Consider the following 57,671-nt stretch of genomic DNA (forward strand, 5'->3'; position numbering starts at 1 on the left):
CCTCAGCCCCGCTACCCGGACCTCCGGGTAGCGGGGCATTTCCGCGTTCTCACGCCATGACGACCGGAGACGAGCGGACGGTGCCCGCGGTGCTGCGACAGGGGGAGTGGGCCACCGTCCCGGTCCGCAGGACGGTGCTCGCCGTCGTCCACACGCTCGCGTACGCACAGCGCGTGATGGACGTCGTCGGGCTCCTCCGAGCGGACCCGCGGATCCAGATCGTCTTCACCGCGGCACCGCACGCCTTCGGAGCCGGAGTCGCGGAGCATCTCCTCCACCGGGGAATCGCGGTCGTCCCCTGGCGGCAGGCCGTCACCGCGGAGTTCGACCTGGCCCTGGCGGCCGGCTCGCAGGGCATCGACCGGGTCAGGGCGCCGCTGATCCGGCTGCCGCACGGAGCCGGACACATCAAGCTGCTCCGCCGGGCCGGAAACGGCGAGGACCGGACGCCGGGCATGCTCAGCCGCCGGCACCTGGTCCACGACGGACGTGTGGTCCCGGCGGCCATCGCGTTCTCCCACGAGCGGGATCTGCGGGCCCTGGCCCGCTCGTGTCCCGAGGCGCTGCCCGTGGCCACGGTGGTCGGGGACCCGTGCCACGACCGCATCGTGGCCGGCCTGCCGCGGCGCGCGGCCTACCGGCGGGCGCTGGGCCTGAGCGGAGACGAGCGGCTCGTGGTGGTCGCGTCCACCTGGGGACGCTCCGCCGCGTTCGGACACTTCGCCACCCTGCTGCCGAGGCTGCTCGCCGAACTGCCCGGGGACCGGTACCGCGTCGTGGTGCTGGCGCACCCCAACGTCTGGGCGGCGCACGGGAGCTGGCAGATCCGCGGTTGGCTGGCCGACTCCCTCCGCCGGGGCGCCGTGCTCGTCCCGCCGGAGGCCGACTGGGAGCCGCTGCTGATCGCGAGCGACGTGATCATCGGGGACCACGGCTCCGTCACCGCGTACGGCACCCTGACCGGCGTGCCCATCCTGATGGCCTGCCGCCCCGGCCGCGACATCGCGGCCGACTCACCGGCCGCCGCTCTCGCCGCCGTCGCGCCCGCCCTGTCCCCGACCGAGCCACTGCCGGACCAACTCCGGTCCGCCGCCGAGCGGTACCGCCGGGAGGATCACCAACGCATCGGCGCGCTGCTGTCGTCCGAGCCCGGCCGGTTCAACGCGTGCATGCGGACCCTGATGTACCGGCTCCTCGGTCTCGACGAGCCCACCTCGCCCCCGGGCCCCGATCAGCGGCCCCTGCCGCCGCCGACGGCCTGAAGGGCGGGGTACCGCCTCAGGTCTCCGTCAACTCCCATATCAGCGTTGCCACCTGGTCGGTCTCGATCAGGAAGCCGTCGTGGCCGTGGGGGGATTCGAGGATGCGCAGGCGGTCCGCGGCGGGGATGCCGTTGGCCAGTTCGGCTTGCTGGGACAGGGGGTACAGGCGGTCCGAGTCGATGCCCGCGACCAGGGTGCGGGCCGTGACCCGGCGCAGGGCGGGAGCCGTGCCGCCCCGGCCGCGGCCGATGTCGTGGGTGTTCATCGCCTCCGTCAGCACCACGTAACTGCCCGCGTCGAAGCGGCGGATCAGCTTCTCGGCGTGGTGGTCGAGATACGACTCCACCTGGTACCGGCCGTCCCCCTGGGGCAACCGGCCGAAGCGCGCCTGGAGTTCGGCCTCGCTGCGGTACGTCACCTGCGCCAGCCGCCGGGCCAGGCCCAGGCCCGTGTGGGGGCCGAGCCCGGGTGCCGCGTCGTAGTAGTCGCCGTCCCGCCAGGCCGGGTCGGCGCGGATCGCGCCCACCTGGACGCCCGCCCACGCGATCTGCTCGGCGCTCGCCGCCGCCGGGCAGGCGAGCAGCAGCAGGGCACGCGTCCGGTGCGGGCGGGACACCGCCCACTCCAGGGCGCGCATCCCGCCCATCGAGCCGCCGACCACCAGCGCCCAGGCGCCGATGCCCAGCGCGTCGGCCAACTCCGCTTCCGCCGCGACCTGGTCACGCTGCGTCAGCCGGGGAAAGCCGCCGCCCCACCGCCCCCGGCCGTCCGGCCGGAACGACGCGGGGCCCGTGCTGCCCTGGCAGCCGCCCAGCACGTTCGGCGCCACCACGAACCAGCGGTCGGTGTCCAGTGCCCGCCCCGGGCCGATCAGCCGGTCCCACCACCCCGGCGTGGGGTGGCCGGGCCCGGCCGGGCCCGCGGCGTGGCTGTCCCCGGTGAGGGCGTGCAGCACCAGCACCGCGTTCGACGCGTCGGCCGCCAGCCGCCCCCAGGTCTCGTACGCCAGTCGCACGCCCGGCAGTTCACCCCCGGACTCCAGCGGCAGCGGCTTCTCCAGCGCCACCCACCGGCGGCGGCCGGGTGGCGAGACCCCCTCCTGCCAGGCCCCGGAGGCCGGCAGGAGGGGGGACGGCGGCGCGGACGCGGTCAGGACGCGCCCTTCGCCGCGCGGAACCCGGCCTCCAGGTCCGCCTTCAGATCCGCGACGTTCTCCAGACCGACCGACAGCCGCACCAGCCCCGGCGACGTGCCGGTGGCCGCGAGCTGCTCCGGGTCGAGCTGGCTGTGCGTGGTCGACGCCGGGTGGATGATCAGGCTGCGCACGTCACCGATGTTGGCGAGATGGCTGAACAACTCCACCGCGTCCACGAACCGCTTGCCCGCCTCGGCACCGTCCCGCAGCTCGAACGACAGCACCGCGCCCGCGCCGTTCGGCAGATAGCGCCCGGCCGCCTCGTACCAGCGGTTGGACGGCAGTTCCGGATAGTGCACGGCGCGCACCTCGTCGCGCTGCTCCAGCCACTCCGCCAGCGCCAGCGCGTTGGCCGAGTGCCGCTCGATGCGCAGGCTCAGCGTCTCGACGCCCTGCAGCAGCAGGAACGCGGAGTGCGGTGCCAGCGCCGGCCCGAGGTCGCGCAGGAGCTGCACCCGCAGCTTGATCCCGTAGGCGCCGGGGCCCAGGGCCTCCCAGTAGCGCAGGCCGTGGTAACTGGGGTCCGCCTCGCTGAAGCCGGGAAAGCGGTCGGGGTGCGCGCCGAAGTCGAACGAGCCGCCGTCGACCACGACCCCGCCGATGGTGGTGCCGTGCCCGCCGAGGAACTTCGTCGCCGAGTGCACGACCACGTCGGCACCGTGCTCGATGGGCCGCAGCAGGAACGGCGTCGGCACCGTGTTGTCCACGATCAGCGGCACGCCCGCCGCGTGGGCGACGTCCGCGACCGCCCGGATGTCGAGGACGTTGCCGCGCGGATTGCCCAGCGACTCGCCGAAGAAGGCCTTGGTGTTCGGGCGGACCGCCGCCCGCCAGGCGGCGAGGTCGTCCGGGTCGTCGACGAACGACACCTCGATGCCGAACCGGGGGAGCGTGTGCCGGAACAGGTTGTACGTCCCGCCGTACAGCGAGGTGCTGGAGACGATGTGGTCCCCGGCCCCCGCCAGGTTGAGGATCGCCAGCGTCTCGGCGGCCTGCCCCGACGCCAGCGCCACCGCCCCCACGCCGCCCTCCAGCGCGGCGATCCGCTGCTCGAAGACGTCCGTCGTGGGGTTGTGGATGCGGGTGTAGATGTTGCCCGGCTCGGCGAGCGAGAAGAGGTTCGCGGCGTGCTCGGTGTCGCGGAAGACGAACGAGGTCGTCTGGTAGACGGGCACCGCCCGGGCCCCGGTGGCCGGATCGGGCGCGGCCCCGGCGTGGATCTGCTTGGTCTCGAACGACCAGGCGGGGGTGGCGGATTCGGCGGACTGGCTCATGACTGGTGTACCCCTTGGAACGGAGAGAACGGGCGCGACGGCGCGGCGGCGCGGCCGGAAGGGCGAGGGACGCGCCGTAGACGGCGCGGTGACGGAGGGCCGGGGACGGGAGGCGGGCGGGGGCGGAGCGGGGAGCGGCTGGTCAGCGCTCCGCGGCGCCCGGCGTACAGCTCGTGCCGGGGCACCGACCGAGCACGCGGGCGCTCACGGCGCGGACATCGCCCGGCGCGGGGCAGGAGGCCGCGCGGACATGGCGGTCCGCCCGGTACGCGTCGGTGACGGACACGGCCCCTCCTCCCTCCCTCTCGCGGCTTCCCGGCTGCTTCCCGGCGGCTCACCGGCTCGGGCACCGATCACGTTAGGGCAGGCCAGAGGGCCGGGGAAGGCCGGACGGCCGATGGCCACAGGACCGCAAGGCGCGCCCATCCCACGGCAACACCGCCGCAACAATCGCCGCCGCCGCACCGTCCCGGCCGCCCCTCGGCACTCCACCGCGGCCCGCTCCGCCACCCGCCACCCGCCGCCGGTCGGCCTGCCTGCGCACGGCCGCGAAGCGGGACCCCGCCGCCGGGTCGTGGAACGGCCCGCCCGGCGCGCCCGGCGCGGACACACCGCGCAACGGCACCAGCAGCGTGACCGGGGCGTGGGCGCCGTCGGGCCGGGCTGTGACGACGGCCCGACGCGTTCCGGCTCCTCGGCCGTGACCCGCTCCGGCCTGCCGCCGCCGTCCTCGCCGCGTCGGTGCGGGCGCCCTCCGGCGAACCGCTGGGCACCCCCCACCGCGTCCAGCGCACCCAGCGACACGACCTGCGGCAGGCCCTGCCCCCGCCGGGCGCCGCCGCTGCCTGAACACGGCGACGGCCGGGGAGACCGCCCGGCCCGGCGAGCCAGGCGCTGCGGCGCGCGGGCCGCCGGATCGGCGGCGTCTCCTTGCCGCAGCCATCCGTCTCCTGAACCCGGACGTGGTCACCGTCCGCGGCCATCTCGTGGACGCGGGCGACCAGACCCTCGCGGGCATGCGGGGAACCGTCCACGGCGCCGCGCTGCCCTCCTCCGCGCGCGCCCTCGTCCTCGCCCCGGCCCGCCTCGGCGCCGACGCCGGATCCGCGGCGCCGCCCGGACCGTGGTCGAACACGGCCCTGAACCCGAAGCCCATCGACGGCCTCGTCGCCGTCCCCCTCAGCGCCTGGCGGCCCCCGCGCGCGGGAGACGATCCACGCCCCCGGCACGCCGCGCCCGCCGCCGCACGGCCTTTCGAACCCCCGCGTCCGATAACGTACTTGGAAAGGTCGAGCCGGGGGAGGGCCCGTGGATCTGCTGACGACGGCGGCCGTGGTGTCGGCGGTCGAGTCGGTGACCTCCGACGCCGTGGCCGGGGCCGCCGGGGAGTTCGGACGCCGGGCCTCCGAGGCGCTGGCCGGCCTGGTGCGGCGGATCCGGCACCGGGACGGCGACGAGCCGCCGGCGCTGCCCGAGGACACCGAGACCCGGCGCGAACTGGCCGACCGCCTGCTGGACGAGGCCCGCCGCGACCCCGGCTTCGCCCGCGACCTGGAATCGTGGCTGCGGGACGCCGCCCCGGTCACCGCGCCACCCGGCCGCGACAGGCCCCTCGCCACCGCCCGGCCCCGCCTCCTCCCGCCCGGCACCGCCGCGTTCACCGACCGCGAGCAGGTGCTCGCCACCGTCGAGGAGGTGGTGGACGGCCTGGGCGAGGACTCCCGGGGACCCGGCCTCGTGGCCCTGCTCGGCCCCGGCGGCATCGGCAAGACGGCCACCGCCGTGCACTGCGCGCACGCCCTCGCCGACCGCTTCCCCGGCGGCCAGCTCTACGCCGACCTCCGCGGGGTCTCCGCCGCCACCGCCGTCGCCCCGTCCGAGATCCTCGTCCGCTTCCTGACCGGCCTGGGCGTGCCGCCGAGCCGCATCCCGCGCGACGAGCAGGCGCAGGCCGACCTGTACCGCGACCAGACGGCCCACCGCCGCCTCGTCGTGCTGCTCGACAACGCCCACTCGGCGCCCCAGATCGTGCCGCTGCTGACGGCCTCGCCCCGGTCGCTCGTCCTCGTCACCAGCCGCTACCGGCTGCCCGAACTGGTGCGGGACTACGGAGCGCGCCTCATCGCGCTGGGGCCGCTGTCCGCGGCCGACTCGGTACGGCTCCTCACCCGCATCGTCGGCCCGGCGCGCATCGCCCAGCAGCCCGCGTACGCCGAGGCCGCCGCCGGTTCCTGCGGCGGCATGCCGCTCGCCCTGTGCGCCACCGGGGCCCGCGCCGCCGAACGCGAACACCTGAGCTGGGAGCGCATCGTGCGGGACCTCACGACGCCTGACGAGGAGACCCCGGGCGAGGACGACGATCCCGTGCGGGGCGGTGGTCAAGGGGAGAACCCCGCCTTCCGGGCGACCGATCTCTCCTACCGCGAGCTGAGCCCGCCCGCCGCCCGCCTCTACCGGCTGCTGGGCCTGCGTCCCTGGCCCGGCGTCCCGGTGGGCGCCGCGGCCGCCGCCGCCGGGATCGAGGACGAGGGCCGGGCCCGCGCCCTGCTGGAGGAACTGGCGGGCGTGCACCTGCTGGAGGAGGTCGGGGAGGAGCGGTACCGCTTCCACGACCTGGTCCGGCAGCACGCCGAACGCCGGGCCCGCCAGGAGGAGGAGCCCCGCGAACTCACCCGCTCCACCGGGCTGGTCGTGCGCTGGTTCCTGCGCGGCGCGGCGGCGGCCGACACGGCCGTGCTGCCGGGCCGCTGGCGCCTCGGCCCCGCCTACCGGGAACTCGCCGGCCACGACGACGACTCCTGGGGCGCGGCCGGACCCGAGCGCGCGGGCCGGGCGCTGGACTGGCTGCGGCGCGAACGCGAGAACCTCGTCGAGGCCGTCCGGGCGGCCGACGAGCACGGCTTCGACGACCTCGCCTGGCAGGTGTGCGAGGCGATGTGGGGCCTGCACCTCAAGCTGGGCTTCTACGACCAGTGGGCCACCACCCACACGCTCGGTGTGGCCGCCGCCCGCCGCTGCGTCGAGGCGTTCGGCGACGCGCGGGCAGAGGGCCGGATGCGCGTCCAGCGGGCCTTCGCGCTGATGGGCCTCCGGCGGTTCGAGGAGGCCGAGGAGGAACTGCGCGCCGCCGCCTCGGCCGACCGGCGCGCCGGGCACAGCAGGGGAGAGGCCACCGCCCTGGAGACGCTCGGCCTGCTGCGGCTGCGGCAGTGGCGGTACGAGGAGGCCGAGACCCTCTTCGCGGACGCGGCGCGGACCCTGGCCACCATCGCCCCGGGCCAGGACGGGGCGCGGGACGTGCCGCGCGCCACGGCGATCCTGGCCCACCACACCGGACGCGCCCTGCGCGGACAGGGCCGCCTGGACGACGCCGTACGGCAACTCCTGCACGCCCTGGTCCTCTTCCGCGAGCTGGACGACCGAGACCCCTACAACGAGGCACGCGTCCAGACCAGCCTCGGCGAGACGTTCCTCGAGGCCGGCGACCCGTCCGCCGCCCGCCAGCCCCTCGACGACGCCCTGACGGTCCTGACGGCGGAAGGCGCCTGGATCCACGAGGCCGAAGCGGCCCGCCTCCGGGCCCGCTGCGCGAGGGAACTGTCCGACCCCCGGGGCGAGGTCCACTACCTGCGCATGGCGAGGTCGCGCTACGAGAGGACGGGCGAGACAGCCCTCGTGGCACACCTGGACACCCGCCTGGCGGACCTCGACGGCTAGGACGTTCCGGCGGCACGACGCCCCGCCGACCTCCGGCCCCGCACGGGGCGTCCGGTGGTGGGGGAGGAACGCCGGCGGACGGCCGTCACCGTCGGCGGCCCCGATCGTCCCGGGTGTCGCCGGGCGGCTCGACGCGCACGTGGTGACCGGTCCGGCCCGTCACCACCGTGATGCCGTGTGCCACGGCGTCCCCGAGGGGTCCGCCCTCGGCCAGCCAGGCGTACAGGGCCGAGGCATAGGCCGCCGGGTCGCACAGGTCACGACGGCCGGTGGCGTCCGGTGCGGCGGTGAGGCGGAGCGGGCCGCCGCCGCGCGCCCGCACCGTGCAGGTGTCCGGGCCGGTGACGTACGCCGCCAGTTGGCTGCCCGGATGCCGCTCCAGCACCTCCGCCGTCCACGCGGCCGGCGGACCGACACGCGGGTCGTCCTCGGCCGCGTACCGCAGGATCACGTCCGCGACGCGCAGCCTGCTCGTGTCCCGCGTCTCCTCGTGCACCGCGGTGTGCGCCCGGTCGAAGCCGTCCGCCTCCGGCTCGTACGGCGCGTCGGCGTACCGGCTGACGGCGATCGTCCGGTCGGCCACCTCCCCGACCAGGCGGGTGAGCACGCGCACCGGCGCCGTGCGCCCGGCCGGCTCGGGCGACGGCAGCGGAAGCCGGTCCAGGACCGCGGGTCCGGGGGGCTCCGCGACGCCGATCAGGCCGTAGAACAGCGCGCGCAGCAGCGCGGCGGAACGGGCCGGGGCCGAACTCACCTGCGCCGCGAGCGCGGCGTGGCGGGCCGGGTCGTGACGCTCCATGAGCCGGTCGAGCCGGGCCCGCAGCGGGTCCCCCGGCCCCAGCCGGGGCGCCGCCCGCCCCAGGGCCGCGACGGGCGAGCCGGGGTCGAGGTCGGCGCCGGGGAAGGCGGCCAGCAGCACCGGCCGGCCGATGGCGGCGGCGTAGAAGGTGACCGAGCCGTGGTCTCCGAGGACGCAGTCCGCGGCGACCAGCGCCTGCCGCCACGCCTCCAGCGGCGGGATCAGCACGAGCCCGGCCCGGCGGGCGCGGTCCAGCCAGGCCCGCACCTGGCCGGGGCCGTGCCCGTGCCAGATGTTCGGGTGGAGCACGGCGGCCACGCGGTACTCGTCGGCGGGCAACTCCGCCGTCAGGCGCGGCAGGACGGTGAGCAGCGCGTCGACGGCCGCCTCGCTGCCGAGGAGGGAGCGCGGCCCCCAGGTGGAGGTGACCACGACCAGCCGCTGGCCCCCGGCGACCCCCAGAGCCCGCCGGAACCGGTCACGCTCCGGAAGGGCGGCCAGAATCCGGTCGTAGCAGGGATCCCCGGCGAGCACGGCGGTCGGCACCGCCGGCGGACAGGAGGCGGCGAGACGGCCGAGCTGCTCGGGGTGGGACAGCACGGTCGCGGCGGCTATCGGCTCCCCGTCGCGCAGCAGCTCCGGACCGAACCCGAACGCCGCTGGCCGCTGGCCGCTGGCCGCTGGCCGCTGGCCGCTGGCCGCTGGCCGCTGGCCGCTGGCCCGGGCAGTCTCTTATTGTACCCGACCCCGTGTGAAATGACCGCCAACTTGCCCTGAATTGCATCCAGTTGACCGCCATAGCTGGCCGCGACGGCGAGGTCCACCGGCAGGCTCACCGCCTGCTCCCAGGGCAGCACCGGCAGCCCCGTCGCCCCCAGCAGCTCCGGCACCCCGGCCAGGAACGGCGACGACCCCGTGCACGTCACCAGCATCTGCACGCGCGGGTCGTCCCGGAACAGCGGCAGGACGTCCAGCAGCCGGGTCGCGGAGGTCACGTTGTGCACGACGAACAGCACCCGGCGGCACCCCCGGCGCGTCACCCACCGCTCCGCGTCCGCGCCAACGGGCACCCTCACCTGCCGGGCAACCACGCCCACCCCCGCCTTCCGCACGCGACGCCCCCGCCGGCCGGTCGCGCCGTTGGTCACCCAAGGCCCCCACAAGAGAAAAACCCCAGGTCGACTGGGGTCTTCTCCGGTGTCCGAGGGGGGACTTGAACCCCCACGCCCTTAAACGGGCACTAGCACCTCAAGCTAGCGCGTCTGCCATTCCGCCACCCGGACGGGGTGTGGCGCCGGGACGGTGGTGGTGTCGCGGCGACGCGGGCAACCATAGCAAAGTCCCGGCCCGCGCGACGTCCCGGCCTGCGCGATCCCCGGCCCGACGGGGGAGGATGGGAACGGACCCCATCGCAGGAGGAATACAGCGTGAGCCAGTCGACCCCGACCCCGGACCGTGCCGGGGGCAGCAAGAGCGCGACGTCCGCCGAGGACGAGGTCGTCGGACTGTGCCAGGACCTCATCCGCATCGACACCAGCAACTACGGCGACCACTCCGGGCCCGGCGAACGGGCCGCCGCCGAGTACGTCGCCGAGCGGCTCGCCGAAGTCGGCCTGGAGCCCAGGATCTTCGAGTCGCACCCGGGCCGGGCCTCCACCGTGGCGCGCATCGAGGGCGAGGACCCCTCGCGGCCCGCGCTGCTCATCCACGGTCACACCGATGTGGTGCCCGCCGACGCCGCCGACTGGACCCACCACCCCTTCTCCGGCGAGATCGCCGACGGCTGCGTCTGGGGCCGCGGCGCGGTCGACATGAAGGACATGGACGCGATGACCCTGGCCGTCGTCCGCGACCGGCTGCGCTCCGGGCGCAAGCCCCCCCGCGACGTCGTCGTCGCCTTCCTCGCCGACGAGGAGGCGGGCGGCGTCCACGGCGCGCGGTACCTGGTGGACCGTCACCCGGAGCTGTTCGAAGGCGTGAGCGAGGCGATCAGCGAGGTCGGCGGCTTCTCGTTCACGGTCAACGAGAACCTGCGCCTCTACCTCATCGAGACCGCGCAGAAGGGCATGCACTGGATGCGCCTGACCGTGGAGGGCACCGCCGGCCACGGGTCGATGACCAACAACGACAACGCCATCACCGAGCTGTGCGAGGCCGTGGCCCGCCTCGGCCGGCACCGGTTCCCGGTGCGGGTGACCAAGACCGTCCGGGCCTTCCTCGACGAGCTGTCCGACGCCCTCGGCACCGAGCTCGACCCGGAGAACATGGACGAGACGCTGGCCAAGCTCGGCGGCATCGCCAAGATCATCGGCGCCACGCTGCAGAACACCGCCGCCCCCACCCAGCTCGGCGCCGGCTACAAGGTCAACGTCATCCCCGGCACCGCGACCGCGCACGTGGACGGCCGGTTCCTGCCCGGCTTCGAGGAGGAGTTCCTCGCCGACCTCGACCGCGTCCTCGGCCCCCGCGTCCGGCGTGAGGACGTGCACACGGACAAGGCGCTGGAGACGACGTTCGACGGGGCCCTGGTCGAGGCGATGCAGTCGGCGCTGGTGGCGGAGGACCCGGTGGCGCGGGCCGTCCCCTACATGCTGTCCGGGGGGACGGACGCGAAGTCCTTCGACGACCTGGGCATCCGGTGCTTCGGGTTCGCGCCCCTGAAGCTGCCGCCCGAGCTGGACTTCGCGGGGATGTTCCACGGCGTGGACGAGCGGGTGCCCGTTGACGGCCTGAGGTTCGGAGCGCGCGTGCTCGATCGCTTCCTCGATCAGTGCTGAACACAAACGCTCAAATAATCGTGCTGGCGTACGAGATTCCTCAGAGTGGGTGAAAGATAGCGTCGGTTCGTGCCCTGCTTTCGGCCATCTCGTTGCATCCAGTGCAGTCCCCGGCTGGGGCCGCATTGTCAACGAGGAGGAATAATGATCAAGAAGGTCGTCGCCACCGCGGCCGTTACCGGCAGCCTGATGATGGCGGGCGCGGGCCTTGCCGTGGCCGACTCCGGCGCGGACGCGAAGGCCGCTGCGGTCGGTTCCCCGGGTGTGATCTCCGGCAACAACGTCCAGATCCCGATCGGCATCCCGATCAACATCTGCGGCAACACGGTCAACATCATCGCCCTGCTGAACCCCGCCTTCGGCAACACCTGCGTCAACGCCTGATCCTGGCCCCACTCCACGAGGGCTTGAACCACGGTCCCGGGGTGCGAGCTCCGCACTCCGGGGCCGTTCCGGTTTCACAGCGGGCGCGGGTGCCCTCTTCCCCCACCCCGCGTCCCATACATGACGAGGCAGGGAAACAACCATGCGACAGGTCACGAGGAAGGGCCTGATCACCGTAGCCGCCGCGGGCGGCTTGCTGGCGTTCGCGACCGGCTCCGCGCACGCGTCGGGCGCGGACGCCGACGGCGCGGCGGTCGGTTCGCCCGGCGTCGCGTCGGGCAACAACGTGCAGGTCCCGGTCGGCGTGCCGGTCAACGCCTGCGGCAACACCGTGAACGTGGCCGGCGCGCTGAACCCCACGTTCGGCAACCAGTGCGCCAACGTCGGCGGTGGCGGCCACAGCGACGCCGAGGACCCGGCTCCGGCGCCGGGCGAGGGCCAGGGCCAGGACGGCCAGGGCGAGGGCGAGGGCGAGAGCCAGGGCGGCACCCAGGAGGCCGGTTCCGGCTCCGCCGGCGCCGAGGCCCAGGGCGCGGCGGTCGGTTCGCCCGGCGTCGCGTCGGGCAACAACGTGCAGGTCCCGGTCGGCGTGCCGATCAACGCCTGCGGCAACACGATCGACGTCGTCGGCGTCCTGAACCCGGCGTTCGGCAACGACTGCGCGAACACCGGCGGCGGTCAGCAGCCCGGCGAGCCGGGCGAGCCCGAGCAGCCCGGTGGGCCGGAGGAGCCCGAGGCCCCGGCCGAGCCCGGCCCGGGCGGCCGGCCGGACGAGGGGACCGCTCCTTCCGAGGAGACCCCGGCCGACTCCGACGAGCCGGAGCACGAGCCGGCCGGCGCCGCGGCGGACGACATGGACGAGGCCGAGGGCGGGGAACTCGCCCAGACCGGCGACGACCTGGCCATGGGCGGCGCGCTGCCGCTGGGCGCCGGTCTCCTCGTCGGCGGCGTGGTGCTCTACCAGCGCGGCCGGCTGGCCCGTCGGGGCTGAGACACCAGCACCTCACCCGGTGTGCTGACCGGACGAGTGGGCCCCGCCCGACGGGGGGGCCCACTCGTCACCATGTGGGGCGGAGCTGACGGATGATCCGGCGCCGCAGGCGCACCCGGCGGCTGCCGTCCGGGTACAGGCGGAGCCGGGCCAGCTCCCAGTGGCCGTACTCGGCGTGCTCCGTCAGCAGACGGGTGGCTGCCGCGCGGGAGACCCCCCGGGGCACGTACACATCGCGAAACTCGTATTCCGGCATCGAATCTATTGTGCGGGCAAGCCCTGCTTGCCGATACCGTCTGCACCATGTCTGATGCTGTGCAGCCCCACGCTGCCGAAGTGCGCGCCGCCGCCGACGCGCTCAAAGAGGCCATCGACCGGCACCTGGCCGCGATCGAACGGCGCGCGGCGTCGCCCGGTGCGGGGCCCGAGGCGGACGCCTCGGTCTTCGCCGCGTTCAACGAGATGGCCGCCGCGGGCGAGGCTTACGACGAGCTGCTGTACGACGTCTACGACGAGGTCACCCCCTTCGAGGTCCCGGACACCGAGGGCGGTGCGCCCTACACCGGGCCGGCGGAGCCGGACGCCCTCAGCGTGTTCATCCGCAGGGACTACACCGTGGTCGAGCCGAGACGGCTGCTGGCGCAGGCCCAGCGGGTCGCGGAGCTGGACCCGGAGGCGGCCGACGAGGACGAGCCGGACGCGCCGGAGACGGCGGGCCGCAGCACGCACGCCGCGCTCACCGTGCTCTTCGGCGAGTTCGATCCCGACGAAATCGCCTCCCGGCACAAGGAGTTCGGTTTGGAGGAGGGCGACGCCACGCTCTGGGTGCTGGCCGCCGACGAGCCGGCCGAGCCGGGGGAGTGGCTGGCCGCCCCCTTCGACTCCGTCGACCCGGAGCGGGTCGTCTGCCGCTTCGACATCAGCGAGGCGTTCGAGGAGGACGACCTGGACGCCATCGACTGAACCGGGCGGCACAGCCTCCGAGGGGACGGAGACGGGGGGACGACGGGCCGTGGACGCGTGATCGGCAGCGCCCTCGGGGCCCATCGCCCGGCCCCCGCGGGACCGGCATCCGGCCACGGGCGGGTCCGCACGTCGCCGTGGGCCGCCCTCGTCCTCCCGAGGCCGCAGTCCCGGACTCACGCCCTCGTCGGCCGGCGGCGACCTCCCGGGACACCACACCGGGGGCCGTCGTCCCAGGGGGCGTCCGGCCGCCCACGGCTCCCCCGGGGGTACCCCGGGGCGCGTGCGAGCGCACGGCGCCGGATCGTCCTCGTTCCCCCGGGGACCACGCCCGGGGGAGCGGTACGTGGGCGATCCGGCAACGCCGCGAGGGTGCGTGCCCGGGCCGGGCCCTAGTCGGCCGCCGGGGGGCCGGGCGCGGTGGTCGTCTGTTCGTGGAGCAGGGTGCGTAGGCGGGTGCCGCGCGTGTCCGCGGGGGGTGCGGCGACCGCGTGGGCCAGTGCGGGGCCGGTGCCCTGCACCACCGACAGGTGCGACTCGGCGCGGCTGAACGCCGTGTAGACCCAGGCCCGGTCGAGGTCGCGCGCCGCGTCGCCCGGCAGCACCACCACGGCCGCCGGCCAGCGGCTCCCCGCCGCCTGATGGGCGGTCACCGCCCAGCCGTGCCGCACGGTGTCCGGCACCAGCTCCCTGGCCACGGCGAACCGGCCGTCCGCGTCCCGCAGCCACAGGCCGTCCGCGTCGGCGTCGTCGACCGTCACGAGCCGGGTCCGGCCCGGCGCGGGGGAGTACGCGACCCGGTCGCCCGGATCGAAGCCGCCGAACCGGCCCGGCCCCGGGTTCAGCCGGGCCTTCAGCGCCGCGTTGAGCGCGCGGGTGCCCGCCGCGCCGCCGTGTCCCGGCGTGATCACCTGCACCTCGTCCACGGACCGGCCGAAGGCGCGCGGAATCGAGTCCGCGACGAGCTGGACCGCCCGGTGCACGGCCTCGCCCGCGTCCCGCACCGGCACGATCACCACCTCCTTGCCCGGCGCCGCCACCTGCGACAGCTCCCCGGCACCGACCCCGGAGAGCAGCTCCCCGACCGGGCCGGGATCCGGCGTCCGCGACACCACGCGCGGGCAGACGCCGGCGGCCAGCACGTCCGCGAAGACCTGCCCCGCGCCGGCCGGGCCGAGCAGCATGGGGTCGCCGCTGAGCACCAGCCGCGCGCCGTCCGGCAGCGACTCGACCAGCGCCGCGGCGGCCTCGGTGCCGAGCTGGGAGGCGTCCGAGACGGCGAGCACGTCGAGGGCGAGCAGCCCCTCGCCGTCCCGCCCCGGGCCCTCCTGGCCGGTGAGCAGCCCGGACACGGTGACGGCCGCGTCGGCCGCGTCCTCCGGCAGCAGCCCGGCCAGCCGCCGCCGCCCGTCCGGGCCGTGCGCGGCGGCGAACGCCCGCAGGCCCAGCGACCGGGCCGCCGCGACCAGTGCGGCCGGCTCGGCCCGCGCGGCCTCCCCACCGGTGTGCGCCACCAGCGGGCTGTCCGCCGCCGCCCGGATCAGCTCGGCCGCGGACGGCGACGGCGCCGCGTCGGCAGCCGTCGCCCAGTCCGCCCCGCCGCCGTCCGGCGCCGTGAACGTGCCGCGCAGCCGGAACAGCCCGTCCGCCAGGCTCTCCTCCGCCAGCGCGAACCGGTCGAGCCCCAGCAGCACCTGGACCGCGGCCCCGCCCTCCGTCTCCTCGCCCGGCGCCGCGTCCCCGTCCTGGAAGACCAGCACCGCGCCCGCCTCGATGGCGTCCCGCACCGCCTCGTCCGGATCGGGCACGGCATGCCGCGCCAGGCCCTTGGCCACGGCCGCCGGCTCCAGGGCCGTGTGCCCGGCCAGCGCGGCGCGCTCCAGCAGCCACACCGTCAGGGCGCGGGTCCTGCGCTCGTCGTCCGGGGCGCACTCCTGTTCGAGCAGCGCCCGGGCGAAGCCGTCCGCCTGCTCGGGGCGCACCCCCTCGACCGCGAGCAGCCGCCACGGATCGGCGGCCAGCTCTCCGGCCGCGCCCTCGCCCAGCGCCGCCACCACCTTCGGCGCCAGCGCCTCCGGCGCCCCGCCCCTGGCCAGCAGCGCGGGCACCTCGTCCGGCACGGACACCGGCCGGGCGGTCGGCTCCGGCGCACCGGCCGCGCCCCGCGCCGGAGCCGGGCGCGGCGGCGGGGGAGCGGGCCGGGTGAAGAACGAGGCGGCCGACCGCTCGCCGCTCTCCACGGCCCGCACCGCGGCACGCAGCCGGGCCGCCGCGTCGAGGGGCGGTACGTCGTTCCCGTCGGTCACAGCGAGCTCCAGTCCTGGTCGGGGTAACGGTGCAGCGGCGCCGAGACGTCGTCGAGCGCTCGGCGGATCTCCTCCGGAAGGTTAAGGGCCTCCACTGACAACGCCTGGGCGAGCTGCCGCGCCGTCCGCGCGCCCACGATCGGCGCCGTCACCCCCGGCCGGTCGCGCACCCACGCCAGGGCCACCTGCAGCGGGGTGACGGCGAGCCCGTCCGCCGCTATCGTCACCGCGTCCACGATCCGGCCGGCCGCCTCGTCCAGGTACGGCGCGACGAACGCCCCGAGCTGCTCGGAGGCCCCGCGCGAGCCCGCCGGCCGCGCGCCCTGGCGGTACTTGCCGGTGAGCACCCCGCGCCCGAGCGGCGAGGACGGCAGCAGCCCGACGCCCAGGTCGAGCGCGGCGGGCAGCACCTCACGCTCCACCCCGCGCTGCAGCAGGGAGTACTCCATCTGGGTGCTGGCGAGCGGGAACCGGGTGCCCGGCGCGGCCAGTTGCCAGGCGGCGGCCTTGGCGAGCTGCCAGCCGCAGAAGTTGGACACCCCGGCGTACCGGGCCCGGCCGCTGGAGACCGCCATGTCGAGGGCCTGGAGCGTCTCCTCCAGCGGCGTCGCCGGGTCGTAGGCGTGCACCTGCCACAGGTCCACGTGGTCGACGCCGAGCCGCTCCAGCGAGCCGTCGAGCGCGGCCAGCAGATGCCCGCGCGAGGTGTCGAAACGGCGGTCCGGATCCGGCACGCTGCCCGCCTTGGTGGCGATCACCAGGTCCTCGCGCGGCACCACGCTCCCGAGCAGCCGCCCCAGCAGGTACTCCGCACCGCCGTCCGCGTACACGTCGGCCGTGTCCACCAGGGTGCCGCCCGCCTCCCAGAACGTCTTCAGCAGTTCCGAGGCGTCGTCCTCGCCGGTGTCCCGCGCCCAGGTGAGGGTGCCGAGACCGAGCCGGGAGACGCGCAGGCCGGTGCGGCCCAGGTGCCTGAGATCCATGGCCGTTGAGCGTACTTGCGCCGACGCAGTACAGTCCCGGGGGACCGGTGTGTTACTTGTCGGTAGAGCGGCGGCGGAGGAGCGACGATGCGCCTTGGAATCAATCTCGGCTACTGGGGAGCCGGGATGGACGCGGACAACCTCGCGGTCGCCCAGGAGGCCGACCGGCTCGGCTACGCCGTCTGCTGGGCCGCCGAGGCGTACGGCTCGGACGGGGCGACCGTGCTGGCCTGGGTCGCCGCCCAGACCCGGCGCATCGACGTCGGCTCCGGCATCTTCCAGATCCCGGCCCGCGCCCCGGCCATGACGGCGATGACGGCCGCCACCCTGGACTCCCTCTCCGGCGGGCGCTTCCGCCTCGGTCTCGGGGTCTCCGGGCCGCAGGTCTCCGAGGGCTGGTACGGCGTCAGGTTCGACCGGCCGCTGGCCCGGACCCGGGAGTACGTGGAGATCGTCCGCAAGGCGATGGCCCGCGAGCGCCTCACCCACGAGGGCGAGCACTGGACGCTGCCGCTGCCCGGCGGCCCCGGCAAGCCCATCAAGCTCACCGTGCACCCGGTCCGCGACCGCGTCCCGCTCTACATCGCCGCCATCGGCCCGAAGAACCTGGAGCAGACGGGCGAGATCGCGGACGGCGCCCTGCTCATCTTCTTCGCCCCCGAGCACGCCGAGGAGACCACGCTCGGCGCGCTGCGCGCCGGCCGCGCCAAGGCCGGGAAGACCCTCGACGGCTTCGACGTCGTGCCGACCGTGCCGATGGCGATCGGCGACGACGTCGAGGCGCTCGCCGACCACTTCCGTCCCTACACCGCGCTCTACGTCGGCGGCATGGGCAGCCGCGAGCAGAACTTCTACAACCGGCTCGCCCGGCGCATGGGGTACGAGAAGGAGGCCGCCGAGATCCAGGAGCGGTACCTGTCCGGCGACAAGGAGGGCGCCGCGGCGGCCGTCCCGCACCGGCTGATCGACTCCACCACCCTCATCGGGCCCGTGGAGCGCGTCGCGGACCGGATGCGGGCCTACGCCGAGGCCGGGGTCACCACCCTCTCCCTCGCCCCCGCGGGCTTCACCCTCGACGAGCGGCTCGCCTCGCTGCGGGCCGGCGTCGAGGCACTGGAGCGCGCCGGTCTCGCCTGACCGGTCCCCGGGCCTGGCCTAGGCTGGCACACATGCCCACCCTGCTGCTCCTCCGTCACGGCCGGACCACCGCCAACTCCTCGGGGGTGCTGGCCGGTCGAACGCCCGGCGTCGGCCTCGACGCGCACGGCGCCGCGCAGGCCGCCGCGCTGCCGGGGCGGCTGTCCGGCATCCCGCTGGCCGCCGCCGTGCACAGCCCGCTGGAGCGGTGCGCGCAGACCCTGGCGCCGCTGCGCGCGGCGCGGCCGGAGCTTCCGGTCCACGCGGAGGAGCGGATCGTCGAGTGCGACTACGGCGAGTGGACCAACCGCAGGCTCAAGGAACTCGCCGAGGACCCGCTGATGGTGACCGTCCGGCGCCAGCCGTCCGCCGTCGTCTTCCCCGGCGGCGAGTCGCTGCGCTCCATGCACGCCCGCGTGGTGGCCGCGGCCCGGGAGTGGGACACCAGGATCGCGGCCGAGCACGGCCCGGACGCCGTCTGGCTGATGTGCACCCATGGCGACAACATCAAGGCCGTCGTGGCCGATGCCCTCGGGCTCCATCTCGACCTGTTCCAGCGGATCGTGCCGCACCCGGCGTCCGTGACGGCCATCCGTTACGGCGAGCCGCCGCTGCTGCTGCGCTTCGGCGACACCGGCGACCTGTCGGAGTTCGTGCCGGACACCGACGAGGCCGCCCGGGACGCCTCCGAGGCCACCGAGGCGCCGGTGGGCGGCGGTGCCTAGGCACGTTGATCGCGAAGCGCAGTAGGGTGCCAGTGTCTCAAGCAGCAAGCAGTCGACCCCACGGAGCAGTACGTGTCCCGTCAGGTGTTCCTCTACGACCCTCCCGAACGCTTTGTCGCCGGGACGGTCGGGTTGCCTGGCCGCCGTACCTTCTTTCTGCAGGCAACGGCGGCGGGCCGTACCACCAGTGTCTCCCTGGAGAAGGCCCAGGTGGAGGCGCTCGCCGAGCGCATCGATGAGCTTCTGGACGAGGTCGTGCGGCGCTCGGGCGGCAACACCACGGTCCCGGCCGTCGCGCCCGCCGAACTGACCGACACCGGCCCGCTCCAGACGCCGGTCGAGGAGGAGTTCCGCGTCGGCACCATGGCCCTGGCCTGGGACAGCGAGAACGAGCGGATGATCGTGGAGGCCCAGGCGCTGGTCGAGCTGGAGGCCGAGTCGGAGGAGGCGTTCGCGGAGGCCGAGGAGCGGCTGCTGCGGGACGACGAGAACGGCCCGCCCATGCTGCGCGTCCGGCTCAGCGGCACCATGGCCCGCGCCTTCGCCAAGCGCGCCCTCGAAGTCGTCAACGCGGGCCGGCCGCCGTGCCCGCTGTGCAGCCTCCCGCTCGACCCGGAAGGACACGTATGTCCGCGCCAGAACGGATACCGCAGAAGCCGGGTGTGACGGCGGAGACGGTGCTGGAACGCGGCGAGCTGACCCTGCACGGGCGCATCACGGAGGCGTCCAACGCCGTCCTGTACGCCACCGCCGATCTCGACGGCCGGCGGCTGCCGTGCGTCTACAAGCCGGTGGCGGGGGAGCGCCCGCTGTGGGACTTCCCCGAGGGCTCCCTCGCCCGGCGCGAGGTCGCCGCCTACGCGGTGTCCCGGGCGCTGGGCTGGGACATCGTGCCGCCCACGGTGCTGCGCGACGGCCCGCTCGGCGAGGGCATGTGCCAGCTCTGGGTCGGTCCGGCGCCCGACGACCCGGGCGACCCGGACGCCCCGGAGCGCGGCCCGGGCGGGCTGCTCGCCCTCGTCGAGGCGGACGAGCCGGAGCCGGGCTGGAAGGCCGTGGGCTACGCGGACGTCGGCGGCGGCCGGACCGCACTGCTGGTGCACGCCGACGACGAACGGCTGCGCCGCGTCGCCGCCCTGGACGCCGTCATCAACAACGGCGACCGCAAGGGCGGCCACCTGCTGCCGCTCGCGGACGGCAGGCTGTACGGCATCGACCACGGCGTCACGTTCCACACCGAGAACAAGCTCCGCACGCTCCTGTGGGGCTGGGCCGGGGAGCCGCTGCCGCCGGACGTGCGCGAGGCCCTGACCCGGCTTCAGGACCAACTCACCCACGACGGGCCGCTGATGACCCGGCTGGCCGAGCTGATCACGCCGGCCGAGCGCGCGGCGCTGCGCGAGCGGACGGCGGGCCTGCTGCGCGAGGGCCGGTACCCGGAGCCCAGCGGGGAGTGGCCGGCCATCCCCTGGCCCCTGGTGTAGGCGCGGGGTGCGGCGGGGCCGCGCCGGGGTGCGGTCGTCCCGGCGCGGGAGGGGCGGATAGGCTCGGACCATGTATGCCTGGCCCGCACCCAAGGTTCCCGTCCTGCCCGGTCAGGGCCGTGATCTCACGGTTCACGACACCGCCACGGACGGCCCGGTGACGCTCAGCCCCGGTCCGCTCGCGCGGCTCTACGTCTGCGGGATCACCCCCTATGACGCGACCCATCTCGGGCACGCGGCGACGTACATCGCCTTCGACCTCGTCCAGCGGGTGTGGCTCGACGCCGGGCGCCAGGTGCACTACGTGCAGAACGTCACGGACGTCGACGACCCGCTGCTGGAGCGGGCCACGGCCACCGGCGTGGAGTGGACGGCGCTGGCCGAGCGCGAGACGGCGCTGTTCCGCGAGGACATGACGGCGCTGCGGATCCTGCCGCCGCGCGACTACGTCGGGGCCGTGGAGGCGATACCGGAGATCGTTCCCCTCATCGAGCGGCTGCGGGCCATGGGCGCCGCCTACGACCTCGACGGCGACGTCTACTTCTCCGTCGAGTCCGACCGGCACTTCGGCGGCGTGTCCCGGCTGGACGCCGCCGCGATGCGGGCGCTGTCGGCCGAACGCGGCGGCGATCCGGAGCGGCCCGGCAAGAAGAACCCCGTCGACCCGCTGCTGTGGCGGGCCGCCCGGCCCGGCGAGCCCTCGTGGGACGGCGCCTCGCTCGGCCCGGGACGCCCCGGCTGGCACATCGAGTGCGTCGCGATCGCCCTCGACCGGCTCGGCATGGGCTTCGACATGCAGGGCGGCGGCTCCGATCTGGCCTTCCCGCACCACGAGATGGGCGCCTCGCACGCCCAGGTCCTGACCGGGGAGCACCCGTACGCCGCGTCCTACGTGCACGCCGGGATGGTGGCCTACGAGGGGGAGAAGATGTCCAAGTCCAAGGGCAACCTGGTCTTCGTCTCCCGGCTGCGCGCCGCCGGCACCGACCCGGCCGCGATCCGTCTGGCGCTGCTGGCCCACCACTACCGCTCGGACTGGGAGTGGACGGACGCCGATCTGGAGGCCGCGGTGCGGCGGCTGGAGCGCTGGCGGGCCGCGGTCTCCCGGCCCGACGGGCCGCCGGCCGGGGTGGTGGTCGAGGAGATCCGCGCGGCCCTGGCCGACGACCTCGACGCCCCGGCGGCGCTGGCCGCCGTGGACCGCTGGGCGGACGCCCAGCACGGCGCGGGCGGCGACGACACCGGTGCCACCGGCGTGGTGTCCCGCGCGGTGGACGCGCTGCTGGGCGTCGCGCTCTGAAGGCGCGTCGCGGAACCGCCGGACGGCCGTGGATCCCCTGCCGGGCCGCCTCCGGGAGCGGGGCGGCCACGCCACACCACGTCGGCACACCAGGGCTGGGCGTCGCCTTCGAGCACGGCCGGAGTCGTGCCGCTCCCGGCTCCCGCTACGCGCTTGAGGGGCCGGCTTCACAGGGGCGTCCGGCCGGCCCGGGGCTTCCCCAGCCCTCGGGGCCTGGGGAAGTGCCCCCGGGTGTGTGCGGTCGCGGGGCGCGGGATCGTCCTCGTTCCCCCCGGCAGACGTGCGGGGGCGTACGCGGGCGATCCGGCAACGCGGCGAGCGTGCGTGCCCGGGGCACCGCCCAGCCTCCGGGCCGGGGAACGTCGTGGGCGGGGCGGCCTCGGTGAGGACGGGCCCTGGGCACCAGTGGTGCGGCGGCCCGGCGGCCCGGCGGTCCGGCGGTCAGTCGTCGGAGTCGGGGCCGGGGCCGGGGCCGGGCGGCGGTCCCGGCTCCTGGGGTCCCTGGCCCTCGCCGCCCTCGGGCGGCCGGCGGCGGGGTCTGGTCCGGCCGCTGCCCGGGTCGCGCAGATAGGTTCCCGGGTCCCCGGCGGGCGGCTGCCCGTCGCGGCGGCGCAGATAGCGCTCGAACTCCTTGGCGATGGCCTCGCCGGTCGCCTCCGGCAGGTCGGCGGTGTCCCTGGCCTCCTCCAGCGACTTCACGTACTCCGCCACCTCGCTGTCCTCGGCGGCCAGTTGGTCCACGCCGATCTGCCAGGCGCGGGCGTCCTCGGGGAGGTCGCCCAGCGGGATGTTGACGTCGAGCAGGTCCTCCAGCGAGTGCAGCAGCGCCAGCGACGCCTTGGGGTTCGGCGGCTGGGCCACGTAGTGCGGGACGGCCGCCCACAGCGTGACGGCGGGCACCCCGGCGTGGGTGCACGCCTCCTGCAGGATGCCCACGATGCCGGTGGGGCCCTCGTACCGCGACTCCTCCAGGTCCAGCGTGCGGGCGAGGTCCTCGTCGGACGTCACGCTGGTGACGGGCACGGGCCGGGTGTGCGGGGTGTCGCCGAGCAGCGCGCCCAGCACCACCACCATCTCCACGCCCAGCTCGTGGGCGAAGCCGAGGATCTCGTTGCAGAACGAACGCCAGCGCATGCTCGGCTCGATGCCGCGTACCAGCACCAGGTCCCGCCGCTTGACCGGGCCGTTCTCCGAGCCGACGCGCACCACCGACAGCCGCGTCGTCGGCCAGGTGATGCGCCGCACGCCCCCGTCCAGCCAGATGTGCGGCCGGTTGACCTGGAAGTCGTAGTAGTCCTCGGCGTCCAGGGCCGCGAACACCTCGCCCTTCCACTCCCGCTCCAGATGGGCGACCGCGGCGGAGGCGGCGTCACCAGCATCGTTCCAGCCCTCGAACGCGGCCACCATGACCGGGTCGACCAGCTCGGGAACTCCGTCGAGCTCGATCACCCAGCGCCTCCTCCCGGCCGGGTCGGAGCGGGTGCTCCCGGCCCGGCTGCCGTAAGTGTTCCGTGCGGCCCCAGCCTACGGCGTCACCGTGCCCAGCCCGCAGTCCTCGTACGCATGCGCATGGTGATCAGGGGTGACCAGCCGTTCACTGCCGGTCCACCCGGATCGGCCCGCGCGGGGACGACGGCGGGTCAGGACTTCCGGCCCAGCAGCTCCTCGACGCGGGTGCGGACGTCCTCGGTGTCCAGGCCACGGACCGTCAGCGTCGTGCGGCGGCGCAGGACGTCGTCGGCGGTCTCCGCCCACTCGTGGTCACGCGCGTAGACGACCTGGGCCCAGATCTCGGGGCCGTCGCGGTGGACCCGCTCGCCGAGGGACGGGTCCTGGTGGACGAGGCCGGCGATGTCGAAGGCCAGCGAGCCGTAGTGGGTGGCCAGGTGACGGGCCGTCGACGGGTCCAGGGCGACGCCCGGCTCGCGGTCCACGAGCAGGCGGTGGGCGACCGCGTTGGGGTTGGCGACGCCGGGCAGCGGCGCGTGGCGGACGAGGTGGGAGACGGGCTCCATGTCCTTGCCGAGGGCCACGCCGGGCAGCTTGGCCAGCTTGTCCAGCACCGTGCGGCCGATGTGCCGGTAGGTGGTCCACTTGCCGCCGGCGACCGACAGCATGCCGCCGCGGCCCTCGGTGACGACGGTCTCCCGCTTGGCCGACTCGACCCCGCCGGGGCCGCCGGGCAGCACCCGCAGGCCGGCGAAGGCGTACGTCATCAGGGAGCGGTCCAGCGCCTCGTCGCGCACGGAGAACGCGGCCTCGTCCAGGATCTGCTGGATGTCGGACTCGGTGGCGCGCACGTCGGCCGGGTCGCCGTCGTACTGCTCGTCGGTGGTGCCCAGCAGCAGCATGTCCTCCCAGGGGAGGGCGAAGGTGATGCGGTACTTGTCGACGGGGGTGGCCATCGCGGCGCCCCAGGGCTGGGTGCGGCGCAGCACGAGGTGCGCGCCCTTGGACAGCCGGATGCTGGGAGCGGCGTCCGGGTTCTCCATGCGGCGCAGGTGGTCCACCCACGGGCCGGTGGCGTTGAGGACGAGGCGGGCGTTCACCCCGAACTCGCCGCCGTCGAGGCGGTCGGTGAGGTCGGCGCCGGTGACCCGGCCGCCGGTGAAGCGCAGGCCGGTGACCTCGGCGTGGTTGAGGACGACCGCGCCGGACTGGACGGCGGCCCGGACGGTCATCACGGCGACCCGGGCGTCGTTCATCTGGTGGTCGCCGTATACGGCGACGGCCTTCAGGTTCTCGGTGCGCAGCGCCGGGTTGGCGGCGGCGGCCTTGGCCGGGGAGATGACGCGGCCGACGCCGTCGCCGAAGGCGGACAGCGCGGAGTAGGCGAAGACGCCCGCGCCGAGCTTGACCGCGCCGTGCGGGCCGCCCTTGTAGACCGGCAGGTAGAAGGTGAGCGGGCTGACCAGGTGCGGGGCCACGTCCCGGGCCAGCACGCGCCGCTCGTGGTGGTTCTCCGCGACGAGCCTGACCGCGCCGGTCTGCAGGTAGCGCAGACCGCCGTGGACGAGCTTGGAGGAGGCGGAGGAGGTGGCGCCGGCGAAGTCGCCGGCGTCCACCATCGCCACCCGCAGTCCCGACTGCGCGGCGTGCCAGGCGACCGAGGTGCCCAGGATGCCGCCGCCGATGACCAGCAGATCGTAGGTGGCAGCGGCGAGCCGCTCCTTGGTCTCGGCGCGCCGGTCCGCCTGGCCGGTCGGGCCGGGAGCGGCGGTCGGGTGCAGCGTGTTCATGTCGGTCGGTTCTCCATGTTCCGTGGGTCTGTCCTGTCAGTCGGACTCGGCGAGCCAGCCCATGGTCCGCTGGACGGCCTTGAGCCAGAACCGGTACTCGCGGTCGCGCTCGGCCGGGTCCATCCGCGGGTTCCACTCGGCGGCCCGGCGCCAGTTGGCGCGCAGCTCGTCGGTGCCCGACCAGAAGCCCACCGCCAGTCCGGCGGCGTAGGCGGCGCCGAGGCAGGTGGTCTCCGAGACCATCGGGCGGACCACGGGGGCGTCGAGGAAGTCCGCGATGTTCTGCATCAGCAGGTTGTTGGACGTCATGCCGCCGTCCACCTTCAGCGCGGTCAGCTCGACGCCGGAGTCCTTCTTCATGGCGTCGACGATCTCGCGCGTCTGCCAGGCGGTGGCCTCCAGCACGGCACGGGCGATGTGCGCCTTGGTGACGTAACGGGTCAGGCCGGCGATGACGCCGCGGGCGTCGGAGCGCCAGTAGGGCGCGAACAGCCCGGAGAACGCGGGGACGACGTAGGCGCCGCCGTTGTCCTCGACGGACAGGGCGAGGGTCTCGATCTCGGCCGCGCTGTTGATCAGGCCCATCTGGTCGCGCATCCACTGGACGAGGGCGCCGGTGATGGCGATGGAGCCCTCCAGCGCGTAGACCGGCTCCTGGGCACCGATGCGGTAGCCGACGGTGGTGATGAGGCCCGCGTAGGAGTTGATGGCCTCGGTGCCGGTGTTCATCAGCAGGAAGGTGCCGGTGCCGTAGGTCGACTTGGCCTCGCCGACGTCGAAACAGGTCTGGCCGAAGAGCGCGGCCTGCTGGTCACCGAGGGCGGAGGCGACCGGCACGCCGTCCAGCGCGCCGCCCTTCGCGGTGCCGTAGACCTCGGCGGAGGAGCGGATCTCGGGCAGCACCGAGACCGGGACGCCGATGGAGGCGCAGATGCGCTCGTCCCACGCCATGGAGCGCAGGCTCATCAGCAGCGTCCGGGAGGCGTTGGTGACGTCGGTGACGTGGACGCCGCCGTCGGGGCCTCCGGTGAGGTTCCAGATGACCCAGGAGTCCATGGTGCCGAAGAGGATCTCGCCGCGCTCGGCGCGCTCGCGCAGGCCCTCGACGTTGTCCAGGAGCCAGCGGATCTTCGGGCCGGCGAAGTAGGAGGACAGCGGGAGGCCGGTCTCGCGCCGGAAGCGGTCCTGGCCGACGTTGCGGCCCAGTTCGCGGCAGAGGGCGTCGGTGCGGGTGTCCTGCCAGACGATGGCGTTGTGCACCGGCTCGCCGGTCGCCCGGTCCCACAGCAGGGTCGTCTCGCGCTGGTTGGTGATGCCGATCGCCTTGACCTGGTCCTTGCTGATCCGCGCCTTCTCCAGGGCGCCGGCGACGACTTCCTGGACATTGGCCCAGATTTCGGCGGCGTCGTGTTCGACCCAGCCCGGCCTGGGGAAGATCTGCTCGTGTTCCTTCTGGTCGACGGAGATGATGCGCCCGTCGCGGTCGAAGACGATGCAGCGGCTGGAGGTGGTGCCCTGGTCGATCGCGGCGATGTACTCGCGCGAGGCGGAGGGGAGGTCGGCGTCGTGTCTGTCGGTCATGGGTCGCGGCTCCTGATCGGGGTCCGGGCGGCTCGGGGGTGGTCAGAACAGCAGGGTGTGGACGCCGGCCGCGAGGGCGCCGCCGGCCAGCGGGCCCACGACCGGGATCCAGGCGTAACTCCAGTCGGAGCCGCCCTTGTTGGGCAGCGGCAGGAGCGCGTGCACGATGCGTGGCCCGAGGTCGCGGGCCGGGTTGATGGCGTAGCCGGTCGGGCCGCCGAGGGACAGGCCGATGCCGGCCACGACGAGGGCGACCATCAGCCCGCCGGTGCCGGAGACGGTCAGGCCCTCGTTCAGGCCGATGCCGAGGACCAGCAGCACCAGGACCGCGGTGCCGATGATCTCGGTCGCCAGGTTCTGGACCGTGTTCCGGATCTCCGGGGCGGTCGAGAAGATCCCGAGGACGGGGCCGGGCTCGCCGCGCCGGGACGGGGCGCGCTCCTCGGCGGCGCGCGCCTCCTCGGTGGCGGCCGGGCCGGGCGTCCCGGAGCCGCCGACGATCTCGCGGTCGGTCAGATGGGCCTGGAAGTGGCCGTAGTAGGCCAGCCACACCAGCACGGCTCCCAGCATGGCGCCGGCCATCTGGCCGGCGACGTAGACCGGGACGTCGCCCCACTCGCCGCTGTCGATGGCGATGCCGAGGGTGACCGCCGGATTCAGGTGGGCTCCGGAGAGCTGGGTGGAGACGTAGACGCCGGAGAGCACGGCCACGCCCCAGCCGAGGGTGATCGCCACCCAGCCGGCGCCGAAGGCTTTCGATCTCTTGAGGACAACGCCCGCGACCACGCCGCCGCCGAGCAGGATGAGCACGGTGGTGCCGAGAACCTCGCCGAAAAAAATGTCAGAGGTCGACAACCTGCGACTCCTTCGTCCGTCGTCCAGAGGATTGTCAGGCCGACTTTCGTCCGATGTTCGGCAATGTCGACCGTTGACCGGCAGTTTTCTCCTTGGAGTGACTGTCGTCAAGGGGTGGACGGAAGGTGGCTGCCTGATGCCTGGATTGTCCTAGAAGCGCCCGGCTCCCAGGTCACGCGACACGGAGCGCGCGCAGTCGCGCACGGCCGCCACCAGGCGCGGGTGCAGCGTCCCCTCCGCCTGCATGCGCTCCACCGCGCCGGTGATGCCGACGGCGCCCACCGGCATCTTGCGGCGGTCCAGGATGGGCGCGGCGATCGACGCCACCCCGTCCCACGTCTCGCCGAGGTCGCTGGCCCAGCCCCGGGCCCTGACCTCTTCGAGGCCCTTCTCGAACTCGGCCGGATCCGTCACCGTCAGCTCGGTGATCGCGGGGAACCCGCCCTCCATGACCTCGTTGTGCGCCACCGGGTCGAAGGCCGCCAGCACCTTCCCCAGCGCGGTGCTGTGCAGCGGCTGCATCGCGCCCACCTCCAGCACCTGCCGGCTGTCGTCGGGCCGGAAGACGTGGTGCACGATCAGCACGCCCTGCTGGTGCAGCACCCCGAGATAGGCGCTCTCCCCGCTCGATCTGGCCAGGTCGTCGGTCCACACCAGCGCCCGGGCGCGCAGCTCGTGCACATCCAGATAGCTGTTGCCCAGCCGCAGCAGCTCGGCCCCGAGCTGGTACTTGCCGGACCGGGCGTCCTGCTCGACGAAGCCCTCCTGCTGGAGGGTGCGCAGCAGCCCGTGGGTGGTCGCCTTGGCCAGCCCGATGGACGAGGCGATGTCGGACAGGCCCAGCCGTCGCTCGCCACCGGCCAGCAGGCGCAGCACCGCCGCGGCGCGCTCGAGTGACTGGATGGTCCGAGCCATGGGGCAGCCTCCTGGTCTCCGGCGTCAGCGCTTTCCGCTGTTCGGCAATGCCGAACGGTAGCGGATCATGTCGATGCACTGCGGGGCGGGCAACGAGTCTACGACCGTCCGCGCTCCGAGATGCCTCCTCCGCGCCCCCTCCCGGCCGTTAGGCTGACCTGGTGCGCTTCTCGCAGAAGGCGCATAGCCGACAGCCGTCGCACTCCCGGGAGCACGTCCATGGTCTCTTCCAGCCCGCCGTCCGTCCCCCAGTCCCAACGGGCTTCCGCGCTGCGCGAAGCCTTCGCCTCCCGCGTCGTCGTCGCCGACGGCGGGATGGGCACCATGCTCCAGGCACAGGACCCGACGCTGGACGACTTCGAGCAGCTCGAAGGCTGCAACGAGGTGCTCAACGTCACCCGCCCCGACATCGTGGCCTCCGTCCACCGCGCCTACTTCGACTCCGGTGTCGACTGCGTGGAGACCAACACCTTCGGTGCCAACCTCGCGGCGCTGGGGGAGTACGACATCGCCCACCGCGTCTTCGAGCTGTCCCGCGCCGGCGCCGCCATCGCCCGCGAGACCGCCGACGAGTTCACCGCCGCCGACAGCCGCCAGCGCTGGGTGCTCGGCTCCATGGGCCCGGGCACCAAGCTGCCCACCCTCGGCCACGTCACCTACCGGCCCCTGCGCGACGCCTACCAGCAGAACGCCGAGGGCCTGATCGCCGGCGGCGCCGACGCGCTGCTGGTCGAGACCAGCCAGGACCTGCTGCAGACCAAGGCCGCCGTGCTCGGCGCCCGGCGCGCCCTGACCGCCGCCGGCGCCGACCTGCCGCTGCTGGTCCAGGTCACCGTCGAGACCACGGGCACCATGCTCCTCGGCTCGGAGATCGGTGCCGCGCTCACCGCGCTGGAGCCCCTCGGCATCGACATGATCGGGCTCAACTGCGCCACCGGCCCTGCCGAGATGAGCGAGCACCTGCGCTACCTGGCCCGGCACGCCCGCGTGCCGCTGTCCTGCATGCCCAACGCCGGACTGCCCGTGCTGGGCAAGGACGGCGCCCACTATCCGCTGTCGCCCGCCGAGCTGGCGGACGCCCACGAGACGTTCATCGGCGAGTTCGGCCTCTCCCTGATCGGCGGCTGCTGCGGCACCACTCCCGAACACCTGCGGCAGGTCGTGGAGCGGGTGCGGGAGCTGCGCCCGGCCCCCCGCGACCCGCGGCCGGAGCCCGGCGCCTCCTCCCTCTACCAGACCGTGCCCTTCCGGCAGGACACCTCGTACCTGGCGATCGGCGAGCGCACCAACGCCAACGGCTCCAAGAAGTTCCGCGAGGCGATGCTCGCCGGCCGCTGGGACGACTGTGTGGAGATGGCGCGCGAGCAGATCCGCGAGGGCGCCCACATGCTCGACCTGTGCGTCGACTACGTCGGCCGGGACGGCGTCGCGGACATGGCCGAGCTGGCCGGCCGCTTCGCCACCGCCTCGACGCTGCCCATCGTGCTGGACTCCACCGAGCCCGCCGTGCTGGAGGCCGGCCTGGAGAAGCTCGGCGGCCGGGCCGTCATCAACTCGGTCAACTACGAGGACGGCGACGGCCCCGACTCCCGCTTCGCCCGGGTCACCCGCCTCGCCGTCGAGCACGGCGCCGCGCTGATGGCCCTGACCATCGACGAGCAGGGCCAGGCCCGCACCCCCGAGCAGAAGGTCGCCATCGCGGAGCGGCTGATCGCCGACCTCACCGGCAACTGGGGCGTGCACGTCTCCGACATCATCATCGACTGCCTCACCTTCACCATCTGTACCGGGCAGGAGGAGTCCCGCAAGGACGGCCTCCACACCATCGAGGCGATCCGCGAGCTCAAGCGCCGCCACCCCGGGGTGCAGACCACCCTCGGCCTGTCCAACATCTCCTTCGGGCTCAACCCGGCCGCCCGCCTCGTCCTCAACTCGGTCTTCCTCGACGAGTGCGTCCGGGCCGGCCTGGACTCCGCGATCGTGCACGCCGCGAAGATCCTGCCCATCGCCCGCATCGCGCCCGAGCAGGTCGAGGTCGCCCGCGACCTGATCTACGACCGCCGCCGCGAGGGCTACGACCCGCTGCAGCGGTTCCTGGAGCTGTTCGAGGGCGTGGACGCCAAGTCGATGAAGGCAGGCAAGACCGAGGAGCTGCTGGCGCTGCCCCTGGACGAGCGCCTGAAGCGCCGCATCATCGACGGCGAGCGCAATGGGCTGGAGGCCGACCTCGACCAGGCCCTGACCGAGCGGCCCGCCCTGGAGATCGTCAACGACACCCTGCTGGCCGGGATGAAGGTGGTCGGCGAGCTCTTCGGCTCCGGACAGATGCAGCTCCCCTTCGTGCTGCAGTCCGCCGAGGTGATGAAGGCGGCCGTCGCCCACCTCGAACCGCACATGGAGAAGACCGACGACGAGGGCAAGGGCACCATCGTCCTGGCCACCGTGCGCGGCGACGTCCACGACATCGGCAAGAACCTGGTCGACATCATCCTGACCAACAACGGCTACACCGTGGTCAACCTCGGCATCAAGCAGCCGGTCTCCGCCATCCTCGACGCCGCGGCCGAGCACCGCGCCGACGTCATCGGCATGTCCGGGCTGCTGGTGAAGTCCACGGTGATCATGAAGGAGAACCTGGAGGAGCTCAACCGGCGCGGCATGGCGGCCGACTACCCCGTCATCCTCGGCGGTGCCGCCCTCACCCGCGCCTACGTCGAGCAGGACCTGCACGAGATCTACGAGGGCGAGGTGCGCTACGCCCGCGACGCCTTCGAGGGCCTGCGGCTGATGGACGCCCTGATCGCCGTCAAGCGCGGCGTCCCCGGCGCCACCCTGCCCGAGCTGAAGCAGCGCCGCGTCACCGCCCGCACCGCCCCGATCCCGGAGCCGGAGGACACCGGCCCGGTCCGTTCCGCCACGGCCACCGACCTACCGGTGCCGGCGACGCCGTTCACCGGCACCCGGGTGATCAAGGGCATCCCGCTGAAGGACTACGCGGCCTGGCTGGACGAGGACGCGCTGTTCAAGGGGCAGTGGGGCCTGAAGGCGGCCCGCGACGGCGGCCCCGACTACGCCGAGCTGGTCGAGACCGAGGGCCGGCCCCGGCTGCGCGGCTGGCTGGACCGCCTGCACACCGAGAACCTGCTCCAGGCCGCCGTCGTCTACGGGTACTTCCCCTGCCACGCCGAGGGCGACGACCTGGTGATCCTCGACGACGACGGCAAGGAGCGCACCCGCTTCACCTTCCCCCGCCAGCGGCGCGGCCGTCGCCTGTGCCTGGCCGACTTCTTCCGCCCGGCGGAGAGCGGCGAGACCGACGTGGTCGCCCTCCAGACCGTCACCGTCGGCCCCCGGGTCAGCGAGGCCACGGCGGAGCTGTTCCAGGCCAACGCCTACCGCGACTACATGGAGCTGCACGGCCTGTCCGTCCAGCTCGCCGAGGCGCTCGCCGAGTACTGGCACGCCCGGGTCAGGGAGGAGCTGGGCATCGCCGGGCAGGACCCGGCGGAGCTGTCCGGGATGTTCCGCACCGAGTACCAGGGCTGCCGCTACTCGCTGGGCTACCCGGCCTGCCCCGACCTGGAGGACCGGGCCAAGATCGCCGCGCTGCTGGGCCCCGAGCGCATCGGCGTGACGCTCTCCGAGGAGTTCCAGCTCCACCCCGAGCAGTCCACGGACGCGATCATCCTTCACCACCCCGAAGCCAACTATTTCAACGCGCGCTAGCTCGGACGGGTGAAATAGCGGAGGCGACTTTCCCCCAACCGACGTAGACTGATCGGTCCGGTACAGGCCGGTCGTCTCCCCATGGAGGCGGCCGGCCTGCTCGCTCCTTACGGAGGTGCGCGCGGATGACGAGTTCCCTGCCCGCCATCGACACCACGATGCCCCTCGGCCCCGACCCGCAGGCCGTGCTCCTCGACATGGACGGCACCCTGGTCGACACCGAGGGCTTCTGGTGGGACGCCGAGGTCGAGGTCTTCCGCGCCCTCGGGCACGATCTCGCGGACGAGCACCGCGAGATCGTGGTCGGCGGCCCCATGACCCGCTCCGCCGGCTACCTGATCGAGGTGACCGGCGTCGACATCGGCCTCGACGAGATGCGCGACCTGCTGAACGCCGCGTTCCTGCGCCGCCTGGAGCGCGGCGTGCCGCTGATGCCGGGCGCGCGGCGGCTGCTGACCGAGCTGGCCGCCCACGGGCTGCCCACCGCCCTGGTCTCCGCCTCGCACCGCACCGTCATCGACCGCATGCTGGTCTCCCTGGGCCGGGAGCACTTCACGCTCACCGTCGCCGGCGACGAGCTGTCCCGCACCAAGCCGCACCCCGACCCCTACCTCACCGCCGCCGCCCGGCTGGGCGCCGACCCGGCGCGCTGCGTGGCCGTGGAGGACACCGCCACCGGCGTCGCGTCCGCCGAGGCGGCCGGCTGCCGGGTCATCGCCGTCCCCTCCGTGGCGCCCATCCCGGCCGCCGCGGGCCGGGTGGTCGTCGGCTCGCTGGAGGAGGTCGACCTGGCGTTCCTGCGCTCCGTCGCCGCCGGTCCCGCCGTCCGTGACCCATCTCACCCCGAGGCGGCGGTGCGTCCGGTCTAGGGTTCGTTCCGGCCCACCCGGACCGGAACATGAGGACACCACGTGAGGAAACGCGCCCGCCGGAGGACGCTCCCGATCGCCGTGGGGCTCGCCGCCGCCCTCCTGGCCGCCTCCGGCTGCGGCCTGACGGGCGACGGCGCCGGCGGGGGCGACCCGATCGTCGTGGGCACCACCGACGCCGTGCCGGCCACGGACCCGGCCTCGGGCTACGACCCCGGCTCCTGGCTGGTCTTCACCAACGTCTTCCAGTCCCTGCTGAGCTTCCCGCCCGGCGGCACCGAGCCGCAGCCCGAGGCCGCCGAGCGGTGCGGCTTCACCGACCGCGTCAGCCGGCGCTTCACCTGCACCCTCCGCGACGACCTGACGTTCAGCAACGGCGACGACCTCACCGCCGCGGACGTGAAGTTCTCCTTCGAGCGGACGCTGCGCATCAACGACCCCGACGGGCCCGCGGTGCTGCTGTCCACCATCGACCGGATCGAGACCCCCGACGACCACACGGTCACCTTCCACCTCACCCGGCCCGACGCCACCTTCCCGCAGAAGATCGCGTCCGGCGCCGGGGCGATCGTCAGCCACCGCGCCTACCCCGCCGACGCGCTGCGCACCGACGGCACGGCGGTCGGCTCCGGCCCCTACACGCTGGAGAGCTTCGGCGAGAGCCAGGCCGTCTTCGCCGTCAACGACGACTACCGCGGCCCCGCCGACCTGCGGAACTCCGGCGTCACCCTGCGGCTCTTCCACGGTGACCAGGCGGCGCTGCGCGCGGCCGTCGAGAGCGGCGAGGTCGACGTCGCCTACCGGGGACTCGCCGCGCGGGACCTGGCGGATCTGGAGACCGACGCTCTCGCCGGCGACAGCGGCCTGCAGGTCGTGGACGGCACCGGCACCGAGGTGCAGCACCTCGTGTTCAACCTGGACGACCCGGTGGCGGGCGACATCGGCGTGCGCCGCGCCATCGCGTACCTCATCGACCGCACCGCCGTCGTCCGCGACGTCCACCGGCGCACCGCCGAGCCGCTGTACTCGGTCGTCCCGGCCGGGATCACCGGGCACACCACGTCCTTCTTCGACCGCTACGGCGACCGGCCCGACCCCGGCCGCGCCGAGGACGCCCTGCGCGCCTCGGGTATCACCGAGCCCGTCGAGCTGACGCTGTGGGTCACGCCGACCCGCTTCGGCCCCGACACCGTGGCTGCCTTCGAGCAGCTCGCCGGCCAGCTCGACGCGAGCGGCCTGTTCGACGCGACGGTCCGCGCCGTCCCCGCCGAGGAGTTCGAACAGGGCGTGGCGAACGGCGACTTCGGCGTGCACGTGCGCGGCTGGATGCCCGACTACCCCGACCCGGAGAACTTCACCGAGCCGCTCTTCGGCGAGGACGGCGTGCTGGCGAACGGCTACACGTCGCCGCGCATCACCGAGGAACTGATCCCGGCCACCGCCGGCGAGAGCGACCGGAGCCGGACCGTCGCCGACTTCGCCGAACTGCAGGACATCGTCGCCGAGGACCTGCCGGTCATCCCGCTCTGGCAGAGCAGGCAGTACGCCGTCGCCGCCGCCGACGTCGACGGGCTCCAGTGGACCCTGGACCTCTCGACCGTCTTCCGGTTCTGGGCGATCGGCACACCGGCCGGGGACTGACCGGGGGCCGCCCGCGCTCAGCTGCCCGGCCGCACCAGGCCGCTCTCGTAGGCGAACACCGCCGCCTGCACCCGGTCCCGCAGCTCCAGCTTGGTGAGCACGTGCCCCACGTGCGTCTTGACGGTCGTCTCGCTGACGAACAGGTCGGCCGCGATCTCCGCGTTGGACAGCCCCCGCGCCACCAGCTTCAGCACCTCGACCTCGCGGTCCGTCAGCGTGCTCAGCGCGTCCGGCACCGGGTCCTCGCCCGACGGCAGCCGCCCCGCGTACATGTCCAGCAGCCGCCGCGTGACGCTCGGCGCCAGCATCGCCTCGCCCGCCGCGACCACCCGGATCGCCTGCACCAGCTCCGCCGCCGGGGCGTCCTTCAGCAGGAACCCGCTCGCCCCCGCCCGCAGCGCCTCCACCACGTACTCGTCCAGATCGAAGGTGGTGAGCACCAGCACCTTGGCCGGGCCGTCCTTCTCCGGGCCGGTGATCTGCCGCGTGGCCTCCACGCCGTCCATCCGCGGCATCCGGATGTCCATCAGCACCACGTCCGGCTGGAGCGCCCGCACCTGCTCCAGGGCCTGCAACCCGTCGCCCGCCTCCCCGACGACGGCGATGTCCTGCTCCGCCTCCAGGATCATCCGGAACCCGGTGCGCAGCAGCGGCTGGTCGTCGACGAGCAGGACGCGGACGGGCATGGGAGCACCCTTCGATCGGTGGGACGGCGACATCTGCGGCGGCCGTCCCCCATTCTGGCTCACGCGTTCTCGCTCACGGCAGGACCCCGGGCGGTGCCGTGCGCGGCCCCGGCGTCCGCCCCGTCCTCCCCGGCCCGCCCGCCGGGCTCGCCGTCGAGCGGCAGCCGGGGCTGGATCAGCAGCGGATAGGGCGGGGGAGTGCCGCCGAACTCCGGGCAGCGGGACCGGTGATCGCACCAGTCGCACAGCCGCCCCGGCTTCGGCCGCCAGTCACCCGTCTCCGTCGCCCGCCGGATCGCCTCCCACAGCGCCAGCAGCTTCCGCTCCAGGCCCCGCAGGTCCGTCTCGTCCGGGTCGTACGTCAGCACGTCGCCGCTGCCCAGGTAGACGAGCTGCAGCCGGCGCGGGACCGCCCCCCGCAGCCGCCACAGCACCAGCGCGTAGAACTTCATCTGGAAGAGCGCGTCCGCCGCGTACTCCGCCCGCGGCGCCTTGCCCGTCTTGTAGTCGACGATGCGGACCTCGCCCGTCGGGGCCACGTCCACCCGGTCGATCACCCCGCGCAGCCGCAGCCCCGAGTCCAGCCGCGTCTCCACGAACAGCTCGCGCTCGGCGGGCTCCAGCCGTGTCGGGTCCTCCAGCGAGAACCACCGCTCGACCAACTCCTCGGCCTCCGTGAGCCATGTGGCCAGCCGGGCCGCGTCGACCCCGCCCGCCCGGCCGTCCCCGCCGTCCTCCGCGGCGAACAGCCGGGCCAGCTCGGGCCGCTTCGCCAGCAGCCGCTCCCACTCCGCGGCCACCAGCGAACGGGCCCGCCGCGCGTCGCGCTGACCCGCCGGCACGTCGAACACCCGCTCAAGAACGGCGTGGACGACCGTCCCCCGCGTCGCCGCCGGGCTCGGCTCCTCCGGCAGTTTGTCGATCACCCGGAAGCGGTACAGCAGGGGGCACTGCATGAAATCGGCGGCCCGGGAAGGGGAAAGGGAGTCGGGGGGCGTCGCGGAGGAACCGGTCATGGAGCGAACCCTACGGCGCGTCACTGACAGGTAGCCGCATACCATCGACTCCGAGCCCGCGCGCAGGCACGCGCGGGCGCGACGTGACGAGGGGAACCGGTGGGAGACTCCGAGAGCGACAGGCCGCGGCGCCCGGCCGGGCCCGGCGGCGGGCTCCTGATGGGCCGCGTCTTCGGCGTACCGGTCTACGTCGCGCCGAGCTGGTTCCTCGTCGCCGCCCTGATCACCTGGTTCTTCGGCAACCAGCTCGACCGGGTGCTGCCCGGCCTCGGCGGCGGCCGTTACCTCGTCTCCCTCTTCTTCGCCGTCGCCTTCTACGCCTCCGTGCTCGTCCACGAACTGGCCCACACCCTGGCCGCGATCCGCTTCGACCTGCCGGTGCGCCGCATCCAGCTCCAGTTCTTCGGCGGCGTCTCGGAGATCGAGAAGGAATCCCAGAGCCCGGGCCGCGAGTTCGTCCTCGCCGGCGCGGGCCCGCTGCTCTCGCTCGTCCTGTCCGGCGTCTTCTACGCCGCCCTGCTCGCCGTCGAGTCCGACACCGTGCCCGGCGTGCTGCTGGCCGGCCTGATGGTCTCCAACCTCATCGTCGCCGTCTTCAACCTCCTCCCCGGCCTGCCGCTGGACGGCGGCCGGATGCTGCGCGCCGTGGTGTGGCGGCTGTCCGGCAGCCCCATGACGGGCACGGTCGCCGCCGCCTGGACCGGCCGGGTGCTGGCCATCGTCGTCCTCATCGGCTTCCCGCTCGCCACCCACTACGGCGCGGCCGACGACCGCCAGTCGTTCGCCGGCCTGGAGTCCCTCACCGACGCGCTGCTGGCCGCGATCCTCGCCGCCATCATCTGGACCGGCGCGGGCAACAGCCTGCGCATGGCCCGGCTGCGCGAGCGCCTGCCCCGCCTCAACGCCAGGTCCCTGACCCGCCGGGCCGTGCCCGTCACCGCCGAGACCCCGCTCTCCGAGGCGCTGCGCCGCGCCAACGACGCCGGAGCCCGCGCCCTGGTCGTGGTCGACGCCGAGGGCAGCCCGGTCTCCGTCGTCCGCGAGTCCGGCATCGCGGGCGTCCCGCAGCACCGCCGCCCGTGGGTCGCCGTCAGCTCCCTCGCCCAGGACCTCACCGACGGCATGCGCGTCCCCGCCGACCTCGGCGGCGAGGGCCTCCTGGACCACCTGCGGGCCACCCCGGCCACCGAATACCTGGTGGTCGAGGAGACCGGCGAGATCTACGGCGTGCTCTCCACCAGCGACGTCGAACGCGCCTTCATCGACGCGATGGCCCGTCACACCCCCTCGGCGGGAGGGCGGTCAACCGGGTGACCCGGTCTGGACTAGGCTGTCGTCCATGTCCGAACCGACCGGTGCAGCCCGCCGTCGCGGGCCCTTCCAGGTCGGGGACCAGGTCCAGCTCACCGATCCCAAGGGTCGCCACTACACGTTCACGCTCGAAGCGGGGAAGAGCTTCCACACCCACAAGGGAGCCTTCCCGCACGACGAGCTGATCGGCGCGCCCGAGGGGACCGTCGTCCGCACCACCGGAAACGTCGCCTACCTCGCGCTGCGCCCCCTGCTCCCCGACTACGTCCTGTCCATGCCACGCGGCGCCGCCGTCGTCTACCCCAAGGACGCGGGGCAGATCCTGGCGATGGCCGACATCTTCCCCGGCGCCCGCGTGGTCGAGGCCGGCGTCGGCTCCGGCTCGCTGAGCACGTTCCTGCTGCGCGCCATCGGCGACCAGGGCATGCTGCACTCCTACGAGCGGCGGGCCGACTTCGCGGACATCGCCCGGGAGAACGTCACCCGGTACTTCGGCGGGCCGCACCCCGCCTGGTCGCTGACCGTGGGCGACCTCCAGGACCACCTCTCGGACACCGACGTCGACCGCGTCATCCTGGACATGCTCGCGCCCTGGGAGTGCCTGGACGCCGTCTCCAAGGCCCTCGTGCCCGGCGGCATCCTCTGCGCCTACGTCGCCACCACCACGCAGATGGCCCGCACGGTCGAGTCCATCCGCGAGCACGGCACCTTCAACGAGCCGCGCGCCTGGGAGACCATGGTCCGCACCTGGCACGTGGAGGGCCTCGCCGTCCGCCCCGACCACCGCATGATCGGGCACACCGGCTTCCTCCTCACCGCCCGCCGGCTGGCCGACGGGGTGACCCCGCCGCTGCGCCGCCGCCGCCCGGCGCCCGGCGCCTACGGCGCGGACTACACCGGGCCCGGCTCGGGATCCGGCGCGGGTTCCGCCGCCGAGGACTGAGGTCGCGGACCCCGCCGTTCCGCGCCGGTGTGAGATATGGCACGATGCCGACACCTGCTCACGTGCAGGTTCGGCACCGTGTCATTTCTCACACCACTCCCGTCCCAGGAGACCCTCGCGTGCAGCTCCCGGCAGGCCACGACCTTCCGCACACCCGCTCCCGCACCGTCCACTGGCTCGTCACCACCATGTCCCTGGCCGCCGTCACCGGCGCCGCGGCCCTCGTCCAGCCGTCCGGCGCGACCGCGGAACCGGGCACCGCGGCCCCGGCGGATTCCCGGACCGCCTCCCGGGCGGCGCCCGAGCCGCCGCCCGCCCCCGACCCCGACGCCGTGGACTACCCGCTGGAGTGCGGGCCGCTGGGCGTCGTGGTCACCGACCGGGTCACCGTCGACCTCGGCGCGGACGGCCGGCCCGAGACCATCGCGGCGGTCCGCTGCGACGCCGGCTCCGGCACTCCGCCGCACGGCCTGTACCTGCTCACCGGCGGCGGTGCCGCGCGCCTCGCGGAGACCCTGGTGGACCCGGCCGAGGGCATGACCGTGGACGACCTCACGGCGACGGACGAGGGCACCGTCTCGGCGCGGCTCGCCGGATACTCGTCGCTCGACGTCCCGCGCTGCTGCCCCGATCTGCGGCGCGACGTGAGCTGGGTCTGGCAGGACGGGCGCCTGGAGCTGCGGCCGGCCCCGGCGCCCAACAGCATCTGACGCCGCCCCGGGGCGGCGGGCCGGGCGTCCTAGCCGGCGTCCGGCCCGTACACCTCGACGCGGTCGGAGACGCGGCGGACGTGGATGCACTGCCCGGGGCACTCCTTGACGGAGGCCGTCACGTCCCGCAGCAGCGTCAGCGGCACGGGCGCGGTCGCTCCCGGCGCGGTCAGCAGGTCGGCCTCGGCGCCGGGCGCGGCCGGCGGCTTCACATAGGCAAGTCCGTCGATGTCCAGCTCGAACACCTCCGGGGCATACTGGGCACAGATCCCGTCCCCCGTGCAGAGGTCCTGATCGATCCAGACCTCAAGCTCCTCGGTGGCTTCGTTCTGCGCGGTCATATGGCCTACCGTTCCTCGTAGGTGCGAATCAAAGAGAGCCATGCCTGACGGCTGTTGACCGGTTACGACCATACAGCGGCCAGCTTTCCGATGGAGAAGCGTGGGTATTCCCCTGGCGTGAGGGAGTGCGCAAGGGTGAAGATCGGACACCACCCCGACCGTCTTTGTGATCTAGGGGTTTCGAACTGCACCGGTCCAGGTAGGGTCTGGAAGCGTCCAGCTCCCCTTGGAGGAGGTGAGGACCGTGGTATCCCAGAATGACGACAGCAACCGCGGCATCCGGCCCGGTCGGGGTTCCGACGACCCGGCCCGGCAGATTGCCGACCTTGAGCAGGAGATCACCGTCCTGCGCCGCAAGCTGGCCGACTCTCCGCGGCACACTCGGATTCTCGAGGAGCGGATCGTCGAGCTGCAGACCAATCTGGCGGGCGTGTCGGCGCAGAACGAGCGACTGGCAAGCACGCTGCGTGAGGCGCGCGACCAGATCGTCGCCCTGAAGGAGGAAGTCGACCGGCTCGCCCAGCCGCCGTCCGGCTTCGGCGTTTTCCTGCGCGCCAACGAGGACGGCACGGCCGACATCTTCACCGGTGGCCGCAAGCTCCGGGTGAACGTCAGCCCCGGCATCGAGGTGGCGGACCTCAGGCGCGGCCAGGAGGTCATGCTCAACGAGGCGCTCAACGTCGTCGCCGCGATGGAGTTCGAGAGCGCCGGTGACATCGTCACGCTCAAGGAAGTCCTCGAGGACGGCGAGCGGGCCCTGGTGGTCGGCCACACCGACGAGGAACGCGTGGTCAAGCTCGCCGACCCGCTGATGGACGTGACGCTGCGGGCGGGCGACGCCCTCCTGCTCGAGCCCAGGTCCGGGTACGTCTACGAGGTCGTGCCCAAGAGCGAGGTCGAGGAGCTCGTCCTCGAAGAGGTCCCCGACATCGACTACACGCAGATCGGCGGCCTCGGCGGCCAGATCGAGATGATCAGGGACGCCGTCGAGCTGCCGTACCTCCACCCGGACCTGTTCCGCGAGCACGAGCTGCGTCCGCCCAAGGGCGTCCTGCTCTACGGCCCGCCCGGCTGCGGCAAGACGCTGATCGCCAAGGCCGTCGCCAACTCGCTGGCGAAGAAGGTCGCGGAGGTCACCGGCAAGCCCGCGGGGAAGAGCTTCTTCCTCAACATCAAGGGCCCCGAGCTGCTGAACAAGTACGTCGGCGAGACCGAGCGGCACATCCGGCTGGTCTTCCAGCGGGCCCGCGAGAAGGCGAGCGAGGGCACGCCCGTCATCGTCTTCTTCGACGAGATGGACTCCCTCTTCCGCACCCGCGGCTCGGGCGTGAGCTCGGATGTGGAGAACACCATCGTTCCGCAGCTCCTCTCCGAGATCGACGGCGTGGAGGGCCTGGAGAACGTCATCGTCATCGGTGCCTCGAACCGCGAGGACATGATCGACCCGGCGATCCTCCGCCCGGGCCGACTCGACGTGAAGATCAAGATCGAGCGCCCGGACGCGGAGGCCGCGCGCGACATCTTCTCCAAGTACCTCACACCGACGCTGCCGCTCCACGCGGAGGACCTGTCGGAGCACAACGGCAGCCGCCAGGCCACGGTCGAGGGCATGATCCAGACCGTCGTGGAGCAGATGTACGCCGAGACCGAGGAGAACCGCTTCCTGGAGGTCACCTACGCCAACGGTGACAAGGAGATCCTGTACTTCAAGGACTTCAACTCCGGCGCCATGATCCAGAACATCGTGGACCGGGCGAAGAAGATGGCGATCAAGGATTTCCTGGACCACGACCAGAAGGGTCTGCGCGTCTCCCACCTGCTCGCCGCGTGCGTGGACGAGTTCAAGGAGAACGAGGACCTGCCCAACACGACCAACCCGGACGACTGGGCCCGCATCTCCGGCAAGAAGGGCGAGCGGATCGTCTTCATCCGCACCCTCGTCACCGGCAAGCAGGGCGGCGACACCGGCCGGTCGATCGACACGGTGGCGAACACCGGTCAGTACCTGTAGCGCACACAGCGTCCGGCTGCGGGGTCCGCGAGGGCTCCGCAGCCGGACGTTTTCCCTGACAGTCCCAAGGAAACCCGCAGTGATCTCCGCAGCGCAGGCCGTGTCCCCTAGGCTCGTATCCGGCGGTGGCACGATGGAGGGTCGCCGCTGGCCAAGGAGGGCTTCATGACTGTACGGCGAGTGATGGGCATCGAAACCGAGTACGGCGTCTCCGTTCCGGGGCACCCGAACGCCAACGCCATGCTCACCTCCTCCCAGGTCGTGAACGCGTACGCGGCGGCCATGCACCGCGCCCGGCGCGCCCGCTGGGACTTCGAGGAGGAGAACCCGCTCCGCGACGCCCGTGGCTTCGACCTGGCCCGGGACAACGCCGACGCCAGCCAGCTCACGGACGAGGACATCGGCCTGGCGAACGTCATCCTGACGAACGGCGCCCGGCTCTACGTGGACCACGCGCACCCCGAGTACAGCGCCCCCGAGACGACCAGCCCGATGGACGCCCTGCTGTGGGACAAGGCGGGCGAGCGCATCATGGCCGAGGCGGCCCGGCGCGCCGCCGAGGTTCCCGGCGCCCAGCCGATCCACCTCTACAAGAACAACACCGACAACAAGGGCGCCTCCTACGGCACGCACGAGAACTACCTGATGAAGCGGGAGACCGCCTTCTCGGACATCGTGCGCCACCTGACCCCCTTCTTCGTCTCCCGCCAGGTCGTCTGCGGCGCCGGCCGGGTCGGCGTCGGCCAGGACGGCAGCGAGCACGGCTTCCAGATCAGCCAGCGCGCGGACTACTTCGAGGTCGAGGTCGGCCTGGAGACGACGCTCAAACGGCCCATCATCAACACCCGCGACGAGCCGCACGCCGACGCCGAGCGCTACCGCAGGCTCCACGTGATCATCGGCGACGCCAACCTCGCCGAGATCTCCACCTACCTCAAGCTGGGCACCACCGCGCTGGTCCTGTCGATGATCGAGGACGGGTTCATCGCCGTCGACCTCGCCGTCGACCAGCCGGTGCGCACTCTGCACCGGGTCAGTCACGACCCGACCCTCAAGGAGCTGGTGACGCTGCGCAGCGGGCGGACGCTGACCGCCGTCCAGCTCCAGATGGAGTACTACGAGCTGGCCCGCAAGTATGTGGAGGAGCGCTGGGGCGCCGACGCCGACGCGCAGACCACGGACGTCCTCAGCCGCTGGGAGGACGTGCTCACCCGCCTGGAGCGGGACCCGATGAGCCTGTCCCGGGAGCTGGACTGGGTGGCCAAGCGGGAGCTGATGGAGGGCTACCGCCGCCGCGACGGCCTGGGCTGGGAGGCGGCCCGCCTGCACCTGGTGGACCTGCAGTACGCCGACGTCCGCCCCGACAAGGGCCTCTACAACCGCCTGGCGGCCCGTGGCCGGATGACCCGGCTGCTGTCGGACGAGGACGTCCTGCGGGCCCAGAGCAACCCGCCGGAGGACACCAGGGCCTATTTCCGGGGCCGCTGCCTGGAGCAGTACGCGGACGACGTGGCCGCGGCCTCCTGGGACTCTGTGATCTTCGACCTGCCGGGCCGCGACTCCCTCCAGCGGGTGCCCACCATGGACCCGCTGCGCGGGACGAAGGAGCACGTCAAGGACTTGCTGGACCGCTGCTCGACGGCCGAGGAGCTGGTCCGCGCGCTCTCCGGCGGCTGATTTTCCGCTGATCCGGGAATCATGGAGGTAGTCCCCGGACGTTGTAGGAGACAGCACGCGTGGAGCAACGAAAGGCCGATGTCAGCCCCGGCTAGTAGGGTCTGATCTTGTCACGTCGAACTGAGCATGGGGTGAGGGAGATGGCGACCAAGGACACCGGCGGCGGCCAGCAGAGGGCGTCGCGCACCAGTGAAGAGACCGAGGAGCAGACCCAGGAGGCGGAGGTCTCCGAGGACCTCAAGGAGCGCCAGGAAGCCCTGACGGACGATGTCGACTCCGTCCTCGACGAGATCGACGAGGTCCTGGAGTCGAACGCGGAGGACTTCGTCCGCAGCTTCGTCCAGAAGGGCGGCCAGTAGTCCCGGCCGCGGAGACCATCCGCGACCCGTGTGGATCATCGTCATGTGACGGGTAGGGTCCCTCGCATACGCCGCCGCTGCCCCGGCCGCACCGCCGGACCGGGGCAGCGGACCGTTTCTCCTACCTGGAAGGAATCCTGTGGCAGCCAACTCGCACGACCAGGGGCGCCTCCCGGCAGCCTTCCTCAGGCCGGGGTCTTCCTCTTTCCTCGACTTCCTGTCCGACTACGCGCCCGAGCGGCTCCCCGGCGCCCGGCTGCTGCCGCCGATCGAGGGCGCGGTCGAGGCCGTGCACGGCACCACGATCGTCGCGGCCACCTTCGCCGGCGGCGTGATCCTCGCCGGTGACCGCAGGGCCACGATGGGCAACATGATCGCCCAGCGCGACGTGGAGAAGGTCTTCCCGGCCGACGAGTTCTCCGCGGTCGGCATCGCCGGCACGGCCGGCCTGGCCGTCGAGCTGGTCAAGCTGTTCCAGCTGGAGCTGGAGCACTTCGAGAAGGTCGAGGGGCACGTCCTGTCCCTGGAGGGCAAGGCCAACCGGCTGTCCACGATGATCCGGGGGAACCTGGGGATGGCCATGCAGGGCCTGGCCGTCGTCCCGATGTTCGCCGGGTACGACCTGGAGCGGGAGAAGGGCCGGATCTTCTCCTACGACGTGACCGGCGGCCGGTCCGAGGAGCTGGGCTTCGCCGCCGTCGGCTCCGGGTCGATCTTCGCCCGCGGCTCGCTGAAGAAGCTGCACCGCCCCGACCTGACCGAGCAGCAGACGGCCACCGCCGTCGTCCAGGCGCTGTACGACGCGGCGGACGACGACTCGGCCACGGGCGGACCCGATCTTGCCCGCCGGATCTTCCCCATCGTCACGGTGATCACCGAGGATGGGTTCCGCAGGCTCACCGAGGCCGAGGTCTCCGAGATCGCCAGGACCGTGCACGAGGGCCGTCTCCAGCTGCCCAACGGGCCGCAGGCTCCGGTTCTGTAGATTCCGCCGCGGTAGAGCTGAAGACTTCTGACGGACAGGAAGGGACGAGTAGCCGGTGTCGACGCCGTTCTATGTCTCACCCCAGCAGGCCATGGCCGACCGCGCCGAGTACGCCCGCAAGGGCATCGCGCGCGGGCGGAGCCTGGTCGTGCTGCAGTACGCCGACGGCATCGTGTTCGTCGCCGAGAACCCCTCGCGCGCGCTGCACAAGGTGAGCGAGATCTATGACCGGATCGCCTTCGCGGCGACCGGGAAGTACAACGAGTACGAGAGCCTGCGCATCGGCGGCACGCGCTACGCCGACCTGCGCGGGTACACGTACGACCGCGAGGACGTGACCGCCCGGGGGCTGGCCAACCTCTACGCCCAGACGCTGGGCAACATCTTCTCCAGCGCGGCGGAGAAGCCGTACGAGGTGGAGCTGCTGGTCGCCGAGGTCGGCGAGTCGCCCGCGGACGACGAGATCTACCGGCTGCCGCACGACGGCTCGATCATCGACGAGCACGGCTCGGTGGCCGTCGGCGGGAACTCGGACCAGATCGGCAGCTACCTGGGCCAGCGGCACCGGGACGACATGGACCTGGGCGAGGCCCTGCGCCTGGCCGTCGAGTCCCTGACCCGGGACAGCAACGGCGGCGAGCGCGAGCTGACCGCCGACCAGCTGGAGGTGGCGGTCCTGGACCGGACCCGTCCGCAGCAGCGGAAGTTCAAGCGCCTGCCGGGCCGCCAGCTCGCCCGCCTCCTGCAGGAGGGCGGCGAGGCCGGCTCCGCCGCCGGGCAGGAGCCGGAGCCGGAGCAGGAGAGCGGCTCCGAGCAGGACTGAGCGGCGTCACGACCCCGAGCGGTGGAGCCCCGCGCGGCCAGGGTGACCGGGAGGACCGTGGTGCCCCGGGACCGGCCGGTGACGGCGGTCAGCAGGGCGCGCATCCCGGCCGCGCCCAGCTCCTCGGCGGGCAGGGTGACCGTGGTCAGCTCCGGCTCGACCGCCGTCGCCACGGTCAGGTCGTCGAAGCCCGTCACGGAGACGTCCTCGGGCACCCGCAGCCCGAGCCGCCGCGCGGCCTTGCAGGCGCCCACCGCCAGCAGGTCGTCGTCGCACACCAGCGCCGTCGGCCGGTGCGGTCCGGCCCCGGCCAGCAGCCGCCCGGCCGCGGCCAGGCCGCCGGCCACGTCGATCGGCGCCCGTTCCGTGCGCAGGAGCTCTGCGCCGGGCCCCGCGGCCAGCTCCTCGGCCAGCACCCGGGCCCGGACGCCGAACGTCCAGGAGTCCACGTCCGCCGCGAGGTGGGCGAAGCGGCGGTGGCCGAGGCCGAGCAGGTGCCCGGCCACCAGCCGCATGCCCGCGGCGATGTCCGGGTTCACCGTCGCGGACGCCTGACCGTCCGGCTCGCTGTCCAGCATCACCAGCGGCAGCCCGCCCTCCCGCAGCGCGGCCAGCGCCCCCACGGCCATCGAGGAGGCCAGCACGCCGTCGAGCGCGGCGCTCGCGGAGGCGAACGGGTCGCGGGCCGGGCCGACGCCCTCCGGCGACGGGTAGAGCACCACCCCGACGTCGTGCTCGGCGGCCACCCGGGCGGCGCCGGCGTGCATCCGCGCGAAGAACTCGTTGGTCAGCGCGGGCACCACCACCAGGACCGTGCGGCTGCGGCCGAGCCGCAGGCTGCGCGCCGCCAGGTTCGGCCGGTAGCCCAGCTCCCGCGCGGCGGCCCGCACCGCCTCGGCGCGGGCCGGGGAGACCCGGCCCCGCCAGCGGTCGCCGAGCACCAGCGAGACGGTCGCCTGGGACACCCCGGCGTGCTGGGCGACGTCCCGGCTGGTGGGCCTCGGCGGGGTGGTGTCGCTCACGGTCGCTCGCCTGCCTGCCCTCACGTCTGCCGGAATCCGGCCATCGTACGTACACTGGCCAGGTTATACGTAACACGTGCGGGGAGTGAGGCCATGGCCACGGGCTATCTGGAGCTGCTGCGGGCGCGCCACGTGCTGCGGCTGCTGACCGGCACGCTGGTCGGCCGCCTGCCCAACGCGACAGCGCCACTGGCCATCGTCCTGTTCACCCGGGCGGAGGGCGGCGGCTACTCGCTGGCCGGGGCCCTCGCCGCCGTCTACGGGCTGGCCACCGCCGTCGGCCAGCCGCTGCTGGGACGCCTGGTCGACCTGTACGGGCAGGTGCGGGTGATCCTGCCCGCCGCCGCGCTCTCCGGGCTGGCCATGGCCCTGTTCGCCCTCGTGGGCACCGGCCCGCTGCCGTGGGCGGTCGCCGCCATCCTGGTCGCCGGCCTGGCCACCCCGCCCCTGGAGGGCAGCCTGCGGGCGCTGTGGCCCAGCGTGCTCGACCGGGGCGACAAGGTGCACCGCGCCTACGCGCTGGACGCGGTGGCGCAGGAGGTCATGTTCGCGGGCGGGCCGCTCGTGGTGATGCTCCTGGTCGCCGTCCGGTCGGAGGCCGCGGCCCTGCTGGTGATCAACGCGCTCGGCGTCCTCGGCGCGCTCTCCGTCGTCCTCGGCGCGCTCTCCGTCGTCCTCTCCCGCCCGTCCCGGCACTGGCGCGGCGCCCCGCGCGAGGCGCACTGGCTGGGCGCCCTGCGCTCGCCCGGGCTGCTCGCCCTGCTCGGCTGCTTCTTCTTCGTCGGCGCGGCCCTGGGCGCCATCTCCGTCGCCGCCGTGGCCTACGCCGACGCGCGCGGCGACGAGGTGGTCGCCAGCTACCTGCTCTCCGCGCTCGGCGGCGGCGCCCTGGTCGGCGGCCTCTGGTACGGCGCGCGGCACTGGGGCGGGGAGCCGGAGCCACGGCTGCGGCTGCTGGTGGCCGCCCTGGCGGCCGGCTATCTGCCGCTGCTCGCCACCCCCGGCTCGGTGCCCCTGATGAGCCTGCTCGCCGGTGTCTCGGGCCTGTTCCTCGCGCCCGCGCTGGCCTGCGCCTTCGTGGTCATCGACCGGCACGCCCCGGCGGGGACCGTCACCGAGGCGTTCTCCTGGCTGGTGACCACCTTCGGCGTCGGGGCGGCGGTCGGGACCGCGGTGGTCGGCCCGGCCGTCGAGTGGGGCCGCGATCCGGCGGGTTTCGCGGTGGCGGCCCTGGCCGGCGGGCTGGCCCTGCTGGTGCTGATCGCCACGCGCCGTGTTCTCGCTGCTCCCGGGCGTGCGCGCGTTTCGGCGCCCGAATCGCGAAATGATCGAAACGCCGCACTCGAACCCGGTTTCAGATCCGGGCATCAGGCGTAATGTTCACTCATGGATCGCCGAATCTTCGGGCTGGAGAACGAGTACGGCGTCACCTGCACGTTCCGCGGGCAGCGACGGCTGTCCCCGGACGAAGTGGCGCGGTACCTCTTCCGCCGAGTCGTGTCATGGGGTCGCAGCAGCAACGTGTTCCTGCGCAACGGCGCCCGGCTGTATCTGGACGTCGGCTCGCACCCCGAATACGCGACGCCCGAGTGTGACAACGTCACCGAGCTCATCACCCACGACAAGGCTGGTGAGCGCATTCTCGAAGGTCTGCTCGTGGACGCCGAACGCAGGCTGCACGAGGAGGGCATCGCAGGCGACGTCTACCTGTTCAAGAACAACACCGACTCCGCGGGCAACTCGTACGGGTGCCACGAGAACTATCTGGTGGCCCGGCACGGCGAATTCTCCCGGCTCGCGGACGTGCTCATCCCCTTCCTCGTCACCCGCCAATTGATCTGCGGCGCCGGAAAAGTCCTCCAGACGCCGCGCGGCGCGGTTTTCTGCGTCAGCCAGCGCGCCGAGCACATCTGGGAGGGCGTGAGCTCCGCGACCACCCGCTCGCGCCCCATCATCAACACCCGCGACGAGCCGCACGCCGACGCCGAGCGCTACCGCAGGCTGCACGTCATCGTCGGCGACTCGAACATGTCGGAGACGACCATGCTGCTCAAGGTCGGGGCCACCGACCTGGTGCTGCGCATGATCGAGGCCGGCACGGTCATGCGCGACCTCACCCTGGAGAACCCGATCCGGGCCATCCGCGAGGTCAGCCACGACATCACCGGCCAGCGCAAGGTGCGGCTCGCCACCGGGCGGGAGGCGTCGGCGCTGGAGATCCAGCAGGAGTACTTCGACAAGGCGCTCGACTTCTGCGAGCGCCGGGGCATGCGCACCGGCATCACCGAACAGGTGCTGGAGCTGTGGGGCCGGGCCCTGGAGTCCATCCGTGCGCAGGAGTTCGACAAGATCAACACCGAGATCGACTGGGTCATGAAGTACCAGCTCATCGAGCGGTACCGGGCCAAGCACAACCTGACCATGTCGCACCCGCGGGTCGCGCAGATAGACCTCGCGTACCACGACATCCACCGCAGGCGCGGGCTGTACTACCTGCTGGAGCGCAAGGGGCAGGCGCAGCGCGTGTGCAACGACCTGAAGATCTTCCAGGGCAAGTCGGTGCCCCCGCAGACCACGCGGGCCAGGCTCCGGGGCGACTTCATCCGCCGCGCCCAGGAGCAGCGGCGGGACTTCACCGTGGACTGGGTGCACCTGAAGCTGAACGACCAGGCGCAGCGCACCGTGCTGTGCAAGGACCCCTTCCGGTCGGTGGACGAGCGGGTGGAGAAGCTGATCGCCGGCATGTGACGGGCGGGCCGGACGACGCCGCCCGACGCGTGGGGCGGCGGAGGCCGTAGGGTGGGGCGGGACCAGCGGGGTCCCGCCCCGGCCGTGCCTACCGCCAAGTTGGACAGATGATCCTCACCAAACGTGCGCGCCGCATCGTCGCGGTGCTGGCCGTTCCCGCCCTCCTGGTGGGCGCGGCTGCCTGTGGTTCCGACGACTCCGGCTCCGCGGCCTCCGACGGACCGGTGGCCTCCGTGTCGGGCGAGCCCGGCCGTCAGCCGGAGATCACGGTCGAGAAGGACGCCGAGTTCGGCGCGGAGACCGTGACCGAGGTCCTCACCGAGGGCGACGGCCCCGCGGTCGCCGAAGGCGACTTCGTCCGCGTCGACGTCCTGGGCCGGATCGCCAACGCCGACCTGGAGCTGCTCAACACCTGGGCCGCCGAGGGCGGCGAGGGCGACACCCGCACCCAGTACGTCATCCAGCCGGGCGTGGAGTCGACCCTGCCGCAGACCGCCACCGAGTCGCTGGTCGGCAAGAAGGTGGGCAGCCGGGTCCTCGTCGAGGGCCGGGTCAGCGAGATGCTCGGCGCCGGGGCCGAGCAGGCCGGCATCCCGGCCGACGACGGCGTGGTCTGGGTCTTCGACATCGCGGCCACGGCCGCCGTCGACCCGCAGGGCGAGGCCGAGGGCGAGCAGGCCGCGGCCGAGGACGGCATGCCCGAGGTGGAGGCGCCCAGCCAGGAGCCCGCCACGATCACCATGCCCGAGGGCGAGGACCCGCCGGCGGAGCTCCGGGAGCAGGTCCTCATCGAGGGCGACGGCGCCGAGGTGGAGGCCGGCCAGGGCCTGGTCGTGCAGTACACCGGTGTCCTGTGGGACGGCGGTGAGAAGTTCGACTCCTCCTGGGACCGGGACATGGCGTCCGGCTTCCAGATCGGCACCAATTCGGTCATCCCGGGCTGGGACCAGGGACTGGTCGGCAAGCACGTGGGCGACCGGGTGCTGCTGGTCATCCCGCCCGACCTGGCATACGGCCCGGAGGGCAACAGCAGCATCCCCGGCGACGCCACCCTGGTCTTCGTCGTCGACATCATCGGCACGGTCTGACCGCCGCCGCGGCGGCCCGTCACACAGCGACAGTCGTAGGAGAGTTTTCCGTGAGCATCGACAAGCCCGAGATCGACTTCCCCGGCGGTGAGCCGCCGGCCGACCTGGAGATCAAGGACATCTGGGAGGGCGAGGGCCCGGTGGCCCAGGCGGGCGCGCAGGTCTCCGTGCACTACGTCGGCGTCTCGTTCAGCAGCGGCGAGGAGTTCGACGCGAGCTGGAACCGCGGCACCCCGCTGCGCTTCCAGCTCGGCGCCGGCCAGGTCATCCCCGGCTGGGACCGCGGCGTGCAGGGCATGCGGGTCGGCGGCCGGCGGCAGCTCACCATCCCGCCGCACCTGGCCTACGGGGACGCCGGTGCCGGCGGTGGCCGGATCAAGCCGGGCGAGACCCTGATCTTCGTCTGCGACCTGGTCTCGGCCTGATCCGAACAAGCGGTACGGTGGGCCCATCCCCTGCGGGATGGGCCCACCGCGTTCGCGCAGCCGGGGAGTTGAGGAGGGAGGGCGCGCGCCGATGGCCATTGCCAAGGCCGAGAGGCTGATGAACCTTGCCCTGTGCCTGCTGGGCACGGGCCGCCCCCTGAGCAAGCGGGAGCTGCGGACCTCCATCGAGGCGTACATTGAGGTCGCCTCCGAGGACGCCTTCAACCGGATGTTCGAGCGTGACAAGGACGACCTGCGCGAGCTGGGCATGGTCATCGAGACGGTCGAGAGCGTCGACGGCGACGTCGGCTACGTCGCCCGCCGCGACCGCAACCAGCTCCCGCCCGTCACCCTCGACGCGGAGGAGGCCGCCGCGCTGGGACTGGCCGCCCGGGTCTGGCAGCAGGCCAGGCTCGCCGGGGCCGCCAGCGGCGCCCTGCAGAAGCTGCGGGCCGCGGGCATGCCGCTGGCCGAGGAGGAGCGGGAGACCTACAGCGCCCTGGAGCCGCGGGTCCCGGCCGGCGAGGCCGCGTTCGAGCCCCTGATGATCGCCTGCCGCGACCGGCGGCCGGTCACCTTCGCGTACCGCAAGTCCAACGCCGTCCGCCCCGACACCCGGCAGGTCGAGCCGTGGGCCCTGGAGTGCTGGCGCGGCCACTGGTACCTCGCCGGGCACGACCGCGACCGCGGCGCCCCGCGTGTCTTCCGCCTCTCCCGGATCGTGGGCCGTGTCCGGTCCCGCTCCGGTGCCTTCACCGCGGAGGTCCCCGACCACGTCGCCCTCCGGGAGAGCGTCGCCCGGTGGGCGGGGGAGCACGCCACGGCCCAGGCGCGGATCAGGCTGCGCGGCGGGTCGGGATACCCGCTGCGGGCCCGCGCCACCCGGATCACCGCCGTGGACGGCGACTGGGACGAGCTGGAGATCCCCTACGGACACGGACTCGGGGCGTGGCTCGCCGAGTTCGGCCCCGACGTGCTCGTGCTGGAGCCAGCCGAGCTGCGGGCGGACGTGGTGGACCGGCTGCGCGCGGTCGCCAAGGGCTGAGCGGGCCGGAGAGGGGAGAGGAGCGGACATGGCGACCACCGCCATCGACAGGACGCGGCGGATGCTGTCGCTCGTGACGTATCTGCGCGAGCGCCCCGGCGCCCGGGTGGACGAGGTGGCGCGGGCCTTCGGGATCTCCGAGGACGAGCTGATCTCCGACCTCAACGTGCTGCCCATGTGCGGCACCAGCTTCCGCGGCGGCGACCTGCTCGACATCGACACCGACGGCGAGCACATCTGGTGGCACAACGCGGACGCCGTCGGCTCCGGCACCGGCCAGCCGCTGCGGCTCGCCGCCGACGAGGCCACCGCCCTGCTCGTGGCGGCCCGCGCGGTGGCCACCCTGCCGGGCCTGCGGGACGGCGACCGCGACGCGCTGCTGCGGGCCACGGCCAAGCTGGAGGCGGCGGCCGGGGAGAGCGCCGGCGCCAGCTCCCGGCTGTCGGTCACCTTCGAGGCCGAGGGCGGGGTCTTCGCGGTCGTCGACCGGGCCATCACCGAGCGCCGCAGGCTGCTGATCCGCTACTACTCGCCGGGCCGCGACGAGCTGACCGACCGGGAGATCGACCCGATCCGGCTCTTCGCCCTGGGCCACACCTATGTCGAGGCGTGGTGCCGCAGGACGGAGGCGCGCCGCACGTTCCGGCTGGACCGCGTGGCCCGCATCGAGCTGCTCGACACGCCGGCCGACCCGCCGCCCGTCGAGCCGCGTGACCTGAGCGAGGGGCTGGTGCAGCCGGCGCCCACGGACCCCGAGGTCGTGATCGAGGTGGGCCCCGGCGGCCGGTGGGTCGCGGAGTACTATCCGCACGACACGGCCGAGGAGCTGCCCGACGGCGGCCTGCGGGTGACGCTGCGCACCCCGGACCCGGCCACGCTGCGCCGGCTGGCGCTGCGGCTCGGCGGCGACGGCCGGATCGTCTCCCCGCCCGAGCTGGCGGACAGCGCCAGGGCCGCGGCCCGCGCCGCCCTGGACCTGTACGAGGAGATCCCCTAGCGATGTTCTGGCCGATGTTCCAGCTCACGCTGGCCTTCTGCGGGGTCGCCGTCCTCGCGGTGCTCGCCGTCCTGGTCGGTGTCGAGGTCCGCCGGTTCGCGCGGGCGGTCGGCGACAGCGCGGAGCGGATCAGCCGGGCCGTGGACGAGCTGGAACGGTCCGCCGCGCCGCTGGCCGCCCGCGGGGGTGCGGTCCGCCGGGCCTACGGCGGAGCGGACGAGGAAGAATAGGCCGACGTCCAAGGATTGCCCGGTGTTCATCGTCGGGCGCTAAAATTGCGCCTCGTGCCGCCGGCCGGGAAACATCCGGGGGCCGGCACGGCGCGCAGACCACTCCCGATCAGAAAGTGGACGGACGATATGGGCTCGCTTTCCCTGTGGCACATCCTCCTCGTCGCCCTTGTCGTCGTGGTTGTCTTCGGCTCCAAGCGGCTGCCGGACACCGCCCGGTCGCTCGGCAAGTCGATGCGCATCCTCAAGAGCGAGGCGTCCGCGATGAAGACCGACAAGACGCCCGCCGGTACCGACGGCACCGCCCCCGGCACCGCGCCCAGGACCATCGAGCCCGCTCCCGGCGACACGGCCGCCGCGCGCCCGGTGGACGAGCCCAAGGGCACGACGCAGGGCTGACGTACTGTCGTGCCAGCAGTGAGACCGGGTGGCCGGGCTTCCGGCCCCCCTACGAGATGAGGACGTGGGGTGCCCAAGGCCACGCGCAAGAAGGAGAAGGACCCCGAGGGGCGGATGCCCCTCACCGAGCACCTGCGTGAGCTGCGCAACCGGCTCGGGGTGTCGCTGGCGGCGATCCTGGCGGTCACCATCGTCGCGCTGTTCTTCGCCCAGGACATCATGGACGTCCTCACCGCGCCGCTGCCGGAGTGCGACGAGGTCAACGACACCAGCGGCGCCGTCGAGCGGTGCGCCCGGCTCACGCAGAACGGCCTGACCGCGCCGTTCGCGACGTACTTCCGGGTCTCGCTGCTGGTCGGCCTGATCGCCGCCTCACCGGTCTGGCTCTACCAGCTGTGGGCGTTCATCGCGCCCGGCCTGCACAAGCACGAGAAGAAGTACACCAGCGCCGTCGTCGGCTTCGGCGTGCCGCTGTTCCTGACCGGCGTCTACTTCGCGTACTGGCTGCTGCCGCGCGCCATCCCGGTGCTGCTGAGCTTCAGCGCCGAGGACGCGGAGAACCTGGTGACGGTCGAGGAGCTGCTGGACCTGACCGTCCGGATGGCGCTTGCCTTCGGCCTCTCCTTCGAGCTGCCGCTGCTGCTGGTCATGCTGAACTTCGGCGGCATCCTCTCCGGCCAGCGGATGCTGAGCTGGTGGCGCTGGATGGTGGTCGGCATCGCCGTCTTCGCCGCCGCCATCACCCCGACCGACCTGCTGTCCATGGTCGCCCTCCAGGTCCCCGTCACCGGGCTGTACTTCCTGGCCTGCGGCATCGCCATCCTCAACGACCGGCGCAAGCAGCGCTCGGACCCGGACGCCGGGCTGAGCGACGACGAGGCGTCCGAGCTGGACCTGACCCCGGCCACCATCGAGCCGGTGGAGCGGGTCAGCGCCTCGGGCATCGACGACGGCGCGCCGCGGGTCAACGGCTTCGACGACGCCACCTGACCCGGCGGGCCCGCGCGTGAGCGAGGGGATCACCCTGCTGGTCAACCCGGCGGCGGGCCGGGGCAGGGCGGCCGGCGCGGCGCTGCCCGCGGCCCGCGTGCTGCGGGACGCCGGATTCGCGGTGCGCGCCGTCGTCGGCGAGGACCCGGCCGACGCCGTGCGCCGGGCCCGGGCGGCCGTGGACCGGGGCACCGCGGCCGTGGTCGCGGTCGGCGGCGACGGCCTGGTCTCCCTCGCGCTGCGCGTGGTCGCGGGCACCGGCACCCCGTTCGGCATCGTCGCCGCCGGCACCGGCAACGACACGGCGCGCGCCTGCGGACTGCCCACCGGCGACCCGGCCGCCGCCGCCGCGCTCGTCGCCGTCGCCCTGACGGCGGGCCGGACCCGGCGCGTGGACGCCGCGCGGGTCGGGGACGCCTGGTTCGGCAGCGTGCTGGCGTCCGGGTTCGACTCGCGGGTCGCCGACCGGGGCAACCGGATGCGGTGGCCGCGCGGCCCGCGCCGCTACGACCTGGCGGTGATCGCGGAGCTGGCCGGGCTGCGCCCCGTTCCCTACCGGATCCGGCTCGACGGCGGTCCGTGGCGGCGGCTCGACGCCACCCTGGTCGCGGTGGGCAACGGCGCCAGCTACGGCGGCGGCATGCGGATCTGCCCCGGCGCCCGCGTGGACGACGGGCTGCTCTCGGTCACCGTGGTGGGCGAGGTCGGCAGGGCCACGCTGCTGCGCGTCTTCCCCCGCGTCTACCGGGGGACCCACCTCACCCATCCGGCGGTCTCCGTCTTCGAGGCGGCCCGGGTGGAGCTCGACGCCCCCGGCGTCACCGGATACGCCGACGGCGAACCCCTCGGGCCGCTGCCGCTGACCGCCGAGTGCGTGCCGGGCGCGGTGCGGCTGCTGGCGCCGGCCGACGCGTAAAGTTCACGCGTCCGTCCGGGGCAGGGCCGGTAGGCTCGTAAGCACAATGACCGACCACATCTCCCCTGCGGAGCGCTTCGCCGCCGCCCAGCGGCGGGCCGCCGAGCAGGCCACCGCGCTCGCCCCGTTCCGCGAGCTGTACGACTTCGGGCTGGACCCCTTCCAGATCGAGGCGTGCCAGGCCCTCGAGGCGGGCAAGGGCGTCCTGGTCGCGGCTCCCACCGGCTCGGGCAAGACCATCGTCGGGGAGTTCGCCGTCCACCTCGCCCTCCAGCAGGGCAGGAAATGCTTCTACACCACCCCGATCAAGGCGCTGTCGAACCAGAAGTACACCGATCTGGTCAAGCGGTACGGCGCCGACCGGGTGGGCCTGCTCACCGGTGACAACAGCGTCAACGGCGACGCGCCCGTGATCGTGATGACCACCGAGGTCCTGCGGAACATGCTCTACGCGGGCTCCCAGGCGCTGACCGGCCTCGGCTACGTGGTGATGGACGAGGTGCACTACCTCTCCGACCGCTTCCGCGGCGCCGTGTGGGAGGAGGTCATCATCCACCTCCCCGAGTCCGTCACCCTGGTGTCGCTGTCGGCCACGGTCTCCAACGCCGAGGAGTTCGGCGACTGGCTGGACACCGTCCGCGGCGACACCCAGGTCATCGTCTCCGAGCACCGCCCGGTGCCGCTGTGGCAGCACGTGCTGGCCGGGCGGCGGCTGTACGACCTGTTCGAGGAGTCGGGCGACAAGCGCGAGGTCAACCCCGACCTGCTGCGCATGGCCCGGATGGAGAACACCCGCCCGTGGACCGCCCGCGACCGGTTCCGCGACGGCCGGGACCGCAAGCGCGCCGCCGACCGGGAGCGCGAGCGGCGGCAGCGCGCCCGCGTGTACACGCCCAGCCGGGTCGAGGTCATCGACCGGCTGGACGCGGAGGGACTGCTGCCCGCGATCACGTTCATCTTCAGCCGGGCGGGCTGCGAGGCGGCCGTCCAGCAGTGCCTGCACGCCGGGCTGCGGCTGAACGACGCGGCGGCCCGCGCCCGGGTCCGGGAGATCGTGGAGCGGCGCACGGCCGCCATCCCCGACGAGGACCTGCACGTGCTGGGGTACTTCGAGTGGCTGGAGGGCCTGGAGCGGGGCATCGCCGCGCACCACGCCGGGATGCTGCCGACGTTCAAGGAGATCGTCGAGGAGCTGTTCGTCCGCGGGCTGGTCAAGGCCGTCTTCGCGACCGAGACGCTGGCCCTGGGCATCAACATGCCGGCGCGTTCCGTGGTGCTGGAGAAGCTCGTCAAGTGGAACGGAGAGCAGCACGCGGACATCACGCCCGGCGAGTACACGCAGCTCACCGGGCGCGCGGGGCGGCGCGGCATCGACATCGAGGGGCATGCCGTCGTGCTGTGGCAGCGCGGCATGGACCCGGCGGCGCTGGCCGGGCTGGCCGGGGCGCGCACGTATCCGCTGCGGTCGTCGTTCAAGCCGTCGTACAACATGGCGGTCAACCTGGTGTCGCAGTTCGGGCGGCACCGCTCGCGCGAGCTGCTGGAGACATCGTTCGCGCAGTTCCAGGCGGACCGCTCGGTCGTGGGCATCTCCCGGCAGGTGCAGCGCAACGAGACCGGGCTCGCCGGGTACCGGGAGGCGATGACGTGCCACCTGGGGGACTTCCAGGAGTACGCGCGGCTGCGCCGTGACCTGAAGGACCGGGAGACCGAGCTGGCCCGGCAGGGCGTGGCGCAGCGCCGGGCCGCCGCGCACACCTCGCTGGAGCAGCTCAAGCCGGGCGACATCATCCACGTGCCCACCGGGAAGTTCGCCGGGCTGGCGCTGGTGCTCGACCCGGGCATGCCGGCCGGGCGCAGCCCGGGACACCGGGGCTTCGACCACCACGACGGGCCGCGCCCGCTGGTGCTCACCGAGCAGCGGCAGGTCAAGCGGCTGGCCTCGATGGACTTCCCGGTGCCGGTCGAGCCGCTGGACCGGATGCGGATCCCGAAGTCGTTCAACCCGCGCAGCCCGCAGTCCCGGCGCGACCTGGCCTCGGCGCTGCGCTCCAAGGCCGGGCACGTGGTGCCGCGCCGGCACCGCAGGGGGCGATCCGCGGCGGCCGACGACGCGGAGCTGTCGCGCCTGCGGGCGGCGATCCGCGCGCACCCGTGCCACGGCTGCGACGAACGCGAGGACCACGCCCGGTGGGCGGAGCGGTACTACCGGCTGCAGCGGGACACGCGGCAGCTCGAACGGCGCATCGAGGGCAGGACCAACACCATCGCCCGCACCTTCGACCAGGTCGCCGCGCTCCTGACCGAGCTGGGGTACCTGAGCGGCGACGAGGTGACGCCCGAGGGCCGCCGGCTGGCCCGGCTCTACGGCGAGCTGGACCTGCTGGCCAGCGAGTGCCTGCGGGAGGGCGTGTGGGAGGGGCTGGACCCGGCCGAGCTGGCGTCCTGCGTCTCCGCCCTGGTCTACGAGACGCGCAGCGCGGACGACGCCCCGCCGCCCGAGGTGCCCGGAGGCCGGGCCCGGCACGCGCTGGGCGAGATGGTCCGGATCTGGGGCCGTCTCGACGCCCTGGAGGAGCGGCACAACATCAGCCAGACGACGGGTGTCGGCCAGCGGGAGCCCGATCTCGGGTTCGCCTGGGCCGCCTACCGGTGGACCCAGGGGCACGGCCTGGACGCGGTGCTGCGGGACGCGGACATGCCCGCCGGCGACTTCGTGCGCTGGTGCAAGCAGGTCATCGACGTCCTGGGGCAGATCGCGGCGGCGGCGCCGGAGGGCGGGACGGTGACGGCCAACGCCCGGAAGGCCGTCGACAAGATGCTGCG

General features: G+C 73.6%; 49 protein-coding genes, 1 tRNA gene and 1 pseudogene (1 of these 51 running past the window's edge). 33 read left to right on the plus strand and 18 right to left on the minus strand.

All coding sequences use genetic code 11. The features are described from left to right. Positions 1–56 precede the first annotated feature (56 nt). Positions 57–1,262, plus strand: a complete 1,206-nt coding sequence (locus tag ACSNOC_RS02805) for a hypothetical protein (RefSeq protein WP_436745582.1) — start codon at positions 57–59, stop codon at positions 1,260–1,262. A 16-nt stretch (positions 1,263–1,278) separates the two neighbouring features. On the opposite strand, the gene metX is transcribed toward ACSNOC_RS02805, so the two are convergent. The 3 genes from metX to ACSNOC_RS02820 all read right to left on the minus strand — a co-directional run bounded on the left by metX (position 1,279) and on the right by ACSNOC_RS02820 (position 4,017). Continuing rightward, positions 1,279–2,415: a homoserine O-acetyltransferase MetX gene (gene metX / locus ACSNOC_RS02810; protein ID WP_436745637.1), complete on the minus strand. Its 1,137-nt coding sequence runs from the start codon at positions 2,413–2,415 to the stop codon at positions 1,279–1,281. Beyond that, positions 2,412–3,731: a bifunctional o-acetylhomoserine/o-acetylserine sulfhydrylase gene (locus ACSNOC_RS02815; RefSeq protein WP_436745583.1), complete on the minus strand. Its 1,320-nt coding sequence runs from the start codon at positions 3,729–3,731 to the stop codon at positions 2,412–2,414. Before ACSNOC_RS02815 ends, metX begins: the two co-directional genes overlap by 4 nt. A gap of 142 nt (positions 3,732–3,873) precedes the next feature. Beyond that, a complete protein-coding gene (locus ACSNOC_RS02820) occupies positions 3,874–4,017 on the minus strand; it encodes a hypothetical protein (protein WP_436745584.1) in 144 nt (47 codons plus the stop codon). Positions 4,018–5,039: 1,022 nt separating this feature from the next. Here ACSNOC_RS02820 and ACSNOC_RS02825 point away from each other — a divergent pair. Then, entirely contained in the window at positions 5,040–7,448 is a 2,409-nt protein-coding gene (locus ACSNOC_RS02825; RefSeq protein ID WP_436745585.1) for a tetratricopeptide repeat protein, read from the plus strand. 85 nt (positions 7,449–7,533) lie between these two features. Here ACSNOC_RS02825 and ACSNOC_RS02830 read toward each other — a convergent pair whose 3' ends face one another. The 3 genes from ACSNOC_RS02830 to ACSNOC_RS02840 all read right to left on the minus strand — a co-directional run bounded on the left by ACSNOC_RS02830 (position 7,534) and on the right by ACSNOC_RS02840 (position 9,530). Next, complete coding sequence (locus ACSNOC_RS02830; protein ID WP_436745586.1) at positions 7,534–8,847, minus strand: hypothetical protein; 1,314 nt, start codon at positions 8,845–8,847, stop codon at positions 7,534–7,536. Positions 8,848–8,858: 11 nt separating this feature from the next. After that, positions 8,859–9,323, minus strand: coding sequence for a hypothetical protein (locus tag ACSNOC_RS02835; RefSeq protein ID WP_436745587.1), 465 nt, complete (start codon positions 9,321–9,323; stop codon positions 8,859–8,861). 122 nt (positions 9,324–9,445) lie between these two features. Further along, positions 9,446–9,530 (minus strand) — tRNA-Leu (locus ACSNOC_RS02840). Between the two features lie 144 nt (positions 9,531–9,674). Here ACSNOC_RS02840 and ACSNOC_RS02845 point away from each other — a divergent pair. From ACSNOC_RS02845 to ACSNOC_RS02855, 3 genes are all read left to right on the plus strand, one after another. Further along, the gene (locus ACSNOC_RS02845) at positions 9,675–11,024 is read left to right on the plus strand and encodes a M20/M25/M40 family metallo-hydrolase (protein ID WP_436745588.1); all 1,350 of its coding nucleotides are present in this window, start codon (positions 9,675–9,677) and stop codon (positions 11,022–11,024) included. Between the two features lie 144 nt (positions 11,025–11,168). Next, a complete protein-coding gene (locus tag ACSNOC_RS02850; protein ID WP_436745589.1) occupies positions 11,169–11,408 on the plus strand; it encodes a chaplin in 240 nt (79 codons plus the stop codon). A 142-nt stretch (positions 11,409–11,550) separates the two neighbouring features. Beyond that, entirely contained in the window at positions 11,551–12,399 is an 849-nt protein-coding gene (locus tag ACSNOC_RS02855; protein WP_436745590.1) for a chaplin, read from the plus strand. A gap of 67 nt (positions 12,400–12,466) precedes the next feature. Here the strand turns inward: ACSNOC_RS02855 and ACSNOC_RS02860 are convergent, their stop codons facing one another. Then, positions 12,467–12,655, minus strand: a complete 189-nt coding sequence (locus ACSNOC_RS02860; protein WP_059008558.1) for a DUF5703 family protein — start codon at positions 12,653–12,655, stop codon at positions 12,467–12,469. A gap of 47 nt (positions 12,656–12,702) precedes the next feature. On the opposite strand from ACSNOC_RS02860, the gene ACSNOC_RS02865 reads away from it, so the two are divergent. Beyond that, a complete protein-coding gene (locus ACSNOC_RS02865; RefSeq protein ID WP_436745591.1) occupies positions 12,703–13,362 on the plus strand; it encodes a hypothetical protein in 660 nt (219 codons plus the stop codon). A 392-nt stretch (positions 13,363–13,754) separates the two neighbouring features. Here ACSNOC_RS02865 and ACSNOC_RS02870 read toward each other — a convergent pair whose 3' ends face one another. Then, positions 13,755–15,668: a helix-hairpin-helix domain-containing protein gene (locus tag ACSNOC_RS02870; protein WP_436745592.1), complete on the minus strand. Its 1,914-nt coding sequence runs from the start codon at positions 15,666–15,668 to the stop codon at positions 13,755–13,757. Then, positions 15,665–16,651 (minus strand): aldo/keto reductase, encoded by a 987-nt coding sequence (locus tag ACSNOC_RS02875; protein WP_436745593.1) that lies wholly within the window; start codon positions 16,649–16,651, stop codon positions 15,665–15,667. Before ACSNOC_RS02875 ends, ACSNOC_RS02870 begins: the two co-directional genes overlap by 4 nt. An 87-nt stretch (positions 16,652–16,738) precedes the next feature. Here ACSNOC_RS02875 and ACSNOC_RS02880 point away from each other — a divergent pair, with 87 nt between their 5' ends. The 5 genes from ACSNOC_RS02880 to mshC all read left to right on the plus strand — a co-directional run bounded on the left by ACSNOC_RS02880 (position 16,739) and on the right by mshC (position 21,297). After that, positions 16,739–17,788: an LLM class F420-dependent oxidoreductase gene (locus ACSNOC_RS02880; RefSeq protein ID WP_436745594.1), complete on the plus strand. Its 1,050-nt coding sequence runs from the start codon at positions 16,739–16,741 to the stop codon at positions 17,786–17,788. Positions 17,789–17,820: 32 nt separating this feature from the next. Beyond that, positions 17,821–18,513, plus strand: a complete 693-nt coding sequence (locus ACSNOC_RS02885) for an MSMEG_4193 family putative phosphomutase (protein ID WP_436745595.1) — start codon at positions 17,821–17,823, stop codon at positions 18,511–18,513. Between the two features lie 72 nt (positions 18,514–18,585). Then, the gene (locus ACSNOC_RS02890) at positions 18,586–19,179 is read left to right on the plus strand and encodes a DUF3090 domain-containing protein (RefSeq protein WP_436745596.1); all 594 of its coding nucleotides are present in this window, start codon (positions 18,586–18,588) and stop codon (positions 19,177–19,179) included. Continuing rightward, positions 19,140–19,997 (plus strand): SCO1664 family protein, encoded by an 858-nt coding sequence (locus tag ACSNOC_RS02895; RefSeq protein WP_436745597.1) that lies wholly within the window; start codon positions 19,140–19,142, stop codon positions 19,995–19,997. The genes ACSNOC_RS02890 and ACSNOC_RS02895 overlap by 40 nt, the downstream gene beginning before the upstream one ends. Positions 19,998–20,067: 70 nt before the next feature. Further along, positions 20,068–21,297, plus strand: coding sequence for a cysteine--1-D-myo-inosityl 2-amino-2-deoxy-alpha-D-glucopyranoside ligase (mshC, locus tag ACSNOC_RS02900; protein ID WP_436745598.1), 1,230 nt, complete (start codon positions 20,068–20,070; stop codon positions 21,295–21,297). 441 nt (positions 21,298–21,738) lie between these two features. Here the strand turns inward: mshC and ACSNOC_RS02905 are convergent, their stop codons facing one another. The 5 genes from ACSNOC_RS02905 to ACSNOC_RS02925 form a co-directional block, all read right to left on the minus strand. Further along, positions 21,739–22,746, minus strand: coding sequence for a PAC2 family protein (locus ACSNOC_RS02905; RefSeq protein WP_436745599.1), 1,008 nt, complete (start codon positions 22,744–22,746; stop codon positions 21,739–21,741). A gap of 191 nt (positions 22,747–22,937) precedes the next feature. Next, positions 22,938–24,536, minus strand: a complete 1,599-nt coding sequence (locus ACSNOC_RS02910) for an FAD-dependent oxidoreductase (RefSeq protein WP_436745600.1) — start codon at positions 24,534–24,536, stop codon at positions 22,938–22,940. Positions 24,537–24,572: 36 nt separating this feature from the next. Further along, on the minus strand, positions 24,573–26,117 hold the full coding sequence (gene glpK / locus ACSNOC_RS02915) for a glycerol kinase GlpK (protein WP_436745601.1): 1,545 nt from the start codon (positions 26,115–26,117) through the stop codon (positions 24,573–24,575). Between the two features lie 42 nt (positions 26,118–26,159). Then, entirely contained in the window at positions 26,160–26,972 is an 813-nt protein-coding gene (locus ACSNOC_RS02920) for an MIP/aquaporin family protein (RefSeq protein ID WP_436745602.1), read from the minus strand. A gap of 150 nt (positions 26,973–27,122) precedes the next feature. Beyond that, positions 27,123–27,887 carry an IclR family transcriptional regulator gene (locus tag ACSNOC_RS02925; RefSeq protein ID WP_436745603.1) on the minus strand — a complete coding sequence of 255 codons (765 nt, stop codon included), beginning with the start codon at positions 27,885–27,887 and terminating at the stop codon, positions 27,123–27,125. Positions 27,888–28,106: 219 nt separating this feature from the next. Here ACSNOC_RS02925 and metH point away from each other — a divergent pair, with 219 nt between their 5' ends. From metH to ACSNOC_RS02940, 3 genes are all read left to right on the plus strand, one after another. After that, complete coding sequence (gene metH / locus ACSNOC_RS02930) at positions 28,107–31,613, plus strand: methionine synthase (protein ID WP_436745604.1); 3,507 nt, start codon at positions 28,107–28,109, stop codon at positions 31,611–31,613. A gap of 125 nt (positions 31,614–31,738) precedes the next feature. Next, a complete protein-coding gene (locus ACSNOC_RS02935; protein ID WP_436745605.1) occupies positions 31,739–32,482 on the plus strand; it encodes an HAD family hydrolase in 744 nt (247 codons plus the stop codon). A gap of 42 nt (positions 32,483–32,524) precedes the next feature. Further along, entirely contained in the window at positions 32,525–34,123 is a 1,599-nt protein-coding gene (locus ACSNOC_RS02940) for an ABC transporter substrate-binding protein (RefSeq protein WP_436745606.1), read from the plus strand. A gap of 17 nt (positions 34,124–34,140) precedes the next feature. On the opposite strand, the gene ACSNOC_RS02945 is transcribed toward ACSNOC_RS02940, so the two are convergent. Next, the gene (locus ACSNOC_RS02945; RefSeq protein ID WP_436745607.1) at positions 34,141–34,809 is read right to left on the minus strand and encodes a response regulator; all 669 of its coding nucleotides are present in this window, start codon (positions 34,807–34,809) and stop codon (positions 34,141–34,143) included. A 59-nt stretch (positions 34,810–34,868) separates the two neighbouring features. Next, on the minus strand, positions 34,869–35,825 hold the full coding sequence (locus ACSNOC_RS02950) for a RecB family exonuclease (RefSeq protein ID WP_436745608.1): 957 nt from the start codon (positions 35,823–35,825) through the stop codon (positions 34,869–34,871). 159 nt (positions 35,826–35,984) lie between these two features. Between ACSNOC_RS02950 and ACSNOC_RS02955 the strand changes: the two genes are divergently transcribed. The 3 genes from ACSNOC_RS02955 (at position 35,985) to ACSNOC_RS02965 (ending at position 38,789) form a co-directional block, all read left to right on the plus strand. After that, positions 35,985–37,139: a site-2 protease family protein gene (locus tag ACSNOC_RS02955; RefSeq protein WP_436745638.1), complete on the plus strand. Its 1,155-nt coding sequence runs from the start codon at positions 35,985–35,987 to the stop codon at positions 37,137–37,139. A 25-nt stretch (positions 37,140–37,164) separates the two neighbouring features. Next, entirely contained in the window at positions 37,165–38,079 is a 915-nt protein-coding gene (locus tag ACSNOC_RS02960) for a tRNA (adenine-N1)-methyltransferase (protein ID WP_436745609.1), read from the plus strand. Positions 38,080–38,198: 119 nt separating this feature from the next. Further along, on the plus strand, positions 38,199–38,789 hold the full coding sequence (locus ACSNOC_RS02965) for a hypothetical protein (RefSeq protein WP_436745610.1): 591 nt from the start codon (positions 38,199–38,201) through the stop codon (positions 38,787–38,789). Between the two features lie 29 nt (positions 38,790–38,818). Here ACSNOC_RS02965 and ACSNOC_RS02970 read toward each other — a convergent pair whose 3' ends face one another. Then, complete coding sequence (locus ACSNOC_RS02970; protein WP_436745611.1) at positions 38,819–39,130, minus strand: ferredoxin; 312 nt, start codon at positions 39,128–39,130, stop codon at positions 38,819–38,821. Positions 39,131–39,356: 226 nt separating this feature from the next. Here ACSNOC_RS02970 and arc point away from each other — a divergent pair, with 226 nt between their 5' ends. The 5 genes from arc to prcA all read left to right on the plus strand — a co-directional run bounded on the left by arc (position 39,357) and on the right by prcA (position 44,985). After that, positions 39,357–41,141, plus strand: coding sequence for a proteasome ATPase (arc, locus tag ACSNOC_RS02975; protein WP_436745612.1), 1,785 nt, complete (start codon positions 39,357–39,359; stop codon positions 41,139–41,141). Between the two features lie 165 nt (positions 41,142–41,306). After that, a complete protein-coding gene (dop, locus tag ACSNOC_RS02980) occupies positions 41,307–42,818 on the plus strand; it encodes a depupylase/deamidase Dop (protein WP_436745613.1) in 1,512 nt (503 codons plus the stop codon). 140 nt (positions 42,819–42,958) lie between these two features. Then, positions 42,959–43,177, plus strand: a complete 219-nt coding sequence (locus ACSNOC_RS02985; protein ID WP_436745614.1) for a ubiquitin-like protein Pup — start codon at positions 42,959–42,961, stop codon at positions 43,175–43,177. A 139-nt stretch (positions 43,178–43,316) separates the two neighbouring features. Further along, positions 43,317–44,162, plus strand: coding sequence for a proteasome subunit beta (gene prcB / locus ACSNOC_RS02990; RefSeq protein WP_436745615.1), 846 nt, complete (start codon positions 43,317–43,319; stop codon positions 44,160–44,162). 55 nt (positions 44,163–44,217) lie between these two features. Then, positions 44,218–44,985: a proteasome subunit alpha gene (gene prcA / locus ACSNOC_RS02995; RefSeq protein WP_436745616.1), complete on the plus strand. Its 768-nt coding sequence runs from the start codon at positions 44,218–44,220 to the stop codon at positions 44,983–44,985. A gap of 2 nt (positions 44,986–44,987) precedes the next feature. Here the strand turns inward: prcA and ACSNOC_RS03000 are convergent. After that, a pseudogene (locus ACSNOC_RS03000) lies at positions 44,988–46,031 on the minus strand (LacI family DNA-binding transcriptional regulator); the annotation flags it as partial. A 69-nt stretch (positions 46,032–46,100) separates the two neighbouring features. Between ACSNOC_RS03000 and ACSNOC_RS03005 the strand changes: the two are divergent. The 11 genes from ACSNOC_RS03005 to ACSNOC_RS03055 all read left to right on the plus strand — a co-directional run. Then, positions 46,101–47,384 carry an MFS transporter gene (locus ACSNOC_RS03005; protein ID WP_436745617.1) on the plus strand — a complete coding sequence of 428 codons (1,284 nt, stop codon included), beginning with the start codon at positions 46,101–46,103 and terminating at the stop codon, positions 47,382–47,384. Between the two features lie 9 nt (positions 47,385–47,393). Then, positions 47,394–48,755 carry a Pup--protein ligase gene (pafA, locus tag ACSNOC_RS03010; protein WP_436745618.1) on the plus strand — a complete coding sequence of 454 codons (1,362 nt, stop codon included), beginning with the start codon at positions 47,394–47,396 and terminating at the stop codon, positions 48,753–48,755. Positions 48,756–48,862: 107 nt separating this feature from the next. Then, the gene (locus ACSNOC_RS03015) at positions 48,863–49,843 is read left to right on the plus strand and encodes an FKBP-type peptidyl-prolyl cis-trans isomerase (protein WP_436745619.1); all 981 of its coding nucleotides are present in this window, start codon (positions 48,863–48,865) and stop codon (positions 49,841–49,843) included. Positions 49,844–49,893: 50 nt separating this feature from the next. Then, positions 49,894–50,268, plus strand: coding sequence for an FKBP-type peptidyl-prolyl cis-trans isomerase (locus ACSNOC_RS03020; protein ID WP_436745620.1), 375 nt, complete (start codon positions 49,894–49,896; stop codon positions 50,266–50,268). Between the two features lie 91 nt (positions 50,269–50,359). Further along, positions 50,360–51,313 carry a helix-turn-helix transcriptional regulator gene (locus ACSNOC_RS03025; RefSeq protein ID WP_436745621.1) on the plus strand — a complete coding sequence of 318 codons (954 nt, stop codon included), beginning with the start codon at positions 50,360–50,362 and terminating at the stop codon, positions 51,311–51,313. Between the two features lie 28 nt (positions 51,314–51,341). Then, positions 51,342–52,310: a helix-turn-helix transcriptional regulator gene (locus ACSNOC_RS03030; protein WP_436745622.1), complete on the plus strand. Its 969-nt coding sequence runs from the start codon at positions 51,342–51,344 to the stop codon at positions 52,308–52,310. 2 nt (positions 52,311–52,312) lie between these two features. Next, entirely contained in the window at positions 52,313–52,540 is a 228-nt protein-coding gene (locus ACSNOC_RS03035; RefSeq protein ID WP_436745623.1) for a hypothetical protein, read from the plus strand. Positions 52,541–52,669: 129 nt separating this feature from the next. Then, on the plus strand, positions 52,670–52,939 hold the full coding sequence (gene tatA, locus ACSNOC_RS03040; protein WP_436745624.1) for a Sec-independent protein translocase subunit TatA: 270 nt from the start codon (positions 52,670–52,672) through the stop codon (positions 52,937–52,939). Between the two features lie 69 nt (positions 52,940–53,008). Next, complete coding sequence (gene tatC, locus ACSNOC_RS03045) at positions 53,009–53,929, plus strand: twin-arginine translocase subunit TatC (RefSeq protein ID WP_436745625.1); 921 nt, start codon at positions 53,009–53,011, stop codon at positions 53,927–53,929. A 16-nt stretch (positions 53,930–53,945) separates the two neighbouring features. After that, positions 53,946–54,845, plus strand: a complete 900-nt coding sequence (locus ACSNOC_RS03050) for a diacylglycerol kinase (protein ID WP_436745626.1) — start codon at positions 53,946–53,948, stop codon at positions 54,843–54,845. Between the two features lie 46 nt (positions 54,846–54,891). Continuing rightward, positions 54,892–57,671, plus strand: partial view of a DEAD/DEAH box helicase gene (locus ACSNOC_RS03055; RefSeq protein ID WP_436745627.1) — the 5' portion only. It continues 31 nt past the right edge of the window; the window shows 2,780 of its 2,811 coding nt (coding positions 1–2,780); the start codon lies at positions 54,892–54,894; its stop codon lies off the right edge, out of view.

The organism is Streptomyces sp. URMC 129, assembly GCF_051386415.1.
In the GTDB taxonomy this organism is placed as follows: domain Bacteria; phylum Actinomycetota; class Actinomycetes; order Streptomycetales; family Streptomycetaceae; genus Streptomyces.

What these genes read in the sequence shown, in the direction of transcription:
- ACSNOC_RS02805 (WP_436745582.1), top strand. Translation starts at nt 57, where the DNA reads ATGACGACCGGAGACGAGCGGACGGTGCCCGCGGTGCTGCGACAGGGG.
- ACSNOC_RS02815 (WP_436745583.1), bottom strand. Translation starts at nt 3,731, where the DNA reads ATGAGCCAGTCCGCCGAATCCGCCACCCCCGCCTGGTCGTTCGAGACC.
- ACSNOC_RS02850 (WP_436745589.1), top strand. Translation starts at nt 11,169, where the DNA reads ATGATCAAGAAGGTCGTCGCCACCGCGGCCGTTACCGGCAGCCTGATG.
- ACSNOC_RS02855 (WP_436745590.1), top strand. Translation starts at nt 11,551, where the DNA reads ATGCGACAGGTCACGAGGAAGGGCCTGATCACCGTAGCCGCCGCGGGC.
- ACSNOC_RS02860 (WP_059008558.1), bottom strand. Translation starts at nt 12,655, where the DNA reads ATGCCGGAATACGAGTTTCGCGATGTGTACGTGCCCCGGGGGGTCTCC.
- ACSNOC_RS02865 (WP_436745591.1), top strand. Translation starts at nt 12,703, where the DNA reads ATGTCTGATGCTGTGCAGCCCCACGCTGCCGAAGTGCGCGCCGCCGCC.
- ACSNOC_RS02875 (WP_436745593.1), bottom strand. Translation starts at nt 16,651, where the DNA reads ATGGATCTCAGGCACCTGGGCCGCACCGGCCTGCGCGTCTCCCGGCTC.
- ACSNOC_RS02880 (WP_436745594.1), top strand. Translation starts at nt 16,739, where the DNA reads ATGCGCCTTGGAATCAATCTCGGCTACTGGGGAGCCGGGATGGACGCG.
- ACSNOC_RS02885 (WP_436745595.1), top strand. Translation starts at nt 17,821, where the DNA reads ATGCCCACCCTGCTGCTCCTCCGTCACGGCCGGACCACCGCCAACTCC.
- ACSNOC_RS02895 (WP_436745597.1), top strand. Translation starts at nt 19,140, where the DNA reads ATGTCCGCGCCAGAACGGATACCGCAGAAGCCGGGTGTGACGGCGGAG.
- mshC (WP_436745598.1), top strand. Translation starts at nt 20,068, where the DNA reads ATGTATGCCTGGCCCGCACCCAAGGTTCCCGTCCTGCCCGGTCAGGGC.
- ACSNOC_RS02910 (WP_436745600.1), bottom strand. Translation starts at nt 24,536, where the DNA reads ATGAACACGCTGCACCCGACCGCCGCTCCCGGCCCGACCGGCCAGGCG.
- glpK (WP_436745601.1), bottom strand. Translation starts at nt 26,117, where the DNA reads ATGACCGACAGACACGACGCCGACCTCCCCTCCGCCTCGCGCGAGTAC.
- ACSNOC_RS02925 (WP_436745603.1), bottom strand. Translation starts at nt 27,887, where the DNA reads ATGGCTCGGACCATCCAGTCACTCGAGCGCGCCGCGGCGGTGCTGCGC.
- metH (WP_436745604.1), top strand. Translation starts at nt 28,107, where the DNA reads ATGGTCTCTTCCAGCCCGCCGTCCGTCCCCCAGTCCCAACGGGCTTCC.
- ACSNOC_RS02935 (WP_436745605.1), top strand. Translation starts at nt 31,739, where the DNA reads ATGACGAGTTCCCTGCCCGCCATCGACACCACGATGCCCCTCGGCCCC.
- ACSNOC_RS02945 (WP_436745607.1), bottom strand. Translation starts at nt 34,809, where the DNA reads ATGCCCGTCCGCGTCCTGCTCGTCGACGACCAGCCGCTGCTGCGCACC.
- ACSNOC_RS02950 (WP_436745608.1), bottom strand. Translation starts at nt 35,825, where the DNA reads ATGACCGGTTCCTCCGCGACGCCCCCCGACTCCCTTTCCCCTTCCCGG.
- ACSNOC_RS02955 (WP_436745638.1), top strand. Translation starts at nt 35,985, where the DNA reads ATGGGCCGCGTCTTCGGCGTACCGGTCTACGTCGCGCCGAGCTGGTTC.
- ACSNOC_RS02960 (WP_436745609.1), top strand. Translation starts at nt 37,165, where the DNA reads ATGTCCGAACCGACCGGTGCAGCCCGCCGTCGCGGGCCCTTCCAGGTC.
- ACSNOC_RS02970 (WP_436745611.1), bottom strand. Translation starts at nt 39,130, where the DNA reads ATGACCGCGCAGAACGAAGCCACCGAGGAGCTTGAGGTCTGGATCGAT.
- dop (WP_436745613.1), top strand. Translation starts at nt 41,307, where the DNA reads ATGACTGTACGGCGAGTGATGGGCATCGAAACCGAGTACGGCGTCTCC.
- ACSNOC_RS02985 (WP_436745614.1), top strand. Translation starts at nt 42,959, where the DNA reads ATGGCGACCAAGGACACCGGCGGCGGCCAGCAGAGGGCGTCGCGCACC.
- ACSNOC_RS03005 (WP_436745617.1), top strand. Translation starts at nt 46,101, where the DNA reads ATGGCCACGGGCTATCTGGAGCTGCTGCGGGCGCGCCACGTGCTGCGG.
- pafA (WP_436745618.1), top strand. Translation starts at nt 47,394, where the DNA reads ATGGATCGCCGAATCTTCGGGCTGGAGAACGAGTACGGCGTCACCTGC.
- ACSNOC_RS03015 (WP_436745619.1), top strand. Translation starts at nt 48,863, where the DNA reads ATGATCCTCACCAAACGTGCGCGCCGCATCGTCGCGGTGCTGGCCGTT.
- ACSNOC_RS03025 (WP_436745621.1), top strand. Translation starts at nt 50,360, where the DNA reads ATGGCCATTGCCAAGGCCGAGAGGCTGATGAACCTTGCCCTGTGCCTG.
- ACSNOC_RS03030 (WP_436745622.1), top strand. Translation starts at nt 51,342, where the DNA reads ATGGCGACCACCGCCATCGACAGGACGCGGCGGATGCTGTCGCTCGTG.
- ACSNOC_RS03035 (WP_436745623.1), top strand. Translation starts at nt 52,313, where the DNA reads ATGTTCTGGCCGATGTTCCAGCTCACGCTGGCCTTCTGCGGGGTCGCC.
- tatA (WP_436745624.1), top strand. Translation starts at nt 52,670, where the DNA reads ATGGGCTCGCTTTCCCTGTGGCACATCCTCCTCGTCGCCCTTGTCGTC.